This window comes from Rhodococcus sp. PSi06, from assembly GCF_054960675.1.
Genome location: NZ_JBHNYO010000002.1, coordinates 398,070 through 455,740, shown reverse-complemented (window position 1 = coordinate 455,740; position 57,671 = coordinate 398,070). Strand labels below are relative to the sequence as shown.

Here is a 57,671-nt window from a genome sequence, read left to right as displayed (position 1 = left end):
CCGCCGTTCATGCCGCACATCGAGTGCAATCTCAGTCGCACCGAGCCGTTGCACTGGCTGACCACGCGTACACCGGACAATATCGTCGTCAATCTGCCTGAGGTGGACGATGATTCGCTTCGTGACTGGTCGAACCGGCCGTGACGCAGTCGGTGGCGACCTCCGCCATGTTCACCCGGTGCGTGACCTTGACCGAGGCCGAGCCGCGTCGAGCCGACGTCGGTTTCACGGCACGGACTCAGGCGTGTCCGTGGCCCAAGGCGTACGGCGGTGACATGGTCGCTCAGGCCGCAGCCGCGGCCATGCGTTCGGTGACCGACGGCAAGTCGATGCACTCGATGCACTCGTACTTCTTGCGGCCCGTCGACATCGATGCGCAGGTGCACTACGACGTGGAGTTGATTCGCGATGGTCGCCGATTCGCCACCCGGCAGGTGCGCGCGTATCAAAACGACAAAGTCACCTACATCGGCACGGTGTCCTTCGCGGCCGGCGGTCATAGTGGGTCTTTGAGCAGCGCAGTGCCCGCGAATGTTCCGGCACCCGAATCACTTCCGACGTCGGCGGAGTACCTGGCAGACCATTCCATCTCGGATGAGAACACGATGACCACGGTTTCGAAGGACTACTGGTCGGCCGGCCGCAGCTTCGATATGCGGCATGTTCCGGGACCGATCTACGTCGACATCGAGGGCGGGTGCAGCCCGCATCAGGCCATCTGGGTGCGGCCCTTCGACCGGTTACGTCCGGTGGATGGCTTGTCCGATGCTCAGAGGGACCTCGCCGCGCTCGCGTACGTGTGCGACTACACCATCCTCGAGCCGGTACTTCGTGCACTGGGGCACCCGTGGGCAGAGAAGGGGCTCGTCACAGCCAGTCTCGATCACGCGATGTGGTTCCACCGAACCCCAGAGCCTGGAGCGATGGACGGCTGGTTGCTCTACGCCCAGGACGCGGTCGCCGCCGATCGAGGTCGCGGCGTCGGTTTGGGCAAGTTCTTCACCCCCGAGGGAATCCACCTGGCCACCGTCGTCCAGGAGGGCATGATCGATGCCGAGACGACAGGAGCCGTGCAATGACCGCGGACACAGTACAAGTGCTCACCCCTAGCGCACACGTTGACACGTTTGCGCGAGACAACCTTCCGCCCGCCGAATTGTGGCCGATCCTCGAATTCACGACCCCGGAACTGCAATACCCTGAGCGGCTCAACGCGGGAGCTGAGCTCATCGAGCGCGCGGTCGAACAATTCGGCGAGCATCACCACGCTCTTCGAACCCCGGCGGGAATCGCGTGGACGCTCGGCGAGCTTCGAGACCACACGCACCGGATCGCCCGCGTGCTCACCGAGGACCTCGGTCTCGTACCCGGAAACCGTGTCCTGCTGCGTTCACCGAACACACCGATAGCAGTAGCCGCGTGGCTCGCGATCATCGAAGCCGGCGGGATAGCCGTCGTGGTGATGAGCGCGCTTCGCTCCCGCGAACTGGCTCCGATCGTGGACAAGACACGCCCGGTCATCGTACTGGTGGACGCGCGATTCGCGCACGATCTGCACACCGTGCGCGACGAGGGACATCCCGAACTGGTGGTGGTTCCCTTCGGAGGAGACGACTCCGGCGATCTGATGGTTCGTTCGGCGGGCAAGCCGACCGACTTCGTGGCCGTGGATACCGCGGCAGACGACGTCGCATTGCTGTGTCCGACGTCCGGGAGTACCGGAACCCCGAAGATCACGATGCACTTTCACCGCGACGTGCTGTCGATAGATAACACGTTCGGCAAACACGGTCTCGGTCTCCGACCGGACGACGTGGTCGCGTGCACTGCGCCGATGGCGTTCACGTTCGGTCTGGGGATGCTGGTGGTGTTCCCGCTGAGAGCTGGTGCCTGTGCACTGCTCACCGATGCGGTGGCACCTGCCGAACTGGCCGATGTGGTGCACAGCGAGGGGGTAACGGTCCTGGCCACCGCCCCCACTGCATACAAGCAAATCATCAAGGCTGGGAAGATAACGCAGCTGGCCGATCTCCGGGTCGCAGTCAGCGCAGGGGAGCACATCTCGGCAGGGGTATGGAACGGTATTCGAGACGCCGTGGGTCTCGAGATCGTCGACGGGATCGGTGCCACCGAACTTCTGCACATTTTCTTGTCGACCGCTGCGGCGAGCGAGACACGCGTGGGTTCGACCGGTAAGCCGCTGCCCGGCTATCGGGCCGTCATACTCGGTGACGACGGCGAGCCGGTGCCGGCGGGTATACCGGGTCGACTGGCGGTGATCGGTCCGGTCGGGTGCCGATACCTGGCCGACGATCGTCAGCACGAGCGGGTCGAGAACGGGTGGAACGTCACCGGTGACACCTTCTACCGCGACGAGGACGGTTACTTCTTCTACTGCGCTCGAACCGATTCCATGATCGTGTCCTCGGGTTACAACATCGGCGCGCCTGAAGTTGAGGCGTGCATCGACATGCATCCGGACGTCGTGGACGCGGCCGTCATTGCCGAGGCCGACGCAGAACGCGGCCAGATCGTCAGCGCGTTCGTGGTTCTTCGTGCGGGAGTTGTCCACGACGCGGCGGCCGTCAAGTCCATTCAAGATCACGTCAAAGCGGAACTGGCACCGTACAAGTACCCCAGAAGAATTCGCTTCATCGATGCTCTGCCGAGAAATTCGAGCGGCAAACTACAGCATTTCAAACTTCGCGAAACGATAGAGGAGAACACACCATGAGGATTGCCATCGTGGGTGGAGGTCCCGGCGGTCTGTACTTCGCCGCCCTGGCCAAGCAACTCGATGCACGTCACGTCATCGACGTCTGGGAACGTAACGCGCCCCAAGACACGTTCGGATTCGGTGTCGTGTTCTCGGACGAGACACTCGGCAGTATCGAGGGTGCCGACGCCGTCGTGCACACCGAGATGGAGCGCCGATTCGCTCGCTGGACGGACATCGACGTCGAGATCGACGGCCGGTCATACACAGTAGGTGGGCAGGGATTCGCGGCGATGAGCCGCAAGGAATTGCTGGCCATCCTCCAGCAGCGCGTCGCCGAGCTGGGCATCGAGGTGCAGTACAAGACCCATGCACCCGATACCGACGTTTTGCGAGCATCGTACGACTTGGTGATCGCCTGCGACGGCATCAATTCTGCCGTCCGCACCCGCTACGCGGATGCGTTCCGGCCGACACTCGACCGTCGCCATAACAAGTACATCTGGTTGGGTACCGACAAGGTATTCGAGGCGTTCCAATTCCTCGTCAGACATACCGAGTTCGGGACGATGCAGATCCATGGCTATCCGTACTCCGATCAGGGTTCGACGTTCATCGTCGAGATGCACGAGGATGTTTGGCGGCGAGCAGGTTTCGACTCGACCGAGGAAACACAATTCCCGCCGGGAGTGTCCGACACCTACGCGGTGGATCGTATTCGGGAGATCTTCGCGGATGATCTCGGTGGTCACGATATTCTGACCAACAACTCGAAGTGGTTGTCGTTCCAGACTGTTCGTAACGAGCGGTGGTTCGACGACAACGTGGTACTGCTGGGCGACGCGGCGCACACGGCCCACTTCTCCATCGGATCGGGCACCAAGCTCGCAATGGAGGACGCGTTGGCCCTGGCCGCCTGCGTGCACGAACATTTCGACATCGCCGACGCGCTGGCTGCCTATCAGACCGAGCGCAAGCCGGTGGTGGAGAGCACCCAGCGGGCGGCGCAGGCGTCGTTGGAGTGGTTCGAGAACATCGGTTTGTACGCCGATCAGGAAGACACACAGTTCGTCTTCAATTTGTTGACCCGTTCTCGCAGAATTACGTTCGAGAATCTCGGTGAGCGCGACGATGAGTTCGCCGCACTGGTGCAGCAGCGGTTTGCCGATTCCGTCGCCGGTGAACCTGTGCTCGAGCCCGCTCCTGCGATGTTTCAGCCGGTCAAAATCGGTGAACTGACTTTGGTCAACCGCATCATGCTCTCGCCGATGGACATGTACTCGGCGGTGGACGGTCTACCCGGGGAGTTCCATCTCGTCCACCTCGGATCCAAAGCACTCGGTGGAGCAGGTCTGCTCATGACCGAGATGGTGTGCGTATCGCCGGAAGCCCGGATCACGCTGGGCTGCCCAGGACTGTGGACGGACGAACAACGCGATGCCTGGGCCCGGGTGACATCGTTCGTGCACGCCAACAGTGCTGGAAAAATCGGAGTGCAGGTCGGTCATTCGGGTCGCAAAGGCTCGACGAAGCTGATGTGGGACGGAATCGACGAGCCGCTCGAATCAGGGAATTGGGAGCCGATCGGACCGTCGCCTTTGCCGTACGGCGACGGATGTCATGTTCCGCGTGAAGCTACCCGCGAGGACATGGATGTGGTGATCGCGGATTTTGTCGCCTCGGCTGAGCGCGCCGTTGCCGCTGGTTTCGATTTGATCGAAGTTCATGCGGCACACGGGTATCTGCTGTCGTCGTTCCTGTCTCCGATCGCGAACGTCAGAACGGACTCCTACGGCGGTAGCCTGGAGAACCGTTTGCGGTTCCCGCTCGAGGTTTTCGATGCCGTCCGAAGCGCGGTACCGTCCAATTTCCCTGTTTCGGTGCGTATCTCGGCGACCGACTGGACACCGGACGGAAACACCGTGGACGATGCCATCGAAATCGTGCGGGCGTTCGTCGAACACGGGGCAGCGGCCATCGATGTGTCGTCCGGTCAGGTGACCAAGGACGAGAAGCCGGCGTTCGGTCGGTCGTATCAGACGCCGTTCGCCGATCGGATACGTCACGAGGTCGCCGCGGCTGCTGGGGTGGCCGTGATCGCAGTGGGCGCAATCTCGTCGTACGACGATGTCAATTCCATTCTTCTGGCCGGCCGAGCGGACATCTGCGCACTCGGTCGCCCGCACCTCTACGACCCACAGTGGACACTGCATGCTGCTGCGGAGCAGGAGTACCGAGGGCCCGGCGCACAGTGGCCTGTGCAGTGGCACGCGGGTCGGCGTCGCCCACCGACATCCCGCACCGACAAAGTTCCGCCTCGCCTGTCGCTGCTGCGGGACGGTGCCGACAACTCCGCCCATGTTCGCTGGCGTCCGAGAAGTACAGTGCCCGCATGACTTTCTCGCTGACAGGCCGGGTCGAATGGGTGGACACCGATGCCGCGGGCATCTACCACAACAGCACAGTCATCCGGTTCGTCGAATCTGCCGAGGCCGCACTCGTTCGCGAGTGCGGCCTCGTCGGCTATTTTCCGGTGGTCCCACGCGTACGGTACGAGGTCGATTTCCACGCGCCTCTGTATTTCGGACAAGAGGTTACGACGGACCTCGACATCGCATACCTCGGGTCGTCGTCGATGCGTTTCGAGTTCTCGATCTGGGGTGAGGCGTTCGAGGGGCGAGGCCGATCACTCGCGGCGAGTGGCTCTTACGTGACGGTGCACATCGACCGCGCAGTTTCGGGGGCCGCGGCCGCGCCGTGGCCGTCGCAGTGGCGAGAGGTGTTGCAGGCTCTGATGGCGGCGCCTACAGAGCCCACTCAGGACGCAAGAATCCGCGACGGGCTGAGACCGAACTCGGCGCTGTAAAACCGGCAAAGCCGCCCGAGGTGGGATGAACCCCATCGGGCAGAAGGCCTGTTGTACCCTCTCGCGTGCATCTTTCAGGTTGGCCATGGCCAGCACCTGATGACTGCAAATCAAAGGCGGACAGGATCTGCCGACCTTCCGGGCCATGCGACAGTGTCCACGGCCCGGAAGGGATAGCAGGATCGATTCGGCTCAGTGGCCCTTGAATGCCTCGGCGAGCCACCATGCGCCGCCGTCTGCTGCGATTTTGGCGTCGATTACCATGACGCCGTCCGGTGATAGGACCCAGCGACGTACCTCGTCCAGATCGGCGAGAGTTCGTACGGTGACGCCGCGGGCACCGAGTCCTCTTGCAGCAGCGGCGATATCGACATCAGGGAAGGTGACCGTCGACAGGTCCGCGGGCATTCCATCATTGGGTAGGTGTTGGAAGTGGTGCACCTCTGCGCCGTATGCCGCGTCGTTGTACACCGCTATCAACATCGGACGTTTCAGTCGGACAGCGGTTTCGAGTTCCGAGAGGCCCATCATGAAGCCGCCGTCGCCGGTTCCGATCACGGCGAGACGGTCGGGTTGAGCCAACGCTGCGCCGATGCCGCTGGAGAGCCCCAAACCGATGCTTTGGAACGCCTGGGTGAAGCAGAAACCCATGTGGTCGGGAACACGCAGGTACGTCGACGGGTAGCCCATGAAGTTTCCCGAGTCGATGGCCACGACCCGTTCTGCGGGCAGAATCTCGTCCAAGGCCTTTGTGAACGGCCGTGGGTCGATGGTCTCGGATGTGGACAGGTCCGGAGTCTCGGTGTCGTTCCACCAGCGATGGGCAGAGAGCTCGGTCGAGACCTCTGGCGTCCGGTAGCCGATGCGCGGCTCGGTAGTACGAGTCATCTCGGCGAGAACGTCGATCGCGGTGGTTGCGCAGTCGCCGTGGATTCCGAGGTCGATGGGGCGATGTGCACCGAGTGCGGACGCGGTGTCGTCGATCTGGACCACTCGTGCTTCGGGCCCGATAAGGGATCCGTGTCGCATCGTCCACATGTTCAATGCGCATCCCCACCCCACCACGAGGTCTGCGTCGGCGATCAGTCGTGCGGTCAGCGGAGCGGAGAATCCGCCGGAGATTCCCAGATCGAATTCTTCACCCCGAAAGAGGCCGTTTGCGACTGCCGAGGTAGCCACGAGCGCCCCGGCACGTTGGGCCAGAGCCGAGATCTGCGGGCCCGCACCGCGGCCGCCGCGGCCTGTGACGAACACCGGTCGCGACGCAACCGCAAGTAGAGCCGCGAACTGTTCGACTGCCGACTGTGCCGGACGCACCGGCTCGGGAGCCGCGGGTCGCGGGACGGTCCCGGCGTGGTCCGGTGCGGGAGCGGACTGTACGTCGAGCGGGAAGTTGAGCACCACGGTACGACGGTCGTGCACGGCGGTCTGCCACGCTCGGGTCACGTCCGCGACGGCGGTAGCCGCTGAGTGGACTCGCTCGGACACAGCACCGACGCTGCGGGCCAGTGCGTCCTGGTCGATGCGGAAGTTCGACAATCTAGACGAGGCTGCGACGTCTGCGGCCAACACGATGACGGGGGTGCGGCTCTTGGCGGCCTCGCCGATGCCGGTCATTGCATTCGTCAGCCCGCACCCCTGGTGCACGCTGACGATTGCGGGTAGTGCTGCAAGGCGGGCGAATCCATCAGCCATCGATGCGGCGCCTCCTTCGTGGCGTGCTGCGGTGTAGGGGATGCCGCGTGCGATCAGGGCGTTGGTGACGTCGAAGTTGCCGCTACCGACCACACCGAACACGTGGCCGACGCCGAGATCGGCGAGCACGTCCGCCACCAGGTGCGCTACCGTGCGCGTCATGCCGGCACGAACGCGAGAACGCGTGCAGGAGAACCAGTTCCACCGACGATGGGTAGTGGTGAAACCACGAGTACCGCACCCGTCACGGGGAGCTGATCCAGGTTCTGCAGTTGGGTGACCCCGTACTTGTCCGCGCCGAGCAAATGGTGGTGGACGGGGAACATCGGTTCCATCGCCGCTGCTTGGCCGGCGTCGACTCCCACGGTCTCGACGGCGAATCCGGAGATCGCCGAAGCGGCCAGCCATTCCGCGCCTGCTACCGATACACCTGGAGTGTGTGGGCCGTCGTCGTCGGAGTTGAGAAACTCTTCTGCGCTCTGGTTTCGAGCACTCCATCCGGTGCGGAAGACCAGCCAGGCGTTGTCCGGAAGCGGACCGTTCTTCGCCACGAACTCCTCCAGATGGGCGGGCTCGAGCAGGAAGTCCGGGTTCGATGCGACCTCGGCGGTGAAGTCGAGCACGACTGCGGGACCGACGAGGCGCGACGGGGGGATCGTGTCGACGGTGTGACCGCTGCGGCCGGTTGCCCAGTGGGCGGGCGCATCGACGTGCGTTCCGGTGTGTTCGCCGGTGTGAATGTTGTTCCATCCCCAGCCTGGGCCTGCATCGTCGAAGTCGCTGACGGGCTCGAGTGACAGGGAGATCGTGTTTGCGAACGGTGCAGGCAGCGCCAGCACCGGTGTGGTCGACGACAGGGGTGCAGTGAGGTCGACGACGCGTATCGCGCCGTTCGCCAGCTCGGTCAGCAGGTTCGTGAGCGTCGAGGTTGTCGCTGGAGTTGTCATCTGTCGAGCCTTTCGTTGGTTCTGTACATGATCCTTTTTCGGCTGCGTCGAGATCTCGTACCTATGTGCCGCGCTGCCGTAGGCGTGGCAGAACCCCGCCGGTGACCGAACATCACGACCATATAGCGCCTTGGTGACTTCCGTCATCTGTTCGATGTTAATTTCTCGATTGCATCGCGAATTCGACCGATACCGCGTGTGCGACGAGATGGCGCGAGCAGTTGCTGAGCAACAAGGTGCCCCGAACCACCGCCGAGCCCTGGTCCGGGGTGCGTGAAAGCGCCGATGTGGAACAGTCCGTCTATGCCGGTGCGGTGGCCCGTCCCGGTACCGGGACGCCAGACCAGCGATTGGTCGATTTCGGCCGCACCGCCGTAGGGATCGCCTGCGACGGCGTTGGCGTTCGCCGCCGCCAGTGCGGGCGGCGGAATGGAATGCGAGTCCAACACGGTCGCACGTAGACCAGGTGCGAAGCGCTCGATCGAGTCCAGGACCCGATCGACGTATGCCGCCGTCGTGCCGGTACTCCACGTACCGTCCGTCGAAATCGTGCCCGCGGCATCACCTTTCGGCGTGAACGGTAGTTCCTGAAGTTGCACCCACAGGGTGGCCTTGCCCGCGGGAGCCCGGCTCGGATCAAGTACGCATTGTTGGCCGACCACGATCGTGGGAGCTGCGGGAAGCAGACCTGATTCGGCTTGTGCGCAGGCGATTCCGGTGCTGGACGCCCCGTTTCCGATGTGTACCAGCGGCACCTCGTCCAGTCGCGAATCCGACCACCGGACGGGACGGTCCAGCGCGAAATGCAGTTGCATCGCAGCGCGGCCCGGACGATGCCGATCGGCTGCACGGCGGCCTGCGGCAGGAACGACCGAAGGATCGAGCAGGTTGTCGTAGAGTCTGGGAGTTCCTGTCGACGACAGGACGGCCCGTGCGGCCGAGAGTCTCTCGTCCGCCAGATGCACTGCTACGGCGCGGCCCGAGCGAATCTCGATGTGCCGGACGGACTGGTCGAGAATTACCGTTACCCCGCGCTCGCTGAGCACGCGTGCGAACGCGGTCACGAAATTGTCCGCACCACCGGTAACCACCGGAAGTCCGGCCGCATGCATAGTAGAAGCCATGATCGGCAGCATCAACCCACCGGTCGCGTGGTCGGGCGACAGGCCTGCATGCAGTAGCCAGGGAGTCCAGAGGTGATCGGCCTCGAAACCACTGAAGCGCTCACGGATCAGCGCCCGCCCGCTCTGTGCCGTAGCTCGCAGCATATCGATGCTGCCGTCCTTGCCGAGTGCGCGCGCCATCGATGCACCAAGTCGAGCGAGATCCAAAGGCCGCAATTCTGAGCTCAGTGCGCCGAACGCATGTGGGGCCCAACGTTCGAGATCTGCCAACATCACCGAGTACGCCACTCGATCCTGCTCGTGCTCGAAGCTTCGGGCGGTCTCCTCCGGGTTGCGATGTGCCACTGCGACGCCGCGGTCGGACACGGCAGCTGTGATAGCTCCGTCGGTGTTGGAATACGCGAGGCCATGACGGTGCAGGTCATTTCCGAGCGTTGCGTACGCGCCGCCGGTAACGAACAAGGGGTGCCAGGAACTGAAGGTGTCGTGCACGAAGCCAGGGCGGGTCAACGGCTCCGACGTGATGAACCCGCCCAGCTTCTCGCGTTCGTCTACCAGGGCGACCGACCATCCCGCGCCGGCAAGTTCTGCGGCAGCGACCATCCCGTTGATTCCCGCACCGACCACGATGGCGTCGAACATGCGGCTGCTCACCCGCTGATCCGGTTCTCGAGTTCTTTCATGATGCCACGGTAGTCACTTGGTTCACCGGTAACAGCCTTTGCTCCGCCCTCGTCCGTCTTGAGATGTAGCTCCCGGTGTCCGCAAGCGTTTATTCGATACCGTTCCGCGTGACGTTGGTGCGAAGGTCTCCGCCGAAAGGGCCGAAAAGTGAAGCAAGAAGGCCTCAGGCTCAGACCATTTCGGCCGCGACATCGTCCCATGAGGTCTGCTGTGTGATCAATCGGCGATATTTGAGTAGATCTTTCGCCGCGTTCACGCCCAAGGCTGCCACCAGTCGGTTCTGCCGACCATAAAGCGCAATCAGCGGTGTTTCTTCCAGCGAGCCGGAAACAATCCGTACTGCGTCGGCTCCGGCAACATCTCCGTAGAGCTGAAACCGAAGGTTGTACTGATCGGACCACACGTACGGGACGGGCGCGAAAGTGCGATCCTCCCCAGTTGCGATCGCCCGACCCACCGCGGCACCTTGCTCACTGGCATTTGTCCAGTGTTCGATGCGCATGGTTCGGTCGAACATGGGATTGGGCCAGCATGCAACGTCACCTGCGGCGTATATGCCCGGACCTGCTCGAAGTCTGTCGTCGCACATAACGCCGTTGTCGAGACGAAGTCCGCTGCCGGCCAGCCAGCCCACGTTTGGCGTGACGCCTACGCCCATGACAACAAGGTCTGCTACTACTGACGACCCATCGGAAAGAGTGAGTCCGTTGGCCCGACCCAGACGGCTGGTAATACCGTCTACTCGCACGTCGGTGCGCACGTCGACGCCATTACTACGGTGCAACTGAGCAGACCACTGCCCGATCTGGGTCCCCAACACGGCGGACATCGGTGCCGGCCCGGCTTCCACCAGTGTCACTCGATGGCCAAGAGCCGTTGCAGTAGAGGCTATTTCGGCACCGATGAAGCCACCGCCGACGATAGCAATGTGGTCTGATTTTGCCAGGTCCTCCGCCAATCCGATGCTGTCGTCCAATGTGCGCAGCACATGGACACCCTCTAATCCTGCACTTCCGGTCAGGCGTCGCGGAGTTGCTCCGGTCGCAATGACGAGTGAATCGAACTGGACAGCGGTACCGTCGTCCAGATCCACCGTGCTTTCCGCCACGTTCAAGGCGGTTGCACGCGATCCGAGCCTCGAGTCGATGCCGTCGAGGTGCTCTTCAGTGCACAGCATCGCGTCTTCGGCTGAGACGAGGCCTGCGAGAACGTCTTTGGACAGAGTGGTCCGGTCGTAAGGCAGCCACCGTTCGTCGCCGATCAAGATTACATGTTCATCCTCGTTGGACTGGCGAAGACTTTGAGCGGCGGCGAGGCCTGCCCGGGAAGCACCGACAATGACAGTGCCATGGTGCCGAGTCATGCATCGACCAGGTCGATGACGTCAGTGGGGCAATCGATGATGGCCTCGCGGATGGTGTCGATTTCGGACTCGTCAGGTTGTTCTTTGATGAGAACGACCCGGGCATCGTTGTCGTCGAGATCGAAAAATTCTGGCGCGACCAACACACAGTTGCCGCAACTAGTGCATTTTTCTCGCGCGATGGTGATGTACATCAGTTGGCATCCCATTCCACTTGTAGTTTCTTCGGGCCTCGAAATGAGATGTTGGGAGGAAAACTCCATTGCTGTTCATCGGACAATCGAAGTCCGGGCAAGCGAGAGACGAGCATTTCGATGACGACGCGAGCTTCGACACGTGCGAGGTGCTGTCCCATGCAGAAGTGCGCACCCTTGCCGAAGGACAGGTGTGTTCGAGAATTCTTTCGACCGATATCGAAAGTCTCCGGATCCGTGAACTGCTCGGGGTCGCGATTCGCGGACGCAAGGCTGAGCATGAGCTTTGCTCCCTCGGGAACCTCGACACCTCCGATGGTTGTGGGCTTGGTGGTGATACGTCGCCACGCCACTACCGATGAATCGAACCGTAGAGTCTCCTCGACCGCTCGGTCGATCACACTGGGATCGGCTTGGATCGCAAGGAGTAGCTCCGGTCGCGAGAGCAGCTGGCGCAGAGTGTTGCCGATCAAATTGGTGGTGGTTTCGTGTCCGGCGAAGCTCAGCGCGAAGATCACGCTGGTGATCTCGCGATCATCGAGGGCATCTTCATCGGTCTCGCGTTGGCGGATCAGCTCGGAGGTGAGGTCATCGGCCGGGTCGGACAGTCGTGTAACGACGAATCGTTCGCAGTAGTCCCAGAACAACGACATGTTCGTCGCTGCCCGCTGCTGGTATTCGGGAGACGGACGCCCCCAATTGACTTCGAGCTTGTTGTCGCACCACGATTTGAGTTGGTCGGCGTCTTCGGCAGGGAAACCGATGAGGCCGAATACTGTCAAGGCAGGGAGCGGGAAAGTCAGCGCTTCGACCAGATCCGCACTGCCGTTCGAGGCGAACTTGTCGATCAGCTCTTCAGCCCGTTGTTCGATAAGTGGGCGTAATTGCTCAACCCGACGAGGAAGGAACGGGCGTGCGAGACGGAGACGGACTCTGGTGTGCCCTGGAGCGCCGAAATTGGTCAGCACCGGTGTGTTGCGTACACCCTTGATGAGAATCTGGCGTGCCTCCTCACTCAACGGTGCAAGTGGTTCCTGGGCAATGCGTTCCGAGAAAGTCTCGCGGTCGGCGAACACTCCAGCGATATCGGCGTAGCGCGTGACGAGCCAGTAGCCGAGGGATGGCACGTAGTGCACAGGACTTTCGGCGCGAAGGGATTCGAGAGGTTGGTACGGATCGGATAGGTAGCTTGCACCGAGTGGATCGAAGTCGTGGGCAACAGGACACACCTGGGGCTGCGAGGCATCAACAGTCATCTGAACCTCCGTGAGTGAATACGATGGCAAGAGGACCACCGGCAGTGTCTTGATTGTCACACTCTCCGCCTTGCCTAAGAAATGCTAATTCGAGTGTTCGATATGCCCGTTGCGGTATAGCTGGCACTACAGTCCCAGGTCAAGAGGCGCTCGATCGACGGATCATCGTCGATGGTGAGTCTCCATCGGCGCGCTGATCGGTGTGTGACTTTGAGGGATTCGACGCCGCCTCTGCCCCCGAACGTCTCGTCTTCGGTGCATGGGGTCACCAGTACCCTGAAGATCCCACAGACATCGTCGACTGGTTCCGGTTCTGGTTACTCGACCAAAGCTGCGACCGGACGCGCGCGGATCCAACGTCGATTTCTGGCGAATCGGCACAGATGACTGGTACGACTCTCTCAGGTCGCGAGATCCCACAGGCTGCGACGGGCATTCTGATCGGAAAGGCATTAACGCTCGACGACCGGACGGCGTGAGCGAGAGTGCTTCGCTGACTGCTGAGGCTGCGGACCTGATTCCGCCTGTGCTGTGCGAGCCGTGATAGTAAGTACAGTCAGGCAAGTACGGTTTTCTTTTCTGACGGCGCTCATCGCCACTCGAGGTCCCCGCGCATGGTGGACAGTGGTTCGGACGGCAGCAGTCATCGCCTGAACCAATGTCCGTCGCCGACGTTGTTCACCACAGGGTGTGGGCCGCGCTGCTGCTCGCTCTTGCGCTGGGGGCAATGCAGTACACGCCACGCCGGCAGGCCGACCGGTTCGCAGGGCTCATCCAGTCAAACCCGTGACGCCCGAGAGCAACGGGCTCGACAGTGATGCGTGGGGAAGCGTGGTCGTCTTGATCCAGGAGAACCCGAACCATGAACGGAGTTGCCCATCCGGTGCAGCCGACCTCGGCGCGGGAGCTTGCGTTTACAGAACAGCTCTATGCAGATGAGCACATCCTACTGACAACATCACTGGGATTTATATGCCCATAGCGAAATGGTACTTCAAGCAGGCGTGTGACCGAACTTATAGTTGTGGAGCCGGTCCGCTTCAATAATCCGGGCCGAATCATTCCTCCGCACTGAGAGTTAACAATGGCACCAGAATATATTACCTTGGGCATTTTGGCTGTGGTGGTCTTGCTTCTGATCACTGAATGGACACCCATGGCTGTGACGGGGATTCTGATCCCTGTTGCATTGGTCGCATTCGGAATCATCGATGCGGACGAAGCCTTTCTGATGTTTGGCAATCCTCTGATTCTGTTGGTCACTTGCGCATTCATCTTCGGCGCTGCCTTCTTCAGGGCCGGGCTAGCCGACGTGATCGGTGGATGGGTCACGGGAATGGCGGTGCGGTACGGTGGCGGCGGGGAGCGATTTGTCATCGGTCTGATAATGACCATCACCGCCTTGATGTCAACAATCCTTCCGAATCTTGGCGTTGTCGCCGCAATGCTGCCGGTATTCATGGCGGTCGCCAAGTCCACAGGGATTGCACCAGGTCGTATTCTGATGCCGGCCGCTTTCGCGTCGAGTCTGGGCGGGACCATAACGCTGATCGGGTCGCCCAACAACTTGGTTGGTAGGGGTGCTCTCGAAACAGCAGGTTCGGCAACCTTCGGATTCTTCGATTTTGCTTGGATCGGTCTTCCTTTCACGGTCATCGGGATTCTGTATATGCTTTCTGCAGGTAGGAAGTGGCTACCCAGCTCGGAGAATGTCGTCGGCAGTTCGGACGACGACGGCGTGAGCGGCACTGTGAGATCGTCCAACCCCGGGGGCGGTCGTGGGAACGGTGCGGACCGAATATCGGCACAGGTTCTCGAGGTGGCGGAAAGTGAACCCGCCGCCCGTCTGCCTCGGCGCAAGCAAATCATAACCGTTGTACTGTTTTTCGTCTTCGTGCTGGGAATCGCTCTGGAGGAGCAGACCGGGGTGGCCGCGTATCTCGTGGGGTTCGTTTGCGTTGCATTGCTGGTGCTCTGTGGGGTCATGAACGAGAAGGAGATATACCGGAATATCGATTGGTCGACCATCTTTTTCATTGTCGGAATTCTTACCCTTGCGGGCGCGATCGTGTCATCGGGTGCAAGTCAGCTCGTGGCAGACAGTTTTATCTCGGTGTTGGGCGAAGCTGCGAATCCGTACGTGCTCACCGGCGGCATGTTCCTTGTAGCAGCCGTGCTCACCCAGTTCATGTCGAATACTGCCACTGCTGGAATTCTGGCACCGGTAGCTGTATCGATGGGTGTGGGTATGGGCGCTGATCCTAGAGCGCTCGTTATGGCGGTGGTAATTGGGTGCGCCAGTGCGTTCATGACGTCCATGGGTACTCCAGCCAACATGATGGTCACCCTGCCCGGGAACGTCAGATTTTTGGACTGGGTTCGCTGCGGATGGCCCCTCGTAGTGATAGGACTCGTACTTTCGGTCTCGGTCCTGCCTGTCGTCTGGCCCTTCTACAACTAAGGAAAAAAATGCCAGTAGGTGTGTTCGACAATTTTCTCCACAAAAACATCTTTGCTACGCCCCGCATGCGAGAACTTTTCGCAGACTCGAACACGGTTCAACAATGGTTGAATGTAGAAGCCGCCCTCGCACGCGTTCAAGGGCGAATGGGTATCATTCCCGAAGTCGCTGCATCGGAAATCGAGCGTAAGGCCCGGTACGATCTGCTGGACGTGGAAGCGTTCGTCAAAGATTTGAGGTATACCGGCCACCCGTTCGTCCCACTTGTCAACGCGCTGGCTCGGATATGCGACGGTGATGCCGGCGAGTACGTTCATTGGGGGGCCACGACCCAGGACATCATGGACACGGCCCTCGTGCTGCAGTTGCGTGACGCCTCTTCGATAATCAGGGAAGGCGTCGCAGGGTTGGTCTCGCGGCTGAAAGATCTTTCGGTCGAGCACCGGGACAGCTTGATGGTCGGGCGGACGAACGGGCAGCATGCGCTCCCCATGACGTTGGGGTTCAAGTTGGCCCGCTGGGCGGTGGAGCTGGAGCGCTCTCTGCAACGAATCGACCAGACCCTCCCGCGCCTGCTGGTGGGGCAGTTTTCGGGGGCCGTGGGAACTTTGGCGTCATTCGGCGAGTTCGGTTCCCAGGTTCAAGCCGAATTGATGGCCGCTCTCGACCTGAACGCACCGGACATAACGTGGCATTCCTCGCGTGATTCGTTACAGGAGATCGTCTCGGTACTGGGCATTCTCGCAGCATCGGTCGGCCAGATGGCCGACGAGCTGTACGCCATGCAGAAGCCGGAACTCGACGAGGTGTCCGAGCAGATGTCACAGGGGAGCGTCGGCAGCAGCACGATGCCGCAGAAGCGGAATCCGTTTCACACCATGGAGATATCCGCGCTGTGCCGGTTGGTCTCATCGACTGCGGCTCAATTGATGACAATGCCCGGACACGACGGTGAGCGCGATGCCAGGGCGCTCCTGGTCGAATACGACCTCGTTCCACGATCCTTCATCATGCTCGACGCGGCTCTTGTGCGGATGAACGACCTGCTGGCGTCGCTGCAGTTCAATACCCAGGCTCTCCGTTCTCGCGTCGACGGCTCCGCAGGTTTGATAGGCGCGGAACGCATCATGATGCACCTCGCCACGGTCATGGGAAGGCTACGAGCTCACAGCCTCGTCCACAGACTGGCTGCGGAGGCCCGAGATTCAGGCCAAGATTTCAAGGAGCTTCTACTGTCGGCACCGGAACTATCCGATCGTCTTTCTCGACGCGACGTCGAGTCGCTGTTGGACCCGTCGACGTATACGGGTCAGTCGGGCGCGATAGTCGACCGTATCGAAGCACATCGGGGGGTGGGCAACGATGACCCCGCCGGCGCGCAAGATCGTCGGATGTTCTCTGACACGGAGAGTAGAATCTGAGAATGGAGCTCAGGCAACTTGTTTTCTTTGCAACCGTTTCCAGAACGCGCAATTTTACTCAGGCTGCCCAGGAGCTTTTCGTCTCGCAACCCGGCATCTCCCTGGCAATCCGCAAACTCGAGATGGAGTTGGGGGTCGACTTGCTGGACCGAAGCGGGGGAAAGGTGCGATTGACCGATGCGGGCGAGATCTTCCAAGAACGGACCCGTAATATTCTGGCCTCCATAGATGACGCAGTGTTGCAAATGCGCGCTGCAGGCGATGAAAAAAGAGAACCGATACATCTCGGATTGCCACCGATGCTCGGTGCACACGTGCTCATCCCACTCCTGGAAAAATTTGTGGCCAAAGATTCATTTGTCGAGCTGACTATTCATGAACTCGGTTCCAACCAGATAATTTCGGATATGAGAGAGAGAAAGCTCGATCTTGGATTGGTAGTTTCAGATCGAAGCAGCGCCGAAGCACATGGTCTTCTCTGCTCGGATATGCAAGAAATAGGCATCGTGGTGGCAATGTCTGCCGACCACCCTTTGGCTGAACTGTCTTCGGTTTCCATTCACGACATCGAAAACGAGCCTCTCATCCTCATGCAGAAGGGTGCTCGGATCAGAGATATCACCCTTGAAATGTACGCAGCAGCCAACGTAGTCCCCAATTTGGTGCATACGTTTACACAAATCGAGAGCGTCCGACGTCTGGTGAAGTCAGGTATAGGAATCACCCTCATTCCCAGCACAATGCAATACATCTTGAACGACCTCGTATGCCGGCCACTCGAACCTGCGACAAGGCTTCAATGTTCCCTGGTCCGTAGGAAAAACCGTTCCACGACCAGAGGCCTGGATGCTGTTACCCAATTTCTTGACCACCTATTGATGGACAGTTCTTTTCCAGATGTGTTGAGGTAGTGTGCGAACTGGAAAGAATCACTCAGGGTCACACTGTCAGCCTGCCATTGTTGCCACCTCCGCGGTCGACCTGGAAAATTCGTGGGTAGTTGTAGCAGCCGACGTGGTGCTATTGGTTATATAGTTTATTGCCAAAACTTCGTTTTTCGGGAAGTTTCCACGCATGACAACAGGAAATTCGCATTTCTCCGCCGGGCGGCGTCCGCTCGCCGATGTCTTCAGCGGCCAACGCAGCGATCAGACGGGAGACACCTAGACAGTAGCCAATCGAAAACCGTTACCTTGCAACGTGTCGCCGCATCCCAGATCTTATGAATGCCAATCGCTGAGACAGGTTCGACTGTAATGACGCCAACTCGACTGGCCGCCTATGACAGGTAGCATCCCGCACAATGTCATTGAAGAGCGATGGCCGTTTCTTCGATCACGGCCGCGAGCGTGGCCGAAAACCCTGATCTCGCAACGTCATCGATGTCGTCAGAGACAGGCAGGTCTGTGCTGGGAGTCATCACGACGGAAGCCGGACTGCCGGAACCGAATGTCATGAACTCAGCCGCAGACACCCATGAGGTTGGCAGCAAGACTAGGCCCATTGAATGTGTCTAGGACAAGACGGTCAATCTGTGACGCTCAGCAAACAGGGACGCTTCGGTATTCGCCATTTCGGGACCTTGGTCCTGGACAATTCGGCAGACCAGCGCGACCGGAGCAAATCCGGCTTCGACAACTGCGCTGACCGCCTGCTCGTACACGGTGCGCGATTGTTCCGCGACGTCATGGCGGCAGCGAACGGGCAAAACATGGCCGGGCCGACGAAGATCGTTGGGGGTGGTGCGCGGATCGGCGAGGCTTCGGAGTGTATGTGCTCGATCGATTGCCGAGATTCCGGTGCCTACTCCGACCGCGTCGACTGCAACGGTGAAACAGAGACCACTGCGCTCACTGTCGAATATGGGTTGATCAGGAATGCGCAGTCGATCGAGATCCTCTGAGTACATAGCTGCATGTATCAGTCCGGACGAGTAACGCACCGCCATCGCCACGTCTTTAGCGGTGACTGCCTCGGCGGCAGCGAACAGCACTGCGCCCTCGGTGTCCAACAAGACTGTGAGGCTCGAGTTTTCTTCCGCTCGATTCATGTTGCCGCGTTTCCAAGTAGTAGCGCTCATGTCGAAGGTCCTGTCCGGTATCGAGGTGCCTGGTTGCATCGACGATTCGGGTGTGGCGAAATCCCCGCTCGGGGTTGCGACTGATCACGAACATTGGGGAGTGCGATTTCCGACCCGGAACCGCTTGGACTCCACCGAGCGAGTGCCGGAGGTCTCGAAAAGCGTGGACTAGGACTGATCAGGGCGGCGGACGGATGCACGATTTCGCGCGTCGAGTCCGTTGGTGCATATCGGCGTGCACCGGTCATCGATCTTGTCCCGATCACTTGGTGCCTCCCAACCTGACAAGCCTCGTTCGACGAGAGTCGGACCCGCGGGTCGGGTGATGAGTTGAGTTTATAGCGGCTTTAGAACGAGCGTCAATCAAAAAGCGAATAAAGTTTGAGACGAATGGCTAGGCCGGCCAGGCCGAATGGCATTGGCCTGGCCGGCATTGTCCAGGGGGTTGGGAAGCCGGTTGAGCTGCAGTCGGGCTTGGCGCTGTGATTGCACGGCAACGATCGTGGGTGACGCGGCTCTGAAGGTGGACGTCGTGGTCGGTTTACCGCGGTCAACCCTTCGATGCGGCCCATCTCGGGTTCTTGGTGCGGCGGAATGCACTGCGGAACAGAAGGCCCGTTGGGGCTGATGTTTATCGATTCTGTGGTTCTTCACCGATGCGGATCGGTGCCGCTCAAGCCTCACATGATAAGTATCGCGTCGATATGACGCCCGCTATTGCGCCAGAATGGCGCGCGATGGCGTGTCGGCGGCTGAGTCTCGACCGCAGCTCAGAAGGAGACGGCGAAAAACGGCCGAAGACGAGGCGTTACTCGGTCAGCGATCCCCGACCGTGGACCACATTGAAGGCATGCTTCTGCGCGAGTGGGTTGAGCAACTCGTTGAGTTGATCGAACAAATCTCCTGCCGCCTCGCCGTTCCAAGCGGGAGGGAGTAGCGACAGTGGAATGCCTGGATCGCGGTACGGCAATCGGCGCCACTGAGTGAGCATGGGTACGTAGATCTGGAACGCCTCGGATGGCGTAATGCTCGAAGACTTCGCCTGATGCAACATCGGCCGGTAGACCTCGAGGAATTCTGCGTACAGGGATGTCAGTTCGTCGAGATCCCACCACGTGCGAATCTTCGCGTGCAAGTCACCGAAGGCGATGTAGTTTCCGCTGAACATGTCTACGTACTCAGACAAGCCCCGCAAATCCAAGGTGTGTCGCGCTTCGCGTGCCATCGTGCCGGGAGCGATCCACACGCCAGGGGCTGCGGTCCCGAAACCCAGGCGTGTGAGATTCGAGCGCAGTGCGTGCCGCTTGTCTCGCTCGGACTCGGGAACGGAAAAAGCCACCACAACCCAACCGTCTTCTTCGGTCGCCCGCTTCCGGTGAAAGATTCGAACGTCGCCCTCGGCCAGAACTTCGAGCGTTGCGTCCGAAAGGGAGTATCCGGCGGCACCGCCGTCCCGTTCGGAACGTAAGACCCCGCGCCGCTTCAGCCGAGAGATCGAGGAACGCACGGCCTGGCCGTCCATACCGAGGTCTCCCATGAGCGACACCACAGAGGCAACGGAGAGCCAGTTGCCTTCGGAGCGCGCACACAGGCCGAAAATGGTGAGAATCAACTGCGCGAGACGCGTGTCGCGGCCAGCGCCAACGCCCACGTGAACGTCCGCATCTTGCTTCATAGGATCACCATACGATAAGGATTCGACCGCTCCGCCCTCTCCGAGCTCGGGGCTGGCATGACGAGGTGTGCGCAACGCGTGCTCAACGCAACCTCCTCAGAATGTATCGACGAGTACACCGACGTTGAATATTCGCTATTTCGTGGGCTGAAGCGGAACCGATCCTCCTGCGGCAGGTCCAGGCGCTCGGCGTGTTGGACACTGCTCTGCGCGGAGCGCTTTGTGACCGCCGGCCCGGTGCCCTCGGTGTGGTGTCACCATTCGGCCGCTTCGAGTTGTCGACTGTCACAATCGTTGAAAGCTATTCTGGCCGAATTGGATACAGATGCGCCCTTGACGCCGCCTCACGGCACCCCGGTGTCGAAACAGCCCTAGACGATAGGCCACCCGGGCTTCTGTGCCCGACCGAGTCGACCAAGCGAAGATGCTGCAGCAGCGTCTACGTCGGCTACCAATGCGGGCAGATCCACAGTCAGCAGTTTGCCTTCGTCCATCACCACGCGTCCATCGATGAGCACGGTCTCGACGTCGGAACCACTCGATGCGTAGATGATGTCGTTGACCGGGTCTGCGAAACGGTTCGGTGCGAAAGTCAAACCGCTCGCATCGAACATCACCAAGTCTGCAGCTTTCCCTACCTCGATCGAGCCTATGGTGTCGTCCCATCGCGCCGCCTTTGCGCCGTTGATGGTTGCCATTTCGAACACCTTTGTCGCAGGCATGACGGAAGGATCGGTGCGTACGTCCTTGTGTGTGGCCGCCGCGAGGTACATGACGCGTACGAGGTCGAGAAACCGGCTGATCGCAGCTCCGTCCGTGCCCAGGGTCGTCAGGCCGCCGGCAGCGACGAACTCCGGGATGACGCCCCGGGAAATGTTGCCGTGAGCTCCGAGCATCGACGATGAGGGGCAGTGTGCGACAGAGGATGCCGACGCTGCAAGCCTCTGCACGTCGGCCTCCGGAATCCACCCCAGGTGTCCGAGCACGATACCGTGATCGAGGACCCCGCTTCGGTCGTAACGTACGAGATCCGGAGCGTGCTCGGGATTTTCCCCCTGCGGCCTACGCCCCAGGTAGTGTCCGACGATTCCCGTGTTGTTCGCCCGCGCTCGCTCCACGACACCAGCGAGCAACTCGTCGGTCACCGACATCGGAAGGTCCAAGTCGTAGAAGACTTTGAGTCTGCCGTCCGCGGTGCCGTCGAATCGGGCGAACAGATCATCGGCGTGAGCCAACGACTCGTCGGCGGATAGGACTGTCCGATCGAACGGGCCCGGGAGATCGCTCATCTGTGGTGACAGGACCCCGCGGATACCTATGGCTTCGGCTGCTGCTGCGGTCTGGTCGGTCTGCGGGCCCCCGGCATCGATGAATGTCGTCGTACCGTGTCGGATCATTTCGGCGAAAGTCGCCATCGAGGCGACATACGCCTCTTCGGGTCGAATGTCGTCCTCGTGTGGCATCAGTGTGCGGGTGAGCCGCTCGATTGCTGGCTGCTCATCGATAGTCCCGCGAATCAAGTACGCGCCAGCTGGGTGGGAGTGGCTGTCGACCAAGCCTGGAGTGAGAATGCCGTTCGGTCGTTCGATCAGCCGATCCGGTTTGTAGTGGGCAAGCACGTCGGCGCGTTTGCCCACTGCGACGATCTTCGTTCCTGCGACTGCGACTGCACCTCCCAGGATGATCCGCCGACTCGGGTCCACCGTTATCACCGCACCGGCTACCAGCACAAGGTCCACGGTTTCCGGCTGCCCTTGGGCTGAGCGCGTCTGAGTGTTGTTCATCGTGTGTTCCTCAATTTTGCAAATTTTGGATTGCGGGAAAGGCATTGCAGGTGTTCGCTACTCCGAGCGCATTTCGGTCGAGATCTGCCACGTAGGCAAAAGGGGATCAGTCTTGTCGCAGTGGGCCAGCTTGGTTGCGGCCGTTGGTGTTCCCCTCGGTAGCAGTGTCCGACTGCATTGACGCGGCCACTCGAAGCGTGCTCACCCGGTCGGATTGTCATCGAATTTCACGAAACAGTAGCCCGGAAAGTATCGCGGATATCGGTCGTCCGTCAAGCAAACGTTACCCGGTTGATCGTCCGATCGCAGAGACTCGACGCGGCGACGAGTGCAGCACAGTTCATCACTCGGCTTGCGATCGCCAGGATCCGGGTCGTCATCGAACGACTGCGCGAGGTAGGACCCGCGCCCACGGGTATCGCCCTTGTTCTGGTGAGGGAGGGCATCTGACGTGTGAAGCAGCCCAACCGGCCGGCACCGATCGCGATGCCGATCTGTTGACGAAAACCCGAACCACCACTACTCTCGCGATTGTGTGACGAGCGCTACGAGGTCGACATACTAAAGAATTGGACAGTGCATCTCCGGCACAGTAAGGATTGCGCCCTGTGCGCTTCCTGGCAGACCCTCGACAAGGCTGCTATGACCAGAGCGCTCACCTGTCCATCACTCAACTAGAGAGGACAGCGCCAAGTGGCTAAAACAATCGAGACCGGGGTCTTCCTACCGGTTGGTAATCACGGCTGGATTCATTCCGCCAACTCGCCCGACATCGAGGACGGCAGCTTCGGCCGAGTGCTCGATATCACGCGGCGTGCAGAACTCCGAGGTTTCGATTTCGCTCTCAGTCCGGCGATCTGGCGCGGCCGAAAGGGTCCGACGAACCACTGGATGCACGCTCTGGAATCGATAACCACATCAGCTGCCCTACTCCAGGCCACCGAGCGGATCAAGGTCTTCGCGACCACGCACATGGTTGTGTACCCGCCCGCGACGATCGCAAAGATGGTGTCGACGCTCGACCAGATCGGCCCTGGCAGAGTGGGTCTCAACCTGGTGACGGGGGCGAGTTACCTCGATATGTCCCATGTCGGACTATGGAACGACGACCTCGACCACGACAAGCGATACGACCTCGGAGACGAATGGATCTCCTTGGTGAAGCAGTTCTGGACGGACGAGATCATCGATTTCAAGGGTGAATTCTTCGAAACCGACAATGGCCACATGGGCCCGAAACCCTCCAAGATGCCCGAGCTCGTCAACGCCGGATCATCCGACCGTGGATTCCGTTTCGCCGCTGAGAACTGCGATATTGCCTTCACTCTGGCCAACGATGAACCGAAGTACTTGAACACCGTTCGTCGGACCAAAGAGACTGCTCGGGAGCTCGGCAGAACGGATCTCAAAACTTACGGATCGGTCACCCTCGTGCCCGCGGAAACAGACGCGCTGGCCGAGGCTCGCGTCAAGCACTTCAACGACGGTGTGGACAGTGAAGCAGTCCTCGATGTCATTGCCGGGTATGCGCAGAACAAGGATGCCGCGAAGACGGGAGCCAACTCCAAATTCTTCACGGATGGCGCTCCGCCACAGGCGCTGATGGACGGGTACATGTCCGGGTCGTACGACACCCTTGCCGAGCGCTTGGCGACGATCGTGAATGACGGCGATCTCGACGGCATCATGCTGATCGTTCCCGACTACACGAAGGATCTCGACGCGGTGACGGATCACATTCTCCCGAAGCTTGCCGAGCACGGCGTGCTGACCCGCGTCACCCCCAACGAGTGACTGCAGCGTCGAATGGGTTGTGCTTGTTGAGTGATGGTCGGGTCGATATCGACCCAGATCGTGCCGAATCCAGTCCGACGCGAACGTGCTCGAGTGGAGACAGGCCCTGACAGCGCCTGTCGGCAATGCAGCACAATGTGGTTCGGAGCTCGCGGGTTGGGCCGGATTTCATGTCACGCCGCGGGGATGGCCACACCGAACTCGGCCATCCCCGCCGAAACGAAGGTGCCGCGGCGGGACGCTCGGCCTGATTTTTTCGGCCGCATTGCCAAGTCTCTTTATCGTCGACCCTGCGTTTCACCGCTCTGGCCGGACTCAATACCGTGCGCCGTCTTAGGTACCTGGCTGCGCATGCATCTCACGGAGATCGTGCCGTCAGCGACTCGGGTCTGTGGCAGCCGCATGAAGACAGACAAAAAGCGTGTGCACGATTAATCGTGACTCGCGATCCCACCTGACAGTTAGGAGTTCACCGTGCTCGAAGATCATGACGGTGACGTGCGCAAGCTGAAGGAAGCTTTTGGTGCCTTCGCGAGCGGTGTCACCACTATTTGCGCGCATCAGGACGGAGCCCCGATCGGCATTTCGGCCAGCTCGTTCGTCGCTGTATCAATCGATCCGCCCTTGGTATCGGTCTGCGTCCAGCGCACCTCGACGACGTGGCCTACGCTTGCAACGTCCCCGAGGCTGGGAGTTTCCGTCCTGGGTGTCGGCCAATCGGCAGCGTGTCGGCAGATCGCTGCACGCGACGGTGACCGCTTCGCGGGTATCGAACTCGATACGACCGATGAGGGTGCTGTGTTCCTGGTCGGTGCCGCAGCATGGTTGGACTGTTCGGTGCACGCGATCGTCCCCGCCGGCGATCATGAACTGGTTCTCTTGGCTGTCCACGCACTGTGGACAAACCGCGGTATTGCGCCGCTTGTCTTCCACGGCAGTGGTTTTCATGCGCTATCGGCAGTGGGGGAGTGATTCGAGTACGGCTTCAGACTGCTGAGTGTCGCAAGTAGAGTCGACCTTCATCACTGAGCCATACCCGCAGGGTTGCCTTTCGGGGTCGATTGGTCTGGCCGCCGGGACCGCCGACGGGCTTCCCTGCTGATCGGACCGACAGCGAAAACTTCTATCGTAAGGACAGATAATGAGTGTGACTGTGGTGGTCGGCAACCCCAAGCCGGGATCGCATACCCGTCGGGCAGCTGAAATGCTGGCTGAACAGCTGTCGGGCCGTAAGGCCGACGAAACCATCGAATTGTCCGAGCTGGGCCCGAAACTGCTTGGCTGGGGCGATCCCGACGTGTCCGAAACCAAGGATCGAACAGCCTCGTCACGGCTGGTCATTTTCGCCAGCCCCACCTTCAAGGCAACCTACAGCGGGTTGTTGAAACTGTTCCTCGAGCAATTTTCCGGTGGCACGGGCCTCGAACATGTAGTGGCGGTTCCGCTCATGCTGGGTGGAGGTCCGACGCATGCACTAGCGCCCGAGTTGACTCTGCGACCTGTACTGGCCGAGTTGGGTGCCACCTGTACGTCAGGACTGTATCTGCTGGACTCGTCCTTCGACGACGGCGTCGTGATCGGTGAATACGCAGATCGCTGGCGTCCGATGGTGCAGGCTCTGTTTCAGGGGAATTGACGCGCGGACGGGATCGCACGGGCGTTTGTTGATCGGCGCTCGGGCAACTCGGTCATCGCGTTCTCGGTGAACTCGATAATCATGGGCGTTGTTGTGTGACTGAGCTGCTCAGTGTTGTGCAACCGACATAACGTTCCTCAGGAGGTGGTGACCGAAAGAAGAATGCGTTTCAGTGGAACAGATCAGGGACACGCATTCCGCGGAGGATGTGCTCTTCCCACATCTGCACGACAGCTTCGGATTCACCGCTCTGTACGGCGGCATGCAGTGCGGTTTGCAGAACGACGTGGCGGTCGACAGCGATCGAGCTGACCAGATCATGGTTGAAATCCGCGGCTATCAGCGCCAGGCGTATTTGATCGGACAGTTCAGCGTATCGAGCACTGAGACGTGGCATATCGGCGAGATCGACGACTGTTGAATGAAATTCGCGGTCTGCTTCGGCGATCTCCGAGGGCGTCGCTTGGGCGTCGCGAAACCTGTCGATCGCTTTATCCAATGACTCTATGTTCGTGCGGTTTTTGATGATCGAGCGAACGGCGATAATCTCGTCAGCAACTCGAAGCGAAGCAAGTTCCGGAATGTCAGTGGCAGCCAACTCGGAAATCCGGTACGAGCGATTGGCAGCCTTTCTGACAAGACCTGCCTGCTCGAGCATCCTGAGCGCTTCACGGACCGGAGACCGGCTGATGCCCATCTGCGAAGCGAGCACTGAATCTCGCAACGGTGCTCCGGGTGCGAAGTCTCCTGCCACGATTCGCTTACGAATCTGTCGTTGGGCCTCGTCCACCAGCGACAGCACGTTGATGCTGTCGAAGTTTCGATCGTCGGCGGACATGACACAACTATAAACCTTCCAAAATTCGTGCCATCGAAGCAGATGCAGTGTGGACGTGACGTGACGACCGTCTGTGGTCCGCACCTCTGCGGACCACAGACGTGCGGCTAACGGATGGCGGCAAGCGGTGAGTTCACTGCGTACTTGGGGGGCTGACCCTGCAATACACTGCGCACATCGTGGAGCGCCTTCGTCTTCGTCTCCGTGAACGACTCTGTGCTGAAGTGCGCGGAGTGTGGAGTCAGAATTACTCGTTCGAGGGACCTGAGTCGATTGTTCGCGTCCAGGGGACCGGTGTCGCCGACGAATGCGTCCAGGCCCGCACCTGCGATCTGTCCCGACTCGATCGCAACCCCCAAGGCCGTCTCGTCTACGAGGCCCCCACGCGAGACGTTCACAAGGATGGATCCGCGGGGCATCAGCGCTATTTGTTCTTCGCCTATGATATTCGCGGTTACCGATGTGAGGGGTACGTGCAGAGACAGAATGTCCGATGTCGCTATGAGCTCATCGAACGTCACCAGGTCGATGCCCTGTTCGAGTGCTGACGCCTCAGTGAGTGCTGGATCGAATGCCTTGACCTGAAACCCGATAGCTCGGGCCATTGTTGCTACCCGCTGTCCTATTCTGCCGACGCCGAGCAAGCCGAACACTTGGTCGTCGGGCCGTCGGGTTCCAAAGGCCAGCGACAGGGGTGCCGATCCGCTCTCGTGCATTGCTTTGTCCAGTGCGGTTATTCGCCGCGAAAGGTTGAGCGCAAGTGCAATTGCGTGAACAGCAACCTCACGGTAGTTGGCGTCGGGAACATTGCTGACCCACACCCCAGCTGTGGTCGCGGCTGCGATGTCGACCACGTCGAGTCCGATCCCGAAACGGGTGACTACTTTGAGTCGAGGAAGTGCGCGTAAGACCTCCGAACTGATCGGTTCGGCAACTACGATCAGTGCGTCGGCATCGGCAGCACCCGCAATGAGTTCATTCTCCGTCGTCAAGTTGCGTGCCTCGAACTCTATCCCCGCCGTACCGAGGATGTCGGCGGCCTCGGCTTCCAGAGGAACGGCCAGGCTGGTCATGATGACTTTAGCCATGTTCACGCCACCGTCGTCGAGGTTGCAGACTTGACACGGTCCCACATGTCCCATTCGGCTGCGACGCCGGACGAGATCCACGGTAGGTCACCTCCGATCAGGAGAACTCGGCTGCCTCTCCTGGAGTAGAAGTCGACGTCGCGTTCGCTGAAGCAGAAGGCACCTGTTGCTACGCCGCGTTCGGTCGCGGATTCGATTACTTTCTCGATCGCCTTGGTGTGTTCCTGCCCAAACGGTGCGACCCCCATAGAAAGTGCAAGGTCGAAAGGCCCGATCACCACGGCGTCAAGTTCGGGCACACTGACAATCTCGTCGATCGCGTTGACCGCCGCCGCGTTTTCTATCTGCACGATGACCAAATTGCTCTCGTTGGCTCGGGCTGTGTAATCACTACTAGCGAGTGAGTACCCGTACTGGCTACCGCGACCCGGTCCAGCCCCTCGTTTTCCCGACGGTGCGAAACGAGCTCGCTGGACGACGTCTGCGACCTCGTCCGCAGTCTCGAGTCGGGGAACGACAACTCCAGACGCTCCGAGATCCAAAACGCGACCGATGTAGTGGCCGGCCTCCGGAACGCGCACGATAGTCGGTTTGTTATGCACGTCGGCTGCTCGAACAAGCGTCTCTATCTGCTCGATAGTCAGAGCTGAGTGCTCAGCATCCAGGCAGAGTAGGTCGAATGGGCTCATTGCGGCGATCTCGACAATCGAGGGGGCTGTCGATAAAATCGTTGTGCCGATCAGTGGGCGATCGGCAATGTGTTTACGCAATTCGTGTAGTGGCACGTGAATTCTCCTCGTTGTTTCGTTTTACTTGGTGCGAGCATTTGGGGAAATGGTAAGTAGGCCTCGGTAAGCAGGAGTCTCTGCCGCGTCTTCGGCCGAAATTATCGGCCGCGCAATCGTTGCTCCGATAATGGTCATCAGTTGTGCAACTACCAACATCCCTGCCACGAGCCAAGGCGAACCGTTCAATGCGAGAACTAATGCGGCAGCAACAAGTGGTGTTGGCCCGGCGATGAATCCGCCTTGCAACTCTCGTGACGACGTAAGACCGGACGCTCGGTACTCGGGCTTGAAAAGTGTCGGAAGTACAAGGGTCTGAGCCGTGGATCCGGTCGCCCAACCCACTCCCCATAGAATCACGCTCGCCAGCACGATCAAGGCGAGGTTTCCAGTGCCCAAGAGCATGAAGTAGGGGAACGCGAAAACAACGCCACCGATCGCACCTGTCAGTAGTATCGCCTTGGAACCGAACCGGTCGGAAAGTTTTCCCCACATCAAAATGAACACCATTCCGGTGGAGATCATGGCGAGGTTTGTCAGCAGGGCTTCGGTTGGTTCCAGGCCGATTTGCTTGGTGAGATAGCTTATCCCGAAAGTCGTTGCCACAAATCCGGTTACATTGAGGCCGGATGGTATGAGAAATCCTCCTGCAAAGTTTCTTGGACTCGCACGAAACGCGTGGCCCATCGCAAGGAATGGGTTACCACGAGCCTCTCGGATATGTCCAGCTCTACGCGACTCCTTGACCTTCTCGAACGCTGGTGTTTCGCCAATTCTGCCTCGTAGAACGATGCCTACGATTGTCAGTATCGCGCCTAGTAAGAAGGGTAATCTCCAGCCCCAATCGAGAAAGGCCTCAGTAGATAGGAAAGTACTCAAAAACGTGAACAGAATAAGCGCGAGTAGGTTTCCCGCCATCGACCCGAATATCAAGAAGGATGAATGGAATCCCTTCTTTTTCGGTAGCGTGGACTCGCTGACGTAAATCATGGCAGTAGCCAATTCGGCACCGGCCCCCGCGCCTTGCATCAGTCGAAATATGATGAGAAGTATCGGTGCCCAGTATCCTATTGCGGAGAACGGGGGCAGCAATCCTATGGCTGTGGTAGCGACCCCCATCAGCACAATAGAAATGACCATCACGGGTCGGCGACCCCATTTGTCAGCGGCAGCGCCGAAAATTATCCCTCCCAGTGGGCGGGCGATGAATCCCACTGCAAACGTGCCGAAGGCGGCTAGCTGAGCCAGTGACCCAATATCCGCGGGGAAGAACAGAGGGGCAATAACTAGGCCCGCAACGAAAGCGTACAGCCCATATTCGTACCACTCTATGAAGGTTCCTGCCGTCGCGGCAGCGACCGCGCGGCGAGTTCGTTGCTGAGGATCATCCGTGACGTGCTGCAGCGATAGTTCGCTCATGAAGCTTCCTTCAGTCGAGGTGTGCTTGAAAACACCATAATGAATACTGTCGACACTTTCAAGGCTTTCGCGGATCTACTTGCACGGGCTCGGTCATCGTTGCCAGTGCAGAACCCGCCGACGCAACCACGTGAGAATTTGTGTCCTCCCTTCGGGCTGCCCTCTGTCTCGAGGCAGTGGCAAGGGGTGGACCGACCCAACCTCAAATTGCGAACAACGCTGCTGCAGTTGATGCCTTCTCGGCGATCATCCGGATTGGTACATCGCTTCGGCTCATGACGGTCGGGGCAGCCGCCTCCAGCTCGAACCGATCAATGCGGTCATCGTGGTCGCGCGAGCGTGGGGCGATACAGGGTCGCCTGCTCGTCCGGACCTCGGTTGATCCGTGTTGTCTGAGGACGCTTCCGTGTCTGGGGCCACGTCGCCATCGACCCGATGACCGTTCCGCGGCGCGATGACGTCGTCGCAGCTGGGGAGTGCGGTGGCATCTGGCGGCAGATTGCCGTGGACACACCTACGACAACCGATCGGGGTCTTTGGCGTCGAGCGGTCGAACTTGCTGGTCCCGCATCTTAACCACTTGATAGCAATATAGGAGAGGCTAACCTCAGTGTAACTCGTGCAAGTGCCTGGTGTTGACTTTGAGACATGTACTGGCCGAGCTCGGTGCCACGTGTACCTCGGGGCTCTATCTGCTCGACTCCACCTTCGATGACGGTGTCGCGATCGCTGCATTCTGTGATCGTTGGCGAATTGTGGTTCAGGCTCTGCTTCGGCGAGAGTGACGCGTGTACACAATGTGATGGGTATGTCGATCAGCGTTCTAGGAATTCACTTATCGACTGTCGTGAAAAGACGGTGCTGGAATCTCGCGACCCGGGCATCGATTCGAGGCATCAGGCCAGCGGGATTCGAGGAGTGTGCGGCAAAAAGCCACGCCAATATTCTGCGTGTGAAATGCTATGACGGAAGCCGTCAAAGGAGAATTACAAGATGAGAGCTATATGCGCAACCGCAAGCCGAACACTGGAATTGCGAGATGTTCCGAAGCCTGAAGCGCCTATGCCCGGTCATATCACTGTGCAACTGGACTCGGCCGCAATCATGCCTGGCGATAAATTCTTTCTGACGCATCCCATGCCGGATGGATCGATGAGGGGTGGTCGATACGATGTTTTCGGCGCGAATGGTGCCGGTACCGTCGTTGCGATCGGCCAGGACGTTCCGGATTCTTACGCCGGGAAAAAGGTGGGCATCTACGTCGCCGCCGCACCGAGCGTCGATACGATCGGAATGTGGAGTGAGTATGTGCATGTTCCGTACCGAAGCTGCATGATATTGCCCGATCATGTTCGAGTCCGAAACTATACGGGGTCCTTTGCCAATGTGTTGACGGTCTACGCCTTCCTCTCGCAAGCGCTCGAGGAAGGTCATAAGGGAGTTATCGTTACGGCGGGCACGTCAGCAACCGGTCTTATCGCTGCCTCTCTCGCACGCAGGCGAAACATCCCGGCGATATTTCTGGTTCGGTCGCCGCAAGCCCGGGATGTGCTCGTGGGCTACGGTATCGAGCACGTCCTTTTGACCACCGAAGCCGGCTTCCAAGAACGGCTCGAATCGCTCGCTGCGCAACTCGAGGCGACTGCGGTTTTCGACGGCGTTGGGGGCGAGCTTCTCAGCCGCGTCTTGCCCAGCTTGCCGATGGGTTCGACGGTCTATATTTATGGTCTTATCGGGGGAGCCACACCGGCGGAGGTTCCCGCTGTGTTGATCATCAGCAATAAACTGACCCTGCGGCATTTCACCAGTCTCGAGACCTCGACGGTGACCGATCCCGAAAAACGAGCTGCCGCTGTGAAAGATATCGAGTCGATGATCGACGATCCAATGCTCGAGACGAGAATTGGCCGGGAATTTTCCTTCGATCAATTCGAGGAGGCCATGGCCTTTGTGGTGCGGCCGGGCGAAAGGGTGGTGTTGGTTTCCTGATGTGCATCAGTGGCTTCTCCGGTGGCCTCGATTCGGCTTGCTGGACGCCACTCGAAGCCTCGTCAGACCTCGACGGGGTCGGAATCCGCACGGCACAGGACGCTCCCGGACGGGCTTTTGTGTTGTACGGGTTCCATCAGAACGGGATCTGGTTGGTGCAAACTTGTTCTTCTGCAGGTGTTCTCGGTGGTCGCACACATTTGCCTGAATCGCATGTCATATGTCCGCGACACGAAAGATTCTATGAGAACGAAGAATATCTGGTCGGATAGCTCTGGGTATCGGGCACTGAGACGCGACATGGCAGCAGGATCGACGACCTTAGAATGGAATTCGCGATCTGTTTCCGCGATCTCCGAGGGTGTTGCCCCGGAGTCGCGGAAACTGTCGATCACTTTGTCCAACGATTCAATCGAAATCGAAGAATTATCTGGATTTTGTCGGGGAGAATCGTGCCGGCAAGCTCACCATTTGTGACGTTTCGGATCCCGTGAATTCGTATTGTGGGACTCGCGCCGGGTCGACGAGTTCGATGTCGGGCAGCCGTCGGAGCAGGACCTCAAGGGCTACACGCATTTCCATTCTGGCCAGCGGTGCGCCGGGGCAGACGTGTGGGCCGTGCCCGAACGCCAGATGCCGTTGACGGTCGTTGTGATCACGATCGATATCGAAGTCCATCGGATTAGGGAAGACCTCGGGGTCACGGTTCGCCGCGGTGTAACACAAGTAGACGTCGTCGCCCTGGCGAATCTGGTTGCCGTGCAACGCCAGATCCTTGGTTGCCCGACGGTAGAAACCGAAGATGGGGGGACGTAGACGAAGAGCCTCCTCCACGGCAAGCGCGATCAACGCCGGATCGTCGGTCAGGCGCCGGCGTACTTCGGGTCGAGACAACACCTGATGGAGCAATGTGGAAAGACCGGACATCGTGGTCTCGAAGCCGGGCGGGATCGGAGTGACCAGGGCGATCGACAGTTGCTGGCGATCGAGTGGCTGACCGTTGATCGTGAAGTGCGGAACCTTGTCGATGTAGGCATCTCCGCCGAGCCCCCGCCGCTCCTCTACGATCTCGAGCATCAGGTCCAGGAAATCCGACTGCAGCCGCATGAGTTCCAGGGGGTCACTCACTCCCTTCACGAGGGCCCCTGATCGCTTGCGGAATTCGTCGCGATGCTTGGTGTCGACGCCCATCGCAATGCAGATCGCCCGCAACGGGATTTCGGCGGCGAAGTCGCCGACGAGGTCGACTTCGCCACGCTCGGCGAAAGAGTCGATCAGAGCGTTGATTTCGTGAACGATCGGAGCTTCCAGGCGTGCCGGAGTCATGGCGTTGGTGAGTTCGGAGTATATCTTGCGCCACGGAACATGATCGGGAGGATCGACGTCCAGCGGGGTAAGTGCTCCCGGTGGTGCGGGCGGGCGGAAGCACCCCGGAACAATCGAATACGTCTGATAGTCCCGGGATGCCTTCTTCACGTCGTCGTATTTGAGCAGAACGTGGAACCCGTCCATCTGCTCGCTGTGACCGATCGGACACCGAGCAGCCGACTCCTTGATCATCGCGTCGGCATTCTGGGGTGAGACAGTCCAGGTGTTGAACTCCGAAAGCGGATCGGGCGTCGAAGTCGCCGCGTTGTCGTCAATCGTCATAGGTCAATTCCTCTCTGGGCGTGCGAACAAGGGCGTGATCATGCAATGTGACCTCTTGGCCGTATCGGTCGAGAGCGCGTAGAGGCAGCCGTACTGCGATCGATGCTCCGCATCACTCTCGAACTCGGCGCACCTCAACGCTTCTGCAAGTCCGACGAATTCTGGCTACGTTGTCGACCCAGTGTGAGGCTCGCCGTTGGTGGCCTCGAGGAGGTCTCGTTCTTGGAGCCATTGGCGGGTGAGTTCGACGACGTCGTTCATGAGGTCGTCTTGGCCCGTGTAGTAGTGCGTGGCACCTTGGATGACGCGCATGGTTTTGTCCGTGCTGGCGCAGGCGTCGTAGAGCCGTTTGGTGTGTGGCTGGGGTACGGCGTTGTCGGCGCTGTTCTCGATGGCCAGCAGCGGGACGTGGATCTCGCGTGCAGAGATGTCGGCGCGGGCATTGGTGTCTTCTGCTGACCATTGGGACAACCATCCGCGCAGGGTCGAGGATCGGGCCAGGCCGGCGGGGCTGATGTTGGATTGTTCGGGGGGACCCATGAACGATGTTCCGATTTCTCGGTCGTTGGGATCGATGGTGGCGTCGAGGAAGCGGGGGTCGGCCAATGTGCGGTGGGTGAGGATGACGCGGTCGGTCTCGATTCCTCCGCGGCGGGTCAGCTGGTCGAGCAGTTCTTTGACGTAGGTGGTGCGGCGTTGGATTCGTGCTGCTTGCTGGGATCGGAAGTAGTGCAGGTATTCCGGCGAATAGGGTGGTTTGTGGGGGTTGCGTGGGTCGTAGAGGTCGAGTTCGACGTCGCGGATGTCGGGGTTGGTCTCGTCGAGCACCGATGGGTCGATGAATTCACGCAGCATCTCGGCGCGTCCGAGGTGAGCCGATTGGAAGATGAAGGCGTCGCCCGGGATCAGGCCACCGAGGTCGATGGGGTCTCCCGCGGGAGTGTGTGTGATGGTGGGGTTTTCGGCTTGGGATTGGTAGAGCGCAGTAAGGGATCCGCCGCCGGACCACCCGACGAGCACGACCTTGGTGTATCCCCAGACCTCTTTGGCGTGGCGGACGAAGGCACCGTAGTCGAGGAGCACCTTTTCCATGATCAGGGCGGTGTCGTTGCGGGCGTAGCGGCTCTCTGCGCACAGGACGTGTATCCCCGTCGTCGCCATGACGTGGGGCAGCGGTATGCGTTTGATCGAGCCGGTGGGGTGCATGAACATCAGCAGGGTGTCCGACGGGCATCCCTTGGGCACCATTCGCACACCGTCGAGGATGACGCGGTCGGATGAGACGAAGCCGTATATCTCGCGGAGCGGGGTTTTTTCGTTGTGGGCGACGTTGACGAGCTCGGTGGTGACCTCGTATCGCTGGGTGGTAGACAACTGGATCTAGTTCCCTTCGTGGTGACTCGTGGGGGCGGGTTGGAACTGTTTGACGAACCCGTCCCATTGGGTGGCGTAATTGGCCTTGGGCATGAGGGTTTCGGCGAACGCCGTGGTCTGCAACGGGAACCGGGTCTCGATCAGCAAGACCTTCTGGTTTTCGATCTTCTTCGGCGACAGCTCGGCTTCGCGTCCCATCTCCCAGACCTGGGTGCCTGGACCGTGTGGAGTCCAGTTGTTGTGCAGCACACTGCTACCGGGTTGAAGATCCTTGCCTCCGAAGTCGCCGTCGAGGAAGACGCTGAATTCGGTCACACAATTGCGGTGGTAGCCCGGTGGCCGGAAGCTGTGCTCCGAGACCGTCCAGCGTGGGGTCAGCGCCATCACGTCGAAGTTGGGCCCCAGGATCGGGTCGGAGGGCGAGGTCAACAACGCGAAGATCGACGGATCTGGATGGTCCACGGAGACCGGTCCGATCGCCACGAATCGGTCGAGGTCGTATTTGTAGGGGTAAAGGCTGCCTCGCCATGCGACGACGTCGAGCGGTGAGTGGGCAAGCTCAGCCGACCATAGGTTGCCGGCGAACTTGTGGACCATCTGCACTGGGCCGTCTTCGTCTTCGAAGGCTGCCACCGGGATTTGGAAGTCGATAACGTTGGCCAGTGCGTTGGTGCCGAGCAGTCCGAGCTCGGGTAGCCGCAACGGCAAACCGAAGTTCTCGAACACGAATCCCTGCGCGCGGTCCTCGAGCAGCTCGACTCTGAACTTCATACCCCTTGGGACGACCGCGATCTCGCCGAGGCCGACGTCGAGCTTGCCCATCTCGGTGAACAACCGGACACGCCCGTTCTGGGGGACGATCATCATTTCCCCGTCGGCGTTGGCGAACACCCGCTGGCGCATCGATGTCACCGTGGAGTACACGTGGACGGCCATGCCGGACTGCGAGGCGGGCGAGCCGTTGCCGCACAGCGTGGCCAGGCTGTCGACGAAGTCCCCGGATGGGGCGAGGTTGCCCACCGAGCCCCAGCCCAGGTTGTTCGGTGACGGTGGCAGGTCGAAGGGAGGCGTGCTCAGGTTGCCGTTGTCGATCCGCTCGAATCGCCCGCGTGAGGTGGAGGGATGGATGCGGAAAGCATAGGACCGTCGATTCAACGCCCGTGGCGCGGTGAAAGTGGTGCCCGACATCAGTTCGCTGACCAGTCCGTGGGCTACTCTTTGCGGGCTGTTCTGTCCTAGGGGCAGGGTGCCCGGCAACGCCTCGGTCTCCAGTTCGTTGCCCAGACCGCTCTGATACACCAGGGTGTCGCGGTCAGCGCCCGAACGAGTCAGGGCGGTTTCGGTGCGTTCGACGATATCGGTCATGAAAAACTCTCCTGGTCGATGTATCCGACCCCGGCCGCGAGGATGTGACGCGGCGCGCGGCGGGACGGCTGTACGGGTAAACAGTTACCTTCAGGTTTAGTGCGGTGTGACCTCGACCACAACTGGCTGCAAGCACGCAAAGCCACGGACCGACTGGCTCCCGAGCCAAACACGCTGCTGAGCAACGTGTTTCCATGACTCGTGATGGGTGGATGCAAGAGCACAGCGTCCGCGTGACACGGGTCGCAAAGCGTGTTTTACAGGGCCATACTCTTTTTGATGCGACAGCCGGACCCCGGAGGACATGACTGAACCAGCCACTTCGAGTCGTCGGCTCGCTGGCCGCGTCATCTCGGTCGATGCTGACGCGACGAGCATCTCGGTTGTCCTCGAACGATCCCTTGCGCAACACGTTCGGTCGCCCGCGTGCCCGGCCTCTCGGGGGGTCGGTGAGCCAACTGAGCCAACCGCCGCCGGCGCATCTCCGCTGTGGGTCTTGGTCATGCCCAGCCGCCGTCCACGCGGAGGGCTGCGCCCGTCGTGAAACTCGAATCTGGTGATGCGAAATACAAGATCGCACCTACGATTTCCTCCGGTGTTGCGCATCGGCGCATCGCGACCTTGCTCGCCAGATGTTCCTCGTGTCCGGAGGGCCAGTTGCGTGCAATGTCGGTCAGGACAGGCCCGGGGTGAACGGTGTTCACGCGTACTTTGGGTGCCAGTGCTTGAGCGAATCCTTCGGTGAGCACGTGAAGTCCAGCTTTCGCTGCAGAATAAGGGAGCGCACGAAGCTCGGGTCTGACGGCCGATATCGAACCGATGTTGACAATGGAACCCCCTTCTCGTTCCGCCATCATCGCGCCGGCCAAGGCCATCAGCCTGAAGGGCCCGCGAAGATTGACGGCCAGAACCTTGTCGAACAGTTCTTCGCTTACGCTTGCCAAATCGTCGTAAGTCGGTGAGAGGCCGGCGTTGTTGACGAGGATGTCGAGCCGCCCGAAGGTGTCATACGTGGCGTGGACGAGGTCATCGCAGTCACTCCACCTACTGACGTTCACGGCGCACGCCAGGGCGCTGATCCCATGGTCCTCTTGCAGTTTCGCGGCCGCCGCTTGGCAGGACTCGAGGTTGCGGCTGGCCACGACGATGTCGGCTCCCCGCGCCGCGAGCGCTTCTGCGGACGCATAACCGATCCCACGGCTGCCTCCCGTTACGACCGCTACGCGGCCGGCGAGGTCGCCCCGAGCGTTCATGGCGTGGTCGAAAGATGGGTAAGGTTGCGCGCTCGCCCCTCCATGGCGGCCCGGGTGTAGTCAGGGAATACCTCGTTGCCGGGCTTGGTCTCGCGCAGGATGTCTTTGGCGACCACCATTTTGTGGACCTCGGTCGGTCCGTCGGCGAGGCCGACATGAAACGAATTGACGACCCACTCGGCGAACGGAACGTCATGACTGAGGCCGAGGGAGCCATGGAGGTGGAGCGCGCGGGCTGCGACGTCGTGGAGAACGGTTGGCATCACAGCCTTGACTGCGGAGATATGGCGACGCAGGTCCTTCCACTCCCGGCCCTGGTCTGCCAGCCAGGCGGTCTCGAGCACGAGTAGCCGAAACTGCCTCAGTTGGATCCAGCTGTCCGCAATCTTCTCCTGTACCAGTTGCTTTTCGGAGAGCTTCTCGCCTTTGGTCGTTCGAGAGACAGCTCGTTCGCACGCCATCTCGAGAGCGCGAGTGGCTTGGGCCAGTGCACGCATGGCGTGATGGAGCCGCCCGCCACCGAGCCGTGACTGGGCAATTGCGAACCCGGCGCCTTCCTGACCCAGCATCTGGTCGTCGCTGACACGAAGGTTGTCGAACCGGAGGTGCGCGTGGCTGTCGCCGCTCTCTCCGTAGAAGCCGTAGTTGCGGACGATGTCGATGCCGGGCGTATCGGTCGGGACAACGAACATCGACGCCCGCCTGTGGGGAGATTCGGCCTCGGGATTCGTGACCGCCATGATGATGTAGAAGCTTGCGAACTCTGCCTCGGAGGCAAACCACTTCTCTCCGTTGATGACCCAGTCGTCTCCGTCGCGCACCGCGGTGGTGCGTAAGGCGGTGGGGTCGGCTCCGCCATGCGGCTCGGTCATCGCAAAGCAGGAGACGATCTCGTTAGCGAGAAGCGGGTCGAGGTAGGCGCGCTTCTGTTGTTCTGTGCCGAATCGCGCCAGTATCTCGGCGTTCCCGGTATCGGGTGCCTGGACACCGAACGTAATCGGACCGAAGCGCGACATACCGAATTTCTCATTCATCAACGCGAGCTTGACCTGCCCGTACCCTGGGCCGCCGAGCGCTGGTCCCAGATGGCAGGCCCACAAGCCGCGTGACTTCACCTCGCGCTGCAGGGGTCGGATGTGTTCCACGAATAGCGGGTCGTGGATGTTCCATTGGCTGCCCAGGACGTAATCGAGGGGTTGAACCCGCGCCCTGACGAACTCGTCCATCCAGTCCAACTCCGCTTGGAACTCGGGGTCAGTTTCAAAGCTCCACATCGTGTACTCCGTCTCTTGGGGCGTTCCTCCGAATGCAACTGTAATGCACTTGCATTATTCGGGCAAGAGGTTCGGACGACTCCGAGTGACGGGCCTCGCATCTGTGTTGTCTCGTCCCGACACACTGGCGCTACCTGTGAGATTCTCACTGCGGCAATTACACACCGTGACAATGTGATTCGCGAACACACGCGCTGTAGCCGGTCGTTCTGCCAAGGAGGGCTAGTGATCGAGTCCTGGGAACCGACTTCCCGACGCAGTCGACGTCCAGGTCGGCGAGCTGCCCGGGATGCATTGTCCGGCCGCCGCTTCCGCAGGACCATCAAACCTTGGACGCGGCCACGAGATACCTCCAGGAACCTCGAAGACGTTGTCGGCGTGAGGATATCGAGCTCGACGGCATTGCATTTCGTACCTTCCCACCCGACGTGAAGACGGCACGGCTCACGGAACCTCGAACGAGGCAACGGAATCGATACCGCCGGTCGAATATTGGCGTCCGGTTCCCATCGTTGGAGCAGCCGACACTTCTCCACCAGGCCTGAGTGTTTCGTGTGCCAGGCCTAGGGTCTAGGAAATCGAGTGCAGCGTCTCGAGACCGCGATCGAAGAGTACCGGGACTGTGCTGGCGAGTGCCTCGTTGAAGGGGTCCGGGCGTCTTCCCGAGCGGCTCAGGTGCACGTTGTACGCGGCGATGGCACCGTAGCGCAGGCATGCCAGAGCGAAGTGCCACCACAAGCGCGGAGATGGTTCCTTGCCGTACCAGCCGAAGACTTCTTCCGGTTCGGCCCGTACTCGGAGGCCCGCAGCCACGCTGGTGTCCCAGCACCGTGGATCAGCCATCATTGCGGCCCAGGCCAGGTCGAGTTCTTGCGGTCCGATATCGGCAAGCTCCCAATCCACCACTGCCACGACCTGCGGACCATCTGGATCGAACAACACGTTGTTGGTCTGGAAGTCGCCGTGAACCAGCCCGACCGGCCCCGGCCCGGGTTGTGTCGCTGCCAGCGATTCGAGGAGACGTAGCCCGTGGTCTTGCCAGCTCGGCTCGGGGGACCGGGCCAGAACTCGCGACGTCAGGTTCAGCAACGAGGTTGGGGTCTGAGGTTCAGACCATCCCTGCAGATCGCGTCGCCAGTCGAAGCTGTGGAACATGGCCAAGGTCTCGACGGCTTTGCTCAGGGGTACTCGATTTGCAACGATTTCTTCCGCCGAAGCGGGGGAGGGTCCGAACATATCGATCGAGTTCGCCGGCAGTCGTTCCTGGATGATCGCATCCGTACCGAACTGCTCTCGGCTCGGCGTCGACCAGACCAGTGGAGCCACCGGAAGCTGGGCCCGACTCAAAGCAGTGAGCAGCGGAACCTGACGTAGGACGTCGGCGGGTCCTCCCTGACGCCCTGAGGCCGGAGCGAGACGAATGACGAGCCGCCGGCTGATACCGCCGGGCGAAACGGCGTCGAAACGGTAGCTCAAGCCGGCGTGGCCTCCTAGAGGCAAGAGGTCGGCAATGTCGGCCTTCTCGTTTATGTGTTGGCGCGACCATGACCTCAAGTCGGATTCAAGATCTCGCTCGGTACTCGGTCTTGTCGGATGGCCGGTCACCGCTTCAGATTAAGTGATGCAAGTGCATTAGTAAAGCGTTCGGCCGATTCCGCCTTCGCGCTAGGCGCGGTTCCGGTCTTCCAGCGCCGCCATAGTCCCGCCTGAGGGCTGGGCCTCCGCGAGTGCGGTCAACAAGTCGGTCAGGTGCGACTCGAACAACGCCCGATTTCGCGGAGGATGGGCGACCTGCGCCTGGCGGGCGACTTCGACATAAGCGAATCTCAACAGGGCAAATCGCTGATGCAACGGTCCGCCGCTGACCAGGGGCGACATGAAAGGCGCAATCATCTGAGCCCATCGCTGAATTGCCCCATCCGGGTCGTCGACGAGAACCTGGAGCGGGTCGTCTTTTCCGCTGGGTGAATGCCGTGCGCGCCCGATCACCTCGGCGGCGATCTGCGCAAAGCAGAGCCCTCGTGGAGTCCACGCGATGGCGCACAGTGGCGCGACGAAGCATTCCACAACGCTGCGTGCGTCTGAGTCGGGCGCATGCTCGAGGGCGTCGAGTCGATCGTGCATCTGCACCGCGAGTTTGTGAGCATGGAATTCCAGGACTGCCACCACTAGGCCACGCCGGTCGGCGAAATGATATTGCAGTGCCCTCACATTCCGTTCGCCGGCAGCGCGAGTGATCTCGCGCAGCGAGGCGTCGTCGATGCCCCGTTCTGCGAATAAACGCTCAGCTGCCACGATGATGGTGTCTCGCGCGCTCACGGAACAACCATACGACCTAACCAGGCTCCCGCGATGACAGCCGAACGTGCGCGCGCCTCTGCGAGTTGCGGGGCCTTGCGCCGTGCGTACTCCCGATTCGTAGGACCGGAGTTGCGCGGAGCTCATTGCCGTCCCCTCGTAGATCTTTGGTTCGCACCCGTGGGCGCGTAGGCAGTTGGCCAATCGATTCGAGGGTTTTCGGGCGCTACCCGAGTTGCAGCTCGCCAGGATCGGCAACATGCTCACTACCGCGATGATCACAGGCGCTGCCGGCGGCCTTGGCACGGCACTGGCCGAGGCACTGGCTCCGACGCACAGGCTGTTTCTGATGGGGCGGCCGTCGTCGCGGCTCGACGAGGTGACCACGCGGTTCGGTGCCACCGCGCTGCCAGTCGATTTGGTTGATACCGAACAACTCTCAGCGGCCGTCCACTCGATTGACCGGTTGAACGTCCTCGTTCATAACGCCGGCGTCGCGTTCCCCGCTCGAGTAGCTGAATCGAGTGCGGCTGAGTGGCGAAATACTATGGAAGTCAACGTTATTGGTGCTGTAGCGTTGACTTTGGCGCTCCTGCCTGCCTTGCGTGCCGCTGAAGGCCATGTGGTCTTCGTCAATTCAGGGTCTGGCATCAATGTCTCACCAGGATTGGCGTCGTATTCGGCGAGCAAGTTCGCGTTACGCGGGTTCGCCGAGTCGCTGCGCAACGACGAACCATCATTGCGTGTGACGTCGATCTACCCAGGGCGTATCGCGACGGTGATGCAAGAGGGTTTGATCGCGTATGCGGGGGACAAATACGACCCCTCGCTTTATTTGAGCCCTGAGACCGTCGCGAATATGGTGGCCAACGCGGTGAATGCGCCGTCCGACGCCGATATTCGTGACGTCGTGGTCCGTGCCCGTTGACCAGACGACGATTGTCGCCACCCGACCGACCATCGGTTCAGTGGCACCGGTTCGCGCGCCGCGGGGAGGCTCATGTGTGCCGGCTCGTGAGTGACCAGCCCTCTGGTGTGTGAAGTACGCGACGCCTGAAGGGCCCTCGGCTCCCGCTGGCGTCAACCGTGGCAATCGATCTCGCCGCTATCGGGACCACGTTGCCACCGATCGAGATTACCGTCGACGCCGCGCGATTGCTCCTCACGACCATTGGCGCCAAGCGCCGCTCCTCAAGCATGGCCGACCATTACGACCTCGGTTCAGCCAGGGCGACCACGGCGTCCGCCAGTACATGCAGCGACGCCCTCGAGACATCGGAATCTCGGTCGGCGAGCCACGCAAGGGCGGTCCCGTCGATCGCAGTGGCCACCAGTCGAGCCAGGGCGTGAAGGTCGACTGTCCATCGAACATCCGCATGTTCGGCAACCGAGGCCAGCAGCGATGCCGCCCGTTGAGTGTAGAGGCTGTATTGCCAGCGACCGAGAGATCCGGGATCCTCCGGCGCTCTCATGTCCAGTAGCGTCAACTCGTAGACCACCGCCTGCCGGGGGGCGTCGACCACGATCGACTCGTGGATGCGGTCCATCGCCGCCACGAGCGTGGTGCGCAGATCTCTTTCGTCGAGTGCGAGCTGATCGAGGTCGGTCGTGACCGTACCGACCGAAATTTCTGTGATCCGTTGCAGTAACTCTGCTTTGGATCGAAATGCATAATGGAATGCACTCTGCGGCATCGCTGCTTCGGCGCATATCGATCGTGTGGTAGCTGCAGCGACCCCATCCCTGGCCATCACGGTCAGAGCCGCCTCGACCAGCAGCGCGCGGCGGTTCTCGGCCGTCAGTCGAGCCACGTAGCCCCCTTCCTCGCAGATGCGATCAGCGTACGGCCTCTCGGTCGCGCAACTCGATCCATATCCGAGACCGCAATTCTGCACTGGCGCACATCAGGATTACTGGGCTAGTGTGTCAACTGACTTGGTCGGTTGACCAACTTATTGGCGAGAGGATCACCATGAAGAAGTACGCACTCGTCACCGGTGCCGCCGGGGGCATCGGCCAGGTGGTGGCACGCCGTCTGGCCGGCCGGGACTACACGGTTCTGGCCGCCGACCGTGACGATGACCTGGCCGCTCGCGCTGCGCACGCCATTACGGGAGCCGTTCCGATCACATGCGATCTCGACAACGCAGCCGCCGTCCGATCTCTTCGCGAACGGGTCTCGGCAGAGTGGTCGAGCAATCTTGAGATCGCATTTCTCAACGCGGGAACGATTGTTCCGGGCAACGTGGTGAACGCCGATCCTGATGACATAGACAGCCAGCTGCGCATCATGCTGTCCTCAACTGTTCACCTGGCGCAGGCGGCGGCGCAGGTTATGACTCGACAAGGTCGCGGTCACATAGTCGCAACAGTGTCCCAGGGGGCGGTGTTGCCACTACCGGGATCGGCTGCGTATTCGGCAGCCAAAGCTGGCCTACGAGCGTTTCTCGCGGCCCTGCACCTCGAACTTCGGGGGTCCGGGGTAACAGTCGGGGGTGTCTACCCGAGCGCGGTCGATACGGCAATGCTGCGCCACGAGGCGAATCACGACGGCAGCCTGCTGAATTTCGTGGGAACGGTCTCCACGGCCGAGCACGTCGCCGACGGCGTCGACAAGGCGATCCGTACCGGTCGACTCGAAGTTTTTCTACCGCGTACCGACGCACTCAGCGTCAAATTGTTACAGCTGTTCCCTCGCCTCGTACCTGTTCTGCTTCCACTGGCAGAACGCATCGGTGAACGCGGGCGTCTCCGGTACCTCGCCTCCTCGACATCGTGATCAGTCCCCTCCCCGAAGTCCCCTCCCTGAAGGAAATGGCATGCACAGCAACGCGACACAATCGGAAGCGATGGATCGAAGCTCGGCCGTCGCTATCATCGGAGCCGGCCCTGCCGGGCTCAGTGCTGGACGACTTCTGCGCCACTACGGTGTCGAATACGATCATTTCGAACGGCACAACAACGTAGGCGGAATCTGGGATATCGACAACCCTGGAACCCCGATGTACGAGTCGGCGCACTTCATCTCCTCACGAGACGTGTCCGGATTCTTCGATTTTCCCATGCCCGATCACTTCGGTGATTACCCGTCACGCGCTCAAATCTTCGACTACACGAAGGATTTCGCACGCACTTTCGGGCTTGAGGAGATCATCGAGTTCGGGACCCCGATCACCGACGTGCGTGCAGACGACGACACCTGGATCGTCACTCCCGCTGGGCAGACTCCCCGCCGGTATCGCGGAGTGATCTGTGCGTCGGGTACCAATTGGCACCCTCGCGTACCTCGTCATCGCGGCAACTTCACAGGAGAAATCCGGCATGCAGTCAGCCACCGCAGCGGGCGCGACTTCGCCGGCAAACGGGTTCTCATTGTGGGCCTGGGGAACTCGGGGGCGGATATCGCCTGCGACGCTGCTCAGTTCGCAGACAGCGCCTACATCAGCGTTCGCCGTGGGTACCACATCGTACCGAAGCACGTCTTCGGGAGACCGGCCGATTCCTTCGACGAGGGCATCACGATGCCCATGTGGCTCGAACGTCCGGTCTTGTCAGCACTTCTTCGCCTACTGGTCGGCGACGTCACCCGCTGGGGCCTGCCGAAACCGGACCACAAGCTGTTTCAGACGCACCCGTTGCTCAACAGTCAACTGCTGCATCATCTTCAGCACGCGGACATCGCGGTCAAGAACGATATCGAACGGTTCGACGGCGATCACGTCGTGTTCACCGACGGATCGCGCCTCGAGATCGACCTGGTGCTCTACGCAACCGGATACGAAATGCGAATTCCGTATCTCGACAAGGAGATCTTCGAATGGGACGGTGATCGCCCCGCGCAATATTTGACCGCCTTCAATCGACACCACCGTAACTTGTTCACCATCGGCTTCATCGAAACCAACTCGAGCGCATACACACTGTTCGACAACATTTCGAACGTCATTGCTCAGTACTTGAGGGACCAGGTGACCCGACCGGAATCGGCCAGAAAATTCGAAGAGATGATCGCGAACGACCGCCCGAATCTCGCCGGCAGCCTCCACCTAGTCGACTCGCCGCGCCACGCCGGTTACGTCGACGCGAAGGTGTACAAGAAACACCTCGCCCGAGTTCGGAAGCAGATGAAGTGGAGTGACTTGGAGCCGGGCTTCGCGAGTTCGATGCGCGAGGCCGTCAACTCTACGGCGACTCGGAATCGACCATGATGAGGTAGTTGTGTGTCGGTGCCCGTGAACACTCTGTACGAGAAGGTGAGCTGAAGCATGCCGATCGATCCCGCCGCTGTCGGGACCACGTTGCCACCGGTCGAGATGACCGTCGACGCCGCGCGCTTGCGTTTCTTCGCCAAGGCCATCGGCGAGACGAACCCGATCTACCTCGACAGCACTGCTGCTGCAGCAGCGGGGCACCCGGCTCTGCCCGTGCCCCCGACGTTCTTGTTCTCCATCGAACTGGGCGGTCCCGATCCGTTCCCGTGGATTTCGGACCTCGGGGTCGATCTTCGGTTCGTCCTGCACGGCGAACAGGCCTTCACGTACCACTCGACGGCGCACGCAGGCGACACCTTGGTCGCTACCTCCACGATTTCCGACATCTATTCCAAGAAGGGCGGAGCACTGGAGTTCGTCGTCAAGGACACGGCAGTCACCCGTGTCGACGGCTCCGCTGTCGCCGATCTCCGAACGGTCATCGTCGTACGCAATCCGGGAGTCCGGCAATGACATCTTTCGAACACCTCACTGTCGGCACCGAGCTTCCCGCGTTGAACGTCGGCACCCTCTCCCGCACCACGCTGGCGCTGTTCGCCGGCGCATCCGGCGATCACAACCCGATGCACATCGACATCGATGTCGCGAAGTCGGTGGGCCTCGACGACGTCTTCGCCCACGGCATGCTCTCCATGGCCCACCTGGGTCGACTGCTGACCAATTGGGTTCCGCAGGAAGCGATTCGCTCCTACCGGGTTCGGTTCGCGTCCATCACCCCGGTGCTGGCCGAGCCCACCGCCACCGGCACAGTCGTCTCCATCGACGACGTCGACGGAATTCGCACGGCCACAATCGAACTGGCCGTCACCCTCGCCGACGGCACCGTCACACTCACCGGCGACGCCGTTGTCGCACTCGAGTGAAAGAGACCGTTCACGAGCAAGACGCCGGCCGGTCAGGCCCGCCCGATCTTTCGACGCAGCTCCTGCTCGTAGGACGCGCGAGCCGTCGTGTCTGCATCGCTCAGAACCGTATCGGCACTGATCAGCCGCTGCAGACCCAGTCGCACGCTGCGGGGCAGCACCGCCGACGCGGCGACCATGAGTCCACCCGAGCGAGGCACCCATGTCTCGGCTCTGGGGCGTCGGACGACGCCGACTATCGCCCGTGCGACGTCCTCCGGCGCGAGGTGTTTGACTCCCTTGGCGTGGGAGATGCCGGCGGCCAGGGCTGTTTCGACGGCGGTCGGCAGGATCACACTGATGTCGATGCCGTCGTGGGCGAGCTCGTCGCGGACGGCCTCGCTCATCGCGATGACTGCGGCCTTCGACGCCGAGTAGCTGGCACCGTCGGCCAAGGGCAGCCGTCCGACTGCGGAGGCGACGTTGACCACGTGCCCACCCCCGCGGGCGATCATGCCCGGCACGACCATCTTCATGCCGAGTCCGCAGCCCAACACGTTCACGTCGAGCACTGCTCGCGAGATGGCGTCGTCCTCGTCGAGGAAGCGACCGATGGGCATGATGCCTGCGTTGTTGATGAGAACGTCGATCGGCCCGACGGCGGCCGTCGCTTCGAGGAATTCGCTCCACGACTCGCGGCTCGTCACGTCCAGTTTTGCTCCGACGGTGCCACGGCCGACGGAGTCGGCTGCTTCGGTGACTGTGGCCGGGTCGAGGTCGCCCAGCACTACCCGTGCGCCGGCCGCGGCCAGCTGGGTAGCGGTGGTGTGGCCGATGCCGCGGCCGCCTCCGGTGATGACGACGACGCGTCCGGTCAGGTCCCCGGTCTCGCGATGAACACTCTTCATGACTCTCCTACGGTGATAAGGGGTTTTGGTGATGAGGGGTTGCAGGTCAGTGGACGGCACCGACGCGCGTGCTGGGCGTGAATGTCGCGGGCAACCGGTCGATTCCGTTGATGGTCGACTTGATGGGGTACTCGACGACGTCGTCCTCGAGCACGTGAAAGTCGGGAATCCGCTCGAGGATCCGCTCGAGCATGATGCGCAGCTCGAGGCGGGCCAGCGGCGCGCCGAGGCATCGATGCGGGCCGGCCCCGAATGCGACGTGTTCGGACGCGTTGGAGCGGGTGAGATCGACGCGGTCGGGGTCTTCGAACGTGCGGGCGTCACGGTTGGCGGCGGCATACGTGAGCATGACGCGATCGCCCTCGGCCATCGACTGCCCGCCGAGCTCGGTGTCCGCGGCAACGGTGCGGGCGATGCCGAAGAACGGGCTGTAATAGCGAAGGAACTCCTCTATCGCCGCAGGGATCCGATTGGGCTCGCGCGTCAGGAGTTCGCGCTCCTCGGGGTGCGCCGAGAGCCACCGCAGCGAGTGCAGCAGGGCTGAGGTCGTGGTGTCGGTGGCCGCGAACGTCAGACCGTTGAGGATCGTTGCCGCCTCCTCGTCGGTGACCGGTGACGACAGCACCGAGCCCCTGGTCAGGGCCGAGGCGACATCGTCCTGCGGATTCTCGCGGCGCGCCTTGACGAGCTCGAGGACCTTTGCCTGCGTGGCGAACAGCGCCTCGAACGGGAAATCCGGAGAGAAGATCCCGTGCAGGTTCATGGCGTGGACCACGGCGGCGAAGTCGTGCCATTCGTCGGGGTCGAAGCCGATGACCGAGATCGTGACTTTCGTCGGGATCACCCGGCCCAGATCTGCTGCGAAATCGATACGCCCGGTCTCGATCACGGCGTCCAGTGCCTCGTCGACGTATGTGCGGATCTGCTGCTCGTGGGACCGGACTGCCTTCGGTGTGAAGAACGGCACTTCGAGTCTTCTGATGTCGGTGTGCATCGGCCCGTCCGCCTCGCTCGGCACCATGCGGGCTATCGAGGCGGCCGGGATCATCGACCCGCCACGTGGAGTGCGCGGTTCGGGATAGGCGACCTGGTCTCGTGCGGCAAATGCGTCGCCCGCGACGCCGTCGTGCAGGGACGAGAAGTGCTCCCAGTCGGCTGCGGCAGCTTTGAGCTCCTCGTGTCCGGTGATCATCCAGAAGCCGTCGTGATGTGCAGAGTGGGCGACGGGGCACCCGGCCAGCTGATTGAGGCGGTCGCTCCAGTTGTCGGAGTAGTCGGGGGCGAGGTGGTCGAAGTCGATGTCGACTCGGCCTTCGGGTGAGGTCACGGGGCACAGTGCGGGGGAGGTGGTGGTGTCGTCGGTCATGTCAGTCCTCAGCGGTCGTCGGGTCGGCAGTGGTCAGGGCTTCGATCAGGAACGTCAGCTCCATGAGGTGCTCGGCGGTCTTCCACAGTCGGTCGACGGGAGCCGGTACCTCGGTCGATCCGAAGGTCGACGCAGACCAGGAGCCGTCGGCGTTCTGGCGGTCGAGAAACCACTCGGTCATCCGCTCCGCATCGGCGACGAAGGGTGATACCGGGTCGAGTGCGACGTCGCGGGCGACGCCCCAGGCGTACTTGCAGATCTGCACCGAGTTCGGATCGGTGAACTGGGAGTCGGTGCCGCCGGCGTTCAGAGCGAGGAAGCTGCGAGCGAGGTCGCGGTCGTCGGAACCGGTGAGAGCGCGGAAGTCGTGCAGGAAGGCGGCGGCGATCCCCGGGTTGTAGTAGGCCTGCAGGGGCACGCGAAAATCGACGCGCAGCAAGAACCGGGCCAGGAAGTCGTCCTCCGCCGGGATGAGCAGCGAACCGTCGTCGCATCGGCCCGCATAGAGGACCTCGGGCAGCTCGGGTTGCAGCGCCCACAGCTCCCGCACCCAGGCCGCGATCGGGTGGGCGATGTCCAGGCGGCCCGCGACCACCGCCGCGATGCCGAGCTGGCAGGTCTTCAGCAGATCCTGCACGCTGCCGTCGGCACGGTCGCGCCGGTCGTACACCCCGCCGGTGACCGGGCTCTGGAACAGCCGGCAGCGGTCGAGCAGAGCGTTGGCGAGATCGTGTCGGCCCAGGCGCCACGCTGCGATCCCAAGGGCGCTGAGCTCATAGACAGGGCTTGCTCCCGGCATGAACTCGGCGGGTCCTTGCTTCAGATCCGCGTCGTCGTCCAGGGCGTCGCGCTCGACCCACCGGAGGACCGAAGCGGCTGTGTCCGAGGCTCCGGCGACCGACAGCGCCCACGGCACGCGCCACCACGTGTTCTTCTGGGCGTGGTCGCGGGGGCGGCCGTCCTCGAGTTGCTGCTCGATCCAGTCGATCGCGTCGTGCTGGGCGCGCGTCGCGGTGGCAAGGAGAGCTGCCCTGTCCTGTTGTGTCGTCATCGTCATCCTGTCGCCGGGGAGATCGTGCTGGAGCGTCTGTGATCTTGCGCACCATGACTATCTGTCATAGTGTGACATCAAGTCAATATGTGACTAACAAATTTTCGCCAGTGTCAGGAAGGACACGCCCATGACCCTCGACAGCCTGCAACTGCGGACGCGACTCGAGAGCGACCGCGAACTTGCGGTGCGCCTCAAGACTTTCCGCGGGTCGGTGCGCGTGACCCTCGGCGAGACCGTTCTGGAACTGCATGTGGACGACGGCGCAGTCACGGCGTCCGACCCGGCCCCCGATGCCGGAGAGCCGACCGTCGGCATCACGGTCCCTACGGTGCTGTGGGACCTCATGGCTGTCGAGAAGCCGCAGCTGGGACTCGAATGCATGACGTCGGCCCAGGTCTTCGGCGCGACGATCGACGCCGACTGGCCTACTGTCGTCGCTCCCTACCTCGGCGCGTGGAACCGAATCGTCCGCCTCGGCGTGGAGACCGCGACCGGTCGCCGCGAGAAGGTCGCGGACGCAGACCCGTTCGCCGACTCCGACGACCCGGTCGGCCGCTACGTCCGCTACACGATCGACGGGCTCGAATACCGCGTCTACTACGAGCAGGCGGGCACGGGTCCGGTACCGGTGGTGTTCATGCACACCGCGGGAGCGGACGGCCGTCAATACCGCCACGTTCTCGCCGACCCCGTGCTGCAGGAGCGGTACACGATGATCGCGATCGACCTGCCGTACCACGGAAAGTCGCTGCCCCCGCTGGGTTCGCGCTGGTGGGAGAAGGACCTGAAGTTCGACAAGACCACGCTGATGAACTGGGTGACCGGCTTCATCGCCGCGACGGGCCTGGACCGCCCCATCTTCGTCGGTTGCTCCGTGGGGGGTCAGTTGGCGTCCGATCTGTGCGCCCACCACCCTGACGTGATCCGCGGCGCGATCGGGGTGAACGGGCTTTACCACATGGAGTCGTGGCAGTCCTTCGACAACGACCGCTTCCGCGACCCACGCGTCGCGGCGGGCGCTGTCGGCTCGACGATGTTCGATGTCACCGGCATCGACGCGCCGGAAGACTTCAGACGTGAGGTGGAGTGGATCTACACGTCGAACCACCGCGATGTCTACCCGGCCGACAACGACTACTTCATGTTCGGTCACGACCTGCGCATCGACGGACATCTGATCGACACCGCGAGGACTCCGTTGACGATCCTCACCGGTGAGCACGACATCAGCATGCTGACGCCCGACGACAACGGGTCGGCGCTGGCTGCGAACATCCCCGGTGCCGAGTTCTTCGCGATGCCAGGACTCTCGCACTTCACCCCGTCCGACGACCCCGAGGGATTTCGCCCGCACCTCACGGCAGCCCTCGACCGCATAGCGGAACACGCGGTAGCGGCCGACAGAGCAGTGACCACATCGTGAGCACGGTCGAGTTCGAACAACCCGACGGCACTGTCACTGCGGTCGACGCCACCGACGGTGAGTCGGTCATGCGCAGCGCTCTCACCCACCTCGTCCCGGGGATCGTCGCGGACTGCGGCGGGGAACTCTCGTGCGCGACGTGCCATGTCATCGTCGGTGATGCGTGGATCGGCGTAGTCGGACCACCCACGGGCTTCGAGAACGACATGCTCGACGCGACATCCGAGGAACGTGAGCCGGGTAGTCGGCTCGCGTGCCAGATCACGGTCGGCCCCGACATCGACGGCGTCAGGTTGCGCATCCCGGCGAGCCAATGGTGAGTCCGAAAATCGTGATCGTCGGGGCGGGGCACGCTGGAGGTGAGGTCGTCGCCGCGCTGCGGGCCGGGGGTTTCGACGGCCCCCTGACGCTCATCGGCGACGAAGACCTGCCGCCGTACCAGCGTCCGCCGCTCTCGAAGGGATTCCTGCTCGGAACGACGACCGCCGACGAGCTCCTCGCCCGGCCCCGGTCGTTCTACGAGCAGCACGACATCGAACTGGTACTCGGTCGCCACGTGAGCGGAATCGACACGAGCGCCAAGACAGTTCACCTCGACGACGAATCCGTCGGGTACGACATGCTGGTGCTCGCACTGGGAGGTCGGCCCCGCGCCCTGGCCGATCCGGCCGCCGAGCACGCCGAGAACGTGCACCACGTCAAGACGCACTCCGACGTCGAGCGGCTGCGTGGTCGCTTGCTCCGCGGCACCCGGGTAGGGGTCGTGGGTGGCGGATTCGTCGGGCTCGAGGTCGCGGCGAGCGCATGCTCTCGCGGGGCAGCCGTGACGGTATTCGAGCTCGCACCGCGTCTGCTCGGGCGCGTCTGCAGCGAGGTGACCGCCGACCATGTCGCGGCCCTGCACCGCAGCCGCGGCGTAGATGTCCGCACCGGGGTGACGGGGTTGCGCCTTCATGCCTGCGACGACGGCCGGATCGCTCGGATCGTCACCGACGAGGCGGATCTGGGGGTGGACGAGGTCGTGATCGGTGTCGGAATGGTTCCGGAGGTCTCTTTGGCCGAGCTTGCGGGCCTGTCCGTCGACGACGGCGTGCTCGTCGATGCCGACTACCGCACGTCGGCACCCGACGTGTTCGCAATCGGCGACTGCGCGCGGATGGCCCGTCCCGACGGGTCGACGCGTCGACTGGAGTCCGCACCCCATGCCGCCGCCAGTGCCCGACGGGTCGCGGCGGTCATCCTCGGGCTCCCTGTTCCCATGGACGGCCCGCCCTGGTTCTGGTCGCATCAGTTCGGTGTCAAGATCCAGATGGCCGGCGACCCGGCAGCGTGGGTCGAACGATGGCTGACCAGGGGCGAGACGTCGCAGGGATCGTTCATGACCTTTGGTATCGTCGACGATCGGGTCGCGCGGATCGAAGCTGTCGACCGACCGGCCGAATTCGCGCAGGTGAAGTCTTGGCTCGATCGGCCCGTACCTGGCGTGATCGATCACCTGACGGACGAGGCGACGTCCATTCGGCAGATGTTCGCGCGACGCTGAACTGACGCCGATCCACCGTCCGACAAGGAGCGTGCCCCATGACGGACCGGTCCGAGCGCCCCATGGGCGGCAGGGCTATCGCCCGCCAGGCGGTACGCGCTAGCCTGTCCGACGCAGCCCGCGAACTTTTCGAAGAGCGCGGCATCGAGGGCACGAGCATCGAGATGATCGCCTCGGCGGCCGGTGTCGCCAGCCGCACCTTCTACCGGCATTTCGAGTCCAAGGAAGACCTCGCGATGGCGTGGCTCGACGACCCGGGCCCGACCTTCCGCTCGGTACTGCAACAGCGCCCGGCCGACGAGCCGATCTGGCTCGCTCTGCGGCGCGCGTTCGACCCCGTCCACGACCCGTCGAGCCGATTCGCCGAGCAGATGCGGATCAGCGCCGAGATGGCCTATTCATCTCCCGCCCTCATGAAGCGCATCCGCGACCGAGTCTTCGACTGGGAGGTACTGCTGTCCGACGTGATCTTCGAACGGCTCCCTGAGCCGCGGTCGCACCGAGACGCCGAACTGCTCGCGGCCTGGGCATTGAGCGCTCTACGGGTCGCCTTCGAGCGGTGGCGCGAGGAGAACGACCTGTCACTCGAGCTGCTCGGACGCCGGCTCGACGACGCCTTCGAGGCCGCAACCACCCTGCTGGTCTCACGTCCCTCATGACTGAATGCCGCTCGACCGACCGTGGCCCCGGCTCCGAGCGACGAATCTGTTGGGCCTCAATCGAATCAGTGAGTCGCCACGTTTCCGTGTCCCTGATGCAGTCGAGAACACATCAGTCGTCGAAAACAATCACACCTCGGATGTTCTTTCCGGCGTGCATGTCTTCGTAGGCCTCGGCAACCTGGTCGAGCGTGTACTCTGCGGTGATCAACTTGTCGAGCTCGAGCTGTCCCCGTAGATACATCCTTGCCAGGTTCGGAATATCCCGGCGCGGGTTCGATTCGCCGAAAAGCGATCCCTGCAGCCTTTTTTGCATCAGGGTCAGATCGCCCAGCAGGACCGGGGCTCCTGCTGCGGTGATGTGATGTTGCTGCGCGGCAGGAACACCGTCGGTCTCCGAGGCCGGTCAGCACGACCGTACCTGCTTTGCGAATGGAATCGAGCGCCTCGGCGACGTGGCCACCGTCGATGCGGCCTATCGTGATGATGGTCGCGTCGGCGCCCTGGCCGTTGGTGAGCGACCGTGCGTATTCGGTGGCCTCGGCCATGGTCTCGAATGTCGCGGTGGCACCGAACTGTGGTGCCATCTTCAGCTTGAACGCCACCGGGTCGACGGCGATGACGTTGGTCGCGCCCGCGAATGCGGCTCCCTGCAATGCATTTGCGCCGATGCCACCGATGCCCATCACGATTACCGTATCGCCGGGCCGGACACCCGCGGAGTTGACAGCGGATCCGAAGCCGGTCGGCACCCCGCAGCTGAGCAGGGCGGCCGGCTTCAATGGCAGGGACTTGTCGACCTTGACCACCGATGCCGTCGAGGCAGTGGTGTACTCGCTGAAGGTGGATATGCCGCACTGCTGCCCCACGGGTTTGCCGTCGAGGTGCATACGGAAACTGGTGGGATCGTCGGCGCGAGTTCCGGTGAGCAGCGAAGCTCCGAGGTCACACAGGTTGGACAGTCCGCGGGCGCAGAATTCGCAGCGTCCACACGCCGGTAGGAACGAGAACACGATGTGATCGCCGACCTCGAATCCTGGGGTGTCCGGACCGACGGCCTCGATTATTCCGGCACCTTCGTGCCCGCCTGCGTACGGATAGACACGACCGGGACGTCGCCTGTTGCGGCGTGGTCGTCGGAATGACACAGTCCAGCGGCGACCATTTTGACGGTCACTTCGTTCTGCCGTGGATCGTCCAGCTCGACCTCGATGGTCTCGTACCGGCCGGGTGCCTCTCGAAGGACGGATGTACGGGTGGTGATGGGCATGATTTCTTCCTTTCGATCAGACTGCGGATGGCGTTACTCGGGAATGACCGTGCTGTGAGCCGTGACGTCCGAAGACCAGTTCGCCGGCGAACCACGTCTGCTGCGAGGAGAGCGTGACCAGATCCGAAGAGGCCACGGCGAAGGGGTTGTTGTTCAAAATCGTGAAGTCGGCTGATTTGCCGACAGCGAGTGAACCTGTGACGGCGGCCAGTCCGGTGGCCTTCGCTACCCCGATCGTGTAGATGTGCAAGGCCTCGTCGAGCGTCAAAGCCTGTTCCGGCCAAAGGGTTCCGGGGTGAAGCCCGGATGGGTCGGCCCGCGTGACCAACCCCTGTATTCCGATCCAGGGGTCTGGGCTCGGCATCACGGGCCAGTCCGATCCGCCTGCCATGACGACGCCGAGGTCCAGCAGTGTGCGGTTCGGGCACATCCGTCGCGCGCGGTCGCGGGGAACGCACCGGCAGATGGCCTCGAGGATGACGCCGGGGAACCACAGGGGCGGAGACAGATCGGCGATGATGCCGAGTGTGGCCATGCGGGGTAGGTCGTCGTCGGCAATGTACTCCCCGTGTGCAATCTGAACGACGGTGTCAGCGTGTCCGTGGTCGCGTATGACGGCTGTCGCGTCGAGCACCATCCGTACGGATCCGTCTCCTGTGCAATGGACTTTGGCACCTAGTCCCCGCCGCGCGACCTCCAGGAGCCATTCGGTCAGTTCGGCTTGCGACATCGTGCTCTCACCGAACCACTCGGTGTCATCGCTCTCGACAGGCAAGTACGGCTCGAGCAACAACGCCGTGCGGGAGGTGGGTACTCCGTCCAGGAAGATCTTCACGAAGTCGGGTCGGTGATGCTCCGTGCGGTACCGAACCGCAGCGTCGAGGAGCGGCATGCCGACCGGGCTCGTACCGAAAATCTTGTCGTTGATCTGTGCGGAGGTCACGACCCAGGCTCGCAGCTCACCACGTCCATCGAGAGTGGCGAGTGCTTGCATCATCGGCAGGGAAGCGGCCGCGTCCTGGAAGTGGGTGATACCGAAACTGTGCAACGTCTCGATGGCGTGGGCGCAGCTCGCGGCATCGAGATCCGTCGCGTCCGATTGGGTTGCCGCATAGGCTCGTTCGACGGGGGTGAGGGCGGCTTCGATCAACACGCCCACCGGCTTCGACGACGGTGCGACTCGCACGATACGGCCACCGTCCGGGTCTTCGGTGTCGGAGGTGAGACCCGCCAGAGACATCGCTCGGGTGCTGACCCACCGATTGTGGCAACTGTCGTCGCGCAGCATGACCGCTCGGCCTCCCGCGGCCTCGTCGAGTCGGTCCAATGCTTCGAGAGAGGACACCGCATCGAGCAGGTGGCTTCCCCACCCGCCGCCGACGACCCACGCGTTGTCGTCGAGCTTCTCGGCCCAGGCTGCGATCGATGCGAGCACCTCATCGAGATCGGCGTTTCCGTCGAGTTGTAGCTCGACCAAGCTGGCTCGGCCGGCCAGCAGGTGATGGTTGTGAACATCTCCGAAGCCAGGCATCAGAAAGGCACCGCCGTGGTCGACGATCTGCTCGTTGCCGGCCAACTCCTCGGGGGTGGGATCGATCGCCGTGATCACGCCATCGCGGACGAGCAGGCTGGAGGCCGTGGGGCGGTCGGCGTCGGCAGTCCAGATTGTTGCGTTGGTGTGTAGCCGGCCGGCTCGGCTTTCGACAGTGGGATCAGACATAGGGGCTCCAAGATCATGTCAGGAAGGCGAGAATGCCGATCGCCGCTCTGCAATGCATGCCGAGATCGACGATCGGTCTGGGTCTGTCAGCCGCTGATAACTTGTGGCGCTGACACGGATTTCAGCCCTTCGACACCGAACTCCAGTCCGTAGCCCGACATTTTGACACCACCGAACGGGACCATCGGATGGATACCGCCATGCTTGTTGATCCACACAGTGCCTGCTTGTATTCGCGCGGCAATCTTTCGGGCGGCGTCGCGGTCGGAACTCCACACCGAAGCGCCGAGGCCGACATCCAATCCGTTCGCGAGTTCGATTGCCTCGTCGACAGTTTCGTACCGAATGATGGGTAGGGCAGGCCCGAATTGCTCCTCCGTTACCAGGGCGTTGTCGGGTGCGATGTTCGACACCAGGGTGGTGGGGTAGAAGTGCCCGGGTGCATCGGCGTCCGGTGTACCGCCGACCAGTATGGTCGCACCGGATTCCCGGGCGCGTTCGACGAGGTTCGCCACGATGTCGTACTGCGCCTTGTTCTGCAGTGGCCCCAGCACATTGTTCTCGTCGAGTCCGCGGCCCATCGGCATCGATCTGGCGACGGCAGCGAGTTCGGTGCAGACCTCGTCGTAGACATCGGTGTGCACGTACAGTCGCTTGAGGGCAGCGCAGGTCTGTCCGGTATTGATGAAAGCACCCCAGAAGAGTTCCTCTGCAATGGCTTTGGGGTCCACGTCCGGAAGGACGATGCCGGCGTCGTTGCCGCCGAGTTCGAGGGTGAGCCGCTTGATCGTGTCCGCGGAACTCTTGATGATGGACTGCCCGGTACGGGTGGAGCCGGTGAACATCAACTTGTCGATGTCGGGGTGGGAAGACAGTCGCGCACCCAGGTCTCCTTCGCCTGCGACGACGGTCAGGACGTTCTCTGGAAGTACCGAGTTGATGACCGCGACGAGCGCCAGGACACTCAGCGGGGTGTACTCCGACGGTTTGACGACGGTGGTGTTGCCCATGCGCAGTGCCGGCGCGATCTGCCACACGGTGATCATCATCGGCCAGTTCCACGGCCCGATCGCGCCGACGACCCCGAGCGGTCTGTAGTACATTTCGGCGCTACCCTCGTCGCCGTCGAGCAGCACCTGCACAGGAAGTTCCGTTGTCGCAGTGGCGCGCAGCCACGTAGCGCAGGCACCGACCTCGAAGCGGGCGTTGGGTCCGTTGAGCGGCTTGCCCTGCTCACGTGACAGCAGCTCCGCGAGCGGTTCGGTAGCTGCGTCGATGGCATCGGCGGCCTGCAGTAACAGGCCAGCGCGGTCTTCGTCGGAGCACGCCGCCCATGCGGGTTGCGCTGCTTTCGCGCGAGCAATAGCGGCGTCGAGCACCTCGACACCCTCGAAGCGGGCTTTGCCGACGACCTCTCCGGTTGCGGGGTCGAAGATTTCGCGTCCGTTGGGGTCGGCGATCTCGCTGAGAAGTGAATCGAATGTGATGGTCACTGTCTGTCCTTTCGGGCGGCGAACTGGCTTGGGGATCAGTAGCTGGCGCGCGCGCTGTGCGCCGATGGATCGATGTAGCGCTGAGCGAGGGCC

General features: G+C 61.6%; 48 protein-coding genes and 1 pseudogene (2 of these 49 cut by a window edge). 21 read left to right on the top strand and 28 right to left on the bottom strand.

Annotation, left to right across the window (positions count from 1 at the left end):
• The 5 genes in view from ACFI9K_RS04520 to ACFI9K_RS04500 are tightly spaced (each overlapping or abutting the next) and all read left to right on the top strand, a layout consistent with a single transcriptional unit that may run on beyond the window.
• Positions 1-144, top strand: partial view of a cupin domain-containing protein gene (locus ACFI9K_RS04520; RefSeq protein ID WP_462662424.1) — the final stretch only. It extends 351 nt beyond the left edge of the window; only the last 144 of its 495 coding nucleotides appear in the window; the start codon falls outside the window, past its left edge; the stop codon is at positions 142-144.
• Positions 141-1,079, top strand: a complete 939-nt coding sequence (locus ACFI9K_RS04515; protein WP_462662423.1) for an acyl-CoA thioesterase — start codon at positions 141-143, stop codon at positions 1,077-1,079. The genes ACFI9K_RS04520 and ACFI9K_RS04515 overlap by 4 nt, the downstream gene beginning before the upstream one ends.
• Complete coding sequence (locus ACFI9K_RS04510) at positions 1,076-2,734, top strand: AMP-binding protein (protein WP_462662422.1); 1,659 nt, start codon at positions 1,076-1,078, stop codon at positions 2,732-2,734. The genes ACFI9K_RS04515 and ACFI9K_RS04510 overlap by 4 nt, the downstream gene beginning before the upstream one ends.
• The gene (locus tag ACFI9K_RS04505; RefSeq protein ID WP_462662421.1) at positions 2,731-5,112 is read left to right on the top strand and encodes a bifunctional salicylyl-CoA 5-hydroxylase/oxidoreductase; all 2,382 of its coding nucleotides are present in this window, start codon (positions 2,731-2,733) and stop codon (positions 5,110-5,112) included. The genes ACFI9K_RS04510 and ACFI9K_RS04505 overlap by 4 nt, the downstream gene beginning before the upstream one ends.
• Positions 5,109-5,582 carry an acyl-CoA thioesterase gene (locus tag ACFI9K_RS04500; protein WP_462662420.1) on the top strand — a complete coding sequence of 158 codons (474 nt, stop codon included), beginning with the start codon at positions 5,109-5,111 and terminating at the stop codon, positions 5,580-5,582. Before ACFI9K_RS04505 ends, ACFI9K_RS04500 begins: the two co-directional genes overlap by 4 nt.
• A gap of 192 nt (positions 5,583-5,774) precedes the next feature.
• On the opposite strand, the gene ACFI9K_RS04495 is transcribed toward ACFI9K_RS04500, so the two are convergent.
• The 6 genes from ACFI9K_RS04495 to ACFI9K_RS04470 form a co-directional block, all read right to left on the bottom strand.
• Positions 5,775-7,439 (bottom strand): thiamine pyrophosphate-binding protein, encoded by a 1,665-nt coding sequence (locus ACFI9K_RS04495; protein WP_462662419.1) that lies wholly within the window; start codon positions 7,437-7,439, stop codon positions 5,775-5,777.
• Positions 7,436-8,224 (bottom strand): cyclase family protein, encoded by a 789-nt coding sequence (locus tag ACFI9K_RS04490; protein ID WP_462662418.1) that lies wholly within the window; start codon positions 8,222-8,224, stop codon positions 7,436-7,438. Before ACFI9K_RS04490 ends, ACFI9K_RS04495 begins: the two co-directional genes overlap by 4 nt.
• 143 nt (positions 8,225-8,367) lie before the next feature.
• Positions 8,368-10,002: a phytoene desaturase family protein gene (locus tag ACFI9K_RS04485; protein WP_462662417.1), complete on the bottom strand. Its 1,635-nt coding sequence runs from the start codon at positions 10,000-10,002 to the stop codon at positions 8,368-8,370.
• 199 nt (positions 10,003-10,201) lie between these two features.
• Positions 10,202-11,395, bottom strand: coding sequence for an NAD(P)/FAD-dependent oxidoreductase (locus ACFI9K_RS04480; protein ID WP_462662416.1), 1,194 nt, complete (start codon positions 11,393-11,395; stop codon positions 10,202-10,204).
• Positions 11,392-11,589 carry a ferredoxin gene (locus tag ACFI9K_RS04475; protein WP_135046065.1) on the bottom strand — a complete coding sequence of 66 codons (198 nt, stop codon included), beginning with the start codon at positions 11,587-11,589 and terminating at the stop codon, positions 11,392-11,394. The genes ACFI9K_RS04480 and ACFI9K_RS04475 overlap by 4 nt, the downstream gene beginning before the upstream one ends.
• On the bottom strand, positions 11,589-12,845 hold the full coding sequence (locus ACFI9K_RS04470; protein WP_462662415.1) for a cytochrome P450: 1,257 nt from the start codon (positions 12,843-12,845) through the stop codon (positions 11,589-11,591). Before ACFI9K_RS04470 ends, ACFI9K_RS04475 begins: the two co-directional genes overlap by 1 nt.
• A gap of 1,084 nt (positions 12,846-13,929) precedes the next feature.
• Between ACFI9K_RS04470 and ACFI9K_RS04465 the strand changes: the two genes are divergently transcribed.
• Genes ACFI9K_RS04465 through ACFI9K_RS04455 form a run of 3 tightly spaced genes read left to right on the top strand, consistent with a single transcriptional unit; the run spans position 13,930 to position 17,638 of the window.
• Entirely contained in the window at positions 13,930-15,306 is a 1,377-nt protein-coding gene (locus ACFI9K_RS04465) for an SLC13 family permease (RefSeq protein ID WP_462662414.1), read from the top strand.
• Entirely contained in the window at positions 15,234-16,727 is a 1,494-nt protein-coding gene (locus ACFI9K_RS04460) for a class-II fumarase/aspartase family protein (RefSeq protein ID WP_462662413.1), read from the top strand. Before ACFI9K_RS04465 ends, ACFI9K_RS04460 begins: the two co-directional genes overlap by 73 nt.
• Before the next feature lie 2 nt (positions 16,728-16,729).
• On the top strand, positions 16,730-17,638 hold the full coding sequence (locus tag ACFI9K_RS04455; RefSeq protein ID WP_462662412.1) for a LysR family transcriptional regulator: 909 nt from the start codon (positions 16,730-16,732) through the stop codon (positions 17,636-17,638).
• 602 nt (positions 17,639-18,240) lie between these two features.
• On the opposite strand, the gene ACFI9K_RS04450 is transcribed toward ACFI9K_RS04455, so the two are convergent.
• The 3 genes from ACFI9K_RS04450 to ACFI9K_RS04440 form a co-directional block, all read right to left on the bottom strand.
• The gene (locus ACFI9K_RS04450) at positions 18,241-18,807 is read right to left on the bottom strand and encodes a 3,4-dihydroxy-2-butanone-4-phosphate synthase (RefSeq protein ID WP_462662411.1); all 567 of its coding nucleotides are present in this window, start codon (positions 18,805-18,807) and stop codon (positions 18,241-18,243) included.
• Positions 18,808-19,615: 808 nt separating this feature from the next.
• Positions 19,616-20,482: a PaaX family transcriptional regulator gene (locus ACFI9K_RS04445; protein WP_462662410.1), complete on the bottom strand. Its 867-nt coding sequence runs from the start codon at positions 20,480-20,482 to the stop codon at positions 19,616-19,618.
• Positions 20,483-20,853: 371 nt separating this feature from the next.
• Positions 20,854-22,266 (bottom strand): amidohydrolase family protein, encoded by a 1,413-nt coding sequence (locus ACFI9K_RS04440; protein WP_462662409.1) that lies wholly within the window; start codon positions 22,264-22,266, stop codon positions 20,854-20,856.
• Between the two features lie 693 nt (positions 22,267-22,959).
• Here ACFI9K_RS04440 and ACFI9K_RS04435 point away from each other — a divergent pair.
• The 3 genes from ACFI9K_RS04435 (at position 22,960) to ACFI9K_RS04425 (ending at position 25,696) form a co-directional block, all read left to right on the top strand.
• Positions 22,960-24,060, top strand: coding sequence for an LLM class flavin-dependent oxidoreductase (locus tag ACFI9K_RS04435; RefSeq protein ID WP_462662408.1), 1,101 nt, complete (start codon positions 22,960-22,962; stop codon positions 24,058-24,060).
• A gap of 474 nt (positions 24,061-24,534) precedes the next feature.
• Positions 24,535-25,032 (top strand): flavin reductase family protein, encoded by a 498-nt coding sequence (locus ACFI9K_RS04430; protein ID WP_462662407.1) that lies wholly within the window; start codon positions 24,535-24,537, stop codon positions 25,030-25,032.
• A gap of 169 nt (positions 25,033-25,201) precedes the next feature.
• A complete protein-coding gene (locus ACFI9K_RS04425; RefSeq protein WP_462662406.1) occupies positions 25,202-25,696 on the top strand; it encodes an NADPH-dependent FMN reductase in 495 nt (164 codons plus the stop codon).
• 169 nt (positions 25,697-25,865) lie between these two features.
• Here the strand turns inward: ACFI9K_RS04425 and ACFI9K_RS04420 are convergent, their stop codons facing one another.
• From ACFI9K_RS04420 to ACFI9K_RS04405, 4 genes are all read right to left on the bottom strand, one after another.
• Positions 25,866-26,534 (bottom strand): GntR family transcriptional regulator, encoded by a 669-nt coding sequence (locus tag ACFI9K_RS04420; RefSeq protein WP_462662405.1) that lies wholly within the window; start codon positions 26,532-26,534, stop codon positions 25,866-25,868.
• A 107-nt stretch (positions 26,535-26,641) separates the two neighbouring features.
• The gene (locus ACFI9K_RS04415) at positions 26,642-27,622 is read right to left on the bottom strand and encodes a C-terminal binding protein (protein WP_462662404.1); all 981 of its coding nucleotides are present in this window, start codon (positions 27,620-27,622) and stop codon (positions 26,642-26,644) included.
• 2 nt (positions 27,623-27,624) lie between these two features.
• Positions 27,625-28,407 carry an HpcH/HpaI aldolase family protein gene (locus tag ACFI9K_RS04410; RefSeq protein WP_462662403.1) on the bottom strand — a complete coding sequence of 261 codons (783 nt, stop codon included), beginning with the start codon at positions 28,405-28,407 and terminating at the stop codon, positions 27,625-27,627.
• Positions 28,408-28,431: 24 nt separating this feature from the next.
• Positions 28,432-29,826 carry an MFS transporter gene (locus ACFI9K_RS04405; RefSeq protein WP_462662402.1) on the bottom strand — a complete coding sequence of 465 codons (1,395 nt, stop codon included), beginning with the start codon at positions 29,824-29,826 and terminating at the stop codon, positions 28,432-28,434.
• A gap of 1,062 nt (positions 29,827-30,888) precedes the next feature.
• Here ACFI9K_RS04405 and ACFI9K_RS04400 point away from each other — a divergent pair.
• Positions 30,889-31,815: a zinc-binding dehydrogenase gene (locus tag ACFI9K_RS04400; RefSeq protein WP_462662401.1), complete on the top strand. Its 927-nt coding sequence runs from the start codon at positions 30,889-30,891 to the stop codon at positions 31,813-31,815.
• A gap of 426 nt (positions 31,816-32,241) precedes the next feature.
• Here the strand turns inward: ACFI9K_RS04400 and ACFI9K_RS04395 are convergent, their stop codons facing one another.
• The 7 genes from ACFI9K_RS04395 to ACFI9K_RS04365 all read right to left on the bottom strand — a co-directional run bounded on the left by ACFI9K_RS04395 (position 32,242) and on the right by ACFI9K_RS04365 (position 41,050).
• On the bottom strand, positions 32,242-33,465 hold the full coding sequence (locus ACFI9K_RS04395; protein ID WP_462662400.1) for a cytochrome P450: 1,224 nt from the start codon (positions 33,463-33,465) through the stop codon (positions 32,242-32,244).
• A 165-nt stretch (positions 33,466-33,630) separates the two neighbouring features.
• Complete coding sequence (locus ACFI9K_RS04390) at positions 33,631-34,839, bottom strand: alpha/beta hydrolase family protein (RefSeq protein ID WP_462662399.1); 1,209 nt, start codon at positions 34,837-34,839, stop codon at positions 33,631-33,633.
• A 6-nt stretch (positions 34,840-34,845) separates the two neighbouring features.
• Positions 34,846-36,204: a homogentisate 1,2-dioxygenase gene (locus ACFI9K_RS04385; protein WP_462662398.1), complete on the bottom strand. Its 1,359-nt coding sequence runs from the start codon at positions 36,202-36,204 to the stop codon at positions 34,846-34,848.
• A 500-nt stretch (positions 36,205-36,704) separates the two neighbouring features.
• On the bottom strand, positions 36,705-37,457 hold the full coding sequence (locus ACFI9K_RS04380; RefSeq protein WP_462662397.1) for an SDR family NAD(P)-dependent oxidoreductase: 753 nt from the start codon (positions 37,455-37,457) through the stop codon (positions 36,705-36,707).
• The gene (locus ACFI9K_RS04375; protein WP_462662396.1) at positions 37,454-38,731 is read right to left on the bottom strand and encodes an acyl-CoA dehydrogenase family protein; all 1,278 of its coding nucleotides are present in this window, start codon (positions 38,729-38,731) and stop codon (positions 37,454-37,456) included. Before ACFI9K_RS04375 ends, ACFI9K_RS04380 begins: the two co-directional genes overlap by 4 nt.
• Before the next feature lie 570 nt (positions 38,732-39,301).
• Positions 39,302-40,207 (bottom strand): phosphotransferase family protein, encoded by a 906-nt coding sequence (locus ACFI9K_RS04370; protein WP_462662395.1) that lies wholly within the window; start codon positions 40,205-40,207, stop codon positions 39,302-39,304.
• 189 nt (positions 40,208-40,396) lie between these two features.
• Positions 40,397-41,050, bottom strand: a complete 654-nt coding sequence (locus ACFI9K_RS04365; protein ID WP_462662394.1) for a TetR/AcrR family transcriptional regulator — start codon at positions 41,048-41,050, stop codon at positions 40,397-40,399.
• 238 nt (positions 41,051-41,288) lie between these two features.
• Here ACFI9K_RS04365 and ACFI9K_RS04360 point away from each other — a divergent pair, with 238 nt between their 5' ends.
• A complete protein-coding gene (locus ACFI9K_RS04360; protein ID WP_283317283.1) occupies positions 41,289-41,957 on the top strand; it encodes an SDR family oxidoreductase in 669 nt (222 codons plus the stop codon).
• 280 nt (positions 41,958-42,237) lie between these two features.
• On the opposite strand, the gene ACFI9K_RS04355 is transcribed toward ACFI9K_RS04360, so the two are convergent.
• Positions 42,238-42,840, bottom strand: a complete 603-nt coding sequence (locus ACFI9K_RS04355) for a TetR/AcrR family transcriptional regulator (protein WP_283317284.1) — start codon at positions 42,838-42,840, stop codon at positions 42,238-42,240.
• Positions 42,841-43,001: 161 nt separating this feature from the next.
• Here ACFI9K_RS04355 and ACFI9K_RS04350 point away from each other — a divergent pair, with 161 nt between their 5' ends.
• From ACFI9K_RS04350 to ACFI9K_RS04335, 4 genes are all read left to right on the top strand, one after another.
• A complete protein-coding gene (locus ACFI9K_RS04350; protein ID WP_462662393.1) occupies positions 43,002-43,808 on the top strand; it encodes an SDR family NAD(P)-dependent oxidoreductase in 807 nt (268 codons plus the stop codon).
• 70 nt (positions 43,809-43,878) lie between these two features.
• The gene (locus ACFI9K_RS04345) at positions 43,879-45,237 is read left to right on the top strand and encodes a flavin-containing monooxygenase (protein WP_462662392.1); all 1,359 of its coding nucleotides are present in this window, start codon (positions 43,879-43,881) and stop codon (positions 45,235-45,237) included.
• A gap of 57 nt (positions 45,238-45,294) precedes the next feature.
• Positions 45,295-45,753 (top strand): MaoC family dehydratase N-terminal domain-containing protein, encoded by a 459-nt coding sequence (locus ACFI9K_RS04340; protein ID WP_462662391.1) that lies wholly within the window; start codon positions 45,295-45,297, stop codon positions 45,751-45,753.
• Positions 45,750-46,163 carry a MaoC/PaaZ C-terminal domain-containing protein gene (locus ACFI9K_RS04335; RefSeq protein WP_283317290.1) on the top strand — a complete coding sequence of 138 codons (414 nt, stop codon included), beginning with the start codon at positions 45,750-45,752 and terminating at the stop codon, positions 46,161-46,163. The genes ACFI9K_RS04340 and ACFI9K_RS04335 overlap by 4 nt, the downstream gene beginning before the upstream one ends.
• A gap of 32 nt (positions 46,164-46,195) precedes the next feature.
• On the opposite strand, the gene ACFI9K_RS04330 is transcribed toward ACFI9K_RS04335, so the two are convergent.
• From ACFI9K_RS04330 to ACFI9K_RS04320, 3 genes are read right to left on the bottom strand one after another with little or no spacing between them, the layout of a single operon-like run.
• The gene (locus ACFI9K_RS04330) at positions 46,196-47,050 is read right to left on the bottom strand and encodes an SDR family oxidoreductase (RefSeq protein WP_462662390.1); all 855 of its coding nucleotides are present in this window, start codon (positions 47,048-47,050) and stop codon (positions 46,196-46,198) included.
• A gap of 46 nt (positions 47,051-47,096) precedes the next feature.
• A complete protein-coding gene (locus tag ACFI9K_RS04325; RefSeq protein ID WP_462662389.1) occupies positions 47,097-48,416 on the bottom strand; it encodes a cytochrome P450 in 1,320 nt (439 codons plus the stop codon).
• Between the two features lies 1 nt (position 48,417).
• Positions 48,418-49,467: a hypothetical protein gene (locus ACFI9K_RS04320; protein ID WP_462662388.1), complete on the bottom strand. Its 1,050-nt coding sequence runs from the start codon at positions 49,465-49,467 to the stop codon at positions 48,418-48,420.
• A 130-nt stretch (positions 49,468-49,597) separates the two neighbouring features.
• Here ACFI9K_RS04320 and ACFI9K_RS04315 point away from each other — a divergent pair, with 130 nt between their 5' ends.
• From ACFI9K_RS04315 to ACFI9K_RS04300, 4 genes are read left to right on the top strand one after another with little or no spacing between them, the layout of a single operon-like run.
• Complete coding sequence (locus tag ACFI9K_RS04315) at positions 49,598-50,893, top strand: alpha/beta fold hydrolase (RefSeq protein WP_462662387.1); 1,296 nt, start codon at positions 49,598-49,600, stop codon at positions 50,891-50,893.
• Positions 50,890-51,213, top strand: coding sequence for a 2Fe-2S iron-sulfur cluster-binding protein (locus tag ACFI9K_RS04310; RefSeq protein WP_462662386.1), 324 nt, complete (start codon positions 50,890-50,892; stop codon positions 51,211-51,213). Before ACFI9K_RS04315 ends, ACFI9K_RS04310 begins: the two co-directional genes overlap by 4 nt.
• Positions 51,210-52,436, top strand: a complete 1,227-nt coding sequence (locus ACFI9K_RS04305) for an NAD(P)/FAD-dependent oxidoreductase (RefSeq protein ID WP_462662385.1) — start codon at positions 51,210-51,212, stop codon at positions 52,434-52,436. The genes ACFI9K_RS04310 and ACFI9K_RS04305 overlap by 4 nt, the downstream gene beginning before the upstream one ends.
• A 38-nt stretch (positions 52,437-52,474) precedes the next feature.
• Positions 52,475-53,095 (top strand): TetR/AcrR family transcriptional regulator, encoded by a 621-nt coding sequence (locus ACFI9K_RS04300; protein WP_283316680.1) that lies wholly within the window; start codon positions 52,475-52,477, stop codon positions 53,093-53,095.
• A gap of 112 nt (positions 53,096-53,207) precedes the next feature.
• On the opposite strand, the pseudogene ACFI9K_RS04295 reads toward ACFI9K_RS04300, so the two are convergent.
• From ACFI9K_RS04295 to ACFI9K_RS04280, 4 genes and pseudogenes are all read right to left on the bottom strand, one after another.
• Positions 53,208-54,359, bottom strand: a pseudogene (locus tag ACFI9K_RS04295) (NDMA-dependent alcohol dehydrogenase).
• A 22-nt stretch (positions 54,360-54,381) separates the two neighbouring features.
• Entirely contained in the window at positions 54,382-56,085 is a 1,704-nt protein-coding gene (locus ACFI9K_RS04290) for an amidohydrolase (RefSeq protein WP_283316681.1), read from the bottom strand.
• An 86-nt stretch (positions 56,086-56,171) separates the two neighbouring features.
• Positions 56,172-57,578 carry an aldehyde dehydrogenase family protein gene (locus tag ACFI9K_RS04285; protein WP_462662384.1) on the bottom strand — a complete coding sequence of 469 codons (1,407 nt, stop codon included), beginning with the start codon at positions 57,576-57,578 and terminating at the stop codon, positions 56,172-56,174.
• Between the two features lie 35 nt (positions 57,579-57,613).
• Positions 57,614-57,671, bottom strand: partial view of an HpcH/HpaI aldolase family protein gene (locus tag ACFI9K_RS04280; RefSeq protein ID WP_462662383.1) — the 3' end only. The gene runs 746 nt beyond the window's last position; only the last 58 of its 804 coding nucleotides appear in the window; its start codon lies off the right edge, out of view; its stop codon occupies positions 57,614-57,616.

What these genes read in the sequence shown, in the direction of transcription:
- ACFI9K_RS04480 (WP_462662416.1), bottom strand. Translation starts at nt 11,395, where the DNA reads ATGACTCGGCACCATGGCACTGTCATTGTCGGTGCTTCCCGGGCAGGC.
- ACFI9K_RS04380 (WP_462662397.1), bottom strand. Translation starts at nt 37,457, where the DNA reads ATGAACGCTCGGGGCGACCTCGCCGGCCGCGTAGCGGTCGTAACGGGA.
- ACFI9K_RS04465 (WP_462662414.1), top strand. Translation starts at nt 13,930, where the DNA reads ATGGCACCAGAATATATTACCTTGGGCATTTTGGCTGTGGTGGTCTTG.
- ACFI9K_RS04345 (WP_462662392.1), top strand. Translation starts at nt 43,879, where the DNA reads ATGGATCGAAGCTCGGCCGTCGCTATCATCGGAGCCGGCCCTGCCGGG.
- ACFI9K_RS04510 (WP_462662422.1), top strand. Translation starts at nt 1,076, where the DNA reads ATGACCGCGGACACAGTACAAGTGCTCACCCCTAGCGCACACGTTGAC.
- ACFI9K_RS04470 (WP_462662415.1), bottom strand. Translation starts at nt 12,845, where the DNA reads ATGACTGTTGATGCCTCGCAGCCCCAGGTGTGTCCTGTTGCCCACGAC.
- ACFI9K_RS04495 (WP_462662419.1), bottom strand. Translation starts at nt 7,439, where the DNA reads ATGACGCGCACGGTAGCGCACCTGGTGGCGGACGTGCTCGCCGATCTC.
- ACFI9K_RS04445 (WP_462662410.1), bottom strand. Translation starts at nt 20,482, where the DNA reads ATGAAGCAAGATGCGGACGTTCACGTGGGCGTTGGCGCTGGCCGCGAC.
- ACFI9K_RS04375 (WP_462662396.1), bottom strand. Translation starts at nt 38,731, where the DNA reads ATGTGGAGCTTTGAAACTGACCCCGAGTTCCAAGCGGAGTTGGACTGG.
- ACFI9K_RS04315 (WP_462662387.1), top strand. Translation starts at nt 49,598, where the DNA reads ATGACCCTCGACAGCCTGCAACTGCGGACGCGACTCGAGAGCGACCGC.
- ACFI9K_RS04350 (WP_462662393.1), top strand. Translation starts at nt 43,002, where the DNA reads ATGAAGAAGTACGCACTCGTCACCGGTGCCGCCGGGGGCATCGGCCAG.
- ACFI9K_RS04440 (WP_462662409.1), bottom strand. Translation starts at nt 22,266, where the DNA reads ATGAACAACACTCAGACGCGCTCAGCCCAAGGGCAGCCGGAAACCGTG.
- ACFI9K_RS04455 (WP_462662412.1), top strand. Translation starts at nt 16,730, where the DNA reads ATGGAGCTCAGGCAACTTGTTTTCTTTGCAACCGTTTCCAGAACGCGC.
- ACFI9K_RS04505 (WP_462662421.1), top strand. Translation starts at nt 2,731, where the DNA reads ATGAGGATTGCCATCGTGGGTGGAGGTCCCGGCGGTCTGTACTTCGCC.
- ACFI9K_RS04290 (WP_283316681.1), bottom strand. Translation starts at nt 56,085, where the DNA reads ATGTCTGATCCCACTGTCGAAAGCCGAGCCGGCCGGCTACACACCAAC.
- ACFI9K_RS04330 (WP_462662390.1), bottom strand. Translation starts at nt 47,050, where the DNA reads ATGAAGAGTGTTCATCGCGAGACCGGGGACCTGACCGGACGCGTCGTC.
- ACFI9K_RS04420 (WP_462662405.1), bottom strand. Translation starts at nt 26,534, where the DNA reads ATGTCCGCCGACGATCGAAACTTCGACAGCATCAACGTGCTGTCGCTG.
- ACFI9K_RS04340 (WP_462662391.1), top strand. Translation starts at nt 45,295, where the DNA reads ATGCCGATCGATCCCGCCGCTGTCGGGACCACGTTGCCACCGGTCGAG.
- ACFI9K_RS04425 (WP_462662406.1), top strand. Translation starts at nt 25,202, where the DNA reads ATGAGTGTGACTGTGGTGGTCGGCAACCCCAAGCCGGGATCGCATACC.
- ACFI9K_RS04300 (WP_283316680.1), top strand. Translation starts at nt 52,475, where the DNA reads ATGACGGACCGGTCCGAGCGCCCCATGGGCGGCAGGGCTATCGCCCGC.
- ACFI9K_RS04335 (WP_283317290.1), top strand. Translation starts at nt 45,750, where the DNA reads ATGACATCTTTCGAACACCTCACTGTCGGCACCGAGCTTCCCGCGTTG.
- ACFI9K_RS04400 (WP_462662401.1), top strand. Translation starts at nt 30,889, where the DNA reads ATGCCCGGTCATATCACTGTGCAACTGGACTCGGCCGCAATCATGCCT.
- ACFI9K_RS04450 (WP_462662411.1), bottom strand. Translation starts at nt 18,807, where the DNA reads ATGAGCGCTACTACTTGGAAACGCGGCAACATGAATCGAGCGGAAGAA.
- ACFI9K_RS04490 (WP_462662418.1), bottom strand. Translation starts at nt 8,224, where the DNA reads ATGACAACTCCAGCGACAACCTCGACGCTCACGAACCTGCTGACCGAG.
- ACFI9K_RS04325 (WP_462662389.1), bottom strand. Translation starts at nt 48,416, where the DNA reads ATGACCGACGACACCACCACCTCCCCCGCACTGTGCCCCGTGACCTCA.
- ACFI9K_RS04385 (WP_462662398.1), bottom strand. Translation starts at nt 36,204, where the DNA reads ATGACCGATATCGTCGAACGCACCGAAACCGCCCTGACTCGTTCGGGC.
- ACFI9K_RS04405 (WP_462662402.1), bottom strand. Translation starts at nt 29,826, where the DNA reads ATGAGCGAACTATCGCTGCAGCACGTCACGGATGATCCTCAGCAACGA.
- ACFI9K_RS04500 (WP_462662420.1), top strand. Translation starts at nt 5,109, where the DNA reads ATGACTTTCTCGCTGACAGGCCGGGTCGAATGGGTGGACACCGATGCC.
- ACFI9K_RS04360 (WP_283317283.1), top strand. Translation starts at nt 41,289, where the DNA reads ATGCTCACTACCGCGATGATCACAGGCGCTGCCGGCGGCCTTGGCACG.
- ACFI9K_RS04415 (WP_462662404.1), bottom strand. Translation starts at nt 27,622, where the DNA reads ATGGCTAAAGTCATCATGACCAGCCTGGCCGTTCCTCTGGAAGCCGAG.
- ACFI9K_RS04320 (WP_462662388.1), bottom strand. Translation starts at nt 49,467, where the DNA reads ATGACGACACAACAGGACAGGGCAGCTCTCCTTGCCACCGCGACGCGC.
- ACFI9K_RS04475 (WP_135046065.1), bottom strand. Translation starts at nt 11,589, where the DNA reads ATGTACATCACCATCGCGCGAGAAAAATGCACTAGTTGCGGCAACTGT.
- ACFI9K_RS04395 (WP_462662400.1), bottom strand. Translation starts at nt 33,465, where the DNA reads ATGACGATTGACGACAACGCGGCGACTTCGACGCCCGATCCGCTTTCG.
- ACFI9K_RS04460 (WP_462662413.1), top strand. Translation starts at nt 15,234, where the DNA reads ATGGCCCCTCGTAGTGATAGGACTCGTACTTTCGGTCTCGGTCCTGCC.